The organism is Candidatus Melainabacteria bacterium (genome assembly GCA_003963305.1).
Classification (GTDB): domain Bacteria; phylum Cyanobacteriota; class Vampirovibrionia; order Obscuribacterales; family Obscuribacteraceae; genus PALSA-1081.
This window is the reverse complement of record RXJR01000004.1, coordinates 579,605-620,252: the sequence shown is the minus strand read 5'-3', so window position 1 is coordinate 620,252 and position 40,648 is coordinate 579,605. Positions and strand designations below refer to the sequence as shown.

General features: G+C 50.3%; 52 protein-coding genes (1 of these 52 only partly in view). 45 read left to right on the top strand and 7 right to left on the bottom strand.

Features of this window, described 5'->3' with window-relative positions; genetic code table 11:
• The first annotated feature begins 276 nt into the window (after positions 1-276).
• From EKK48_06985 to EKK48_06815, 35 genes are all read left to right on the top strand, one after another.
• Positions 277-2,586, top strand: a complete 2,310-nt coding sequence (locus EKK48_06985; protein ID RTL44987.1) for a hypothetical protein — start codon at positions 277-279, stop codon at positions 2,584-2,586.
• A gap of 509 nt (positions 2,587-3,095) precedes the next feature.
• Positions 3,096-3,446 carry a 30S ribosomal protein S10 gene (locus EKK48_06980; GenBank protein RTL45013.1) on the top strand — a complete coding sequence of 117 codons (351 nt, stop codon included), beginning with the start codon at positions 3,096-3,098 and terminating at the stop codon, positions 3,444-3,446.
• A 25-nt stretch (positions 3,447-3,471) separates the two neighbouring features.
• Positions 3,472-4,110 carry a 50S ribosomal protein L3 gene (locus tag EKK48_06975; protein RTL44986.1) on the top strand — a complete coding sequence of 213 codons (639 nt, stop codon included), beginning with the start codon at positions 3,472-3,474 and terminating at the stop codon, positions 4,108-4,110.
• Between the two features lie 32 nt (positions 4,111-4,142).
• Positions 4,143-4,928, top strand: coding sequence for a 50S ribosomal protein L4 (locus EKK48_06970; protein ID RTL44985.1), 786 nt, complete (start codon positions 4,143-4,145; stop codon positions 4,926-4,928).
• Between the two features lie 39 nt (positions 4,929-4,967).
• Positions 4,968-5,270 carry a 50S ribosomal protein L23 gene (locus tag EKK48_06965; protein ID RTL44984.1) on the top strand — a complete coding sequence of 101 codons (303 nt, stop codon included), beginning with the start codon at positions 4,968-4,970 and terminating at the stop codon, positions 5,268-5,270.
• A 36-nt stretch (positions 5,271-5,306) separates the two neighbouring features.
• Positions 5,307-6,137: a 50S ribosomal protein L2 gene (locus EKK48_06960; protein ID RTL44983.1), complete on the top strand. Its 831-nt coding sequence runs from the start codon at positions 5,307-5,309 to the stop codon at positions 6,135-6,137.
• A 26-nt stretch (positions 6,138-6,163) separates the two neighbouring features.
• Entirely contained in the window at positions 6,164-6,445 is a 282-nt protein-coding gene (locus tag EKK48_06955; GenBank protein ID RTL44982.1) for a 30S ribosomal protein S19, read from the top strand.
• A gap of 2 nt (positions 6,446-6,447) precedes the next feature.
• Entirely contained in the window at positions 6,448-6,795 is a 348-nt protein-coding gene (locus tag EKK48_06950) for a 50S ribosomal protein L22 (GenBank protein ID RTL44981.1), read from the top strand.
• A 20-nt stretch (positions 6,796-6,815) separates the two neighbouring features.
• Positions 6,816-7,589 carry a 30S ribosomal protein S3 gene (locus tag EKK48_06945; GenBank protein RTL44980.1) on the top strand — a complete coding sequence of 258 codons (774 nt, stop codon included), beginning with the start codon at positions 6,816-6,818 and terminating at the stop codon, positions 7,587-7,589.
• Between the two features lie 6 nt (positions 7,590-7,595).
• Positions 7,596-8,012, top strand: a complete 417-nt coding sequence (locus EKK48_06940; GenBank protein ID RTL44979.1) for a 50S ribosomal protein L16 — start codon at positions 7,596-7,598, stop codon at positions 8,010-8,012.
• A 2-nt stretch (positions 8,013-8,014) separates the two neighbouring features.
• The gene (gene rpmC, locus EKK48_06935) at positions 8,015-8,278 is read left to right on the top strand and encodes a 50S ribosomal protein L29 (GenBank protein ID RTL44978.1); all 264 of its coding nucleotides are present in this window, start codon (positions 8,015-8,017) and stop codon (positions 8,276-8,278) included.
• Positions 8,279-8,340: 62 nt separating this feature from the next.
• Positions 8,341-8,613, top strand: a complete 273-nt coding sequence (locus EKK48_06930) for a 30S ribosomal protein S17 (GenBank protein RTL44977.1) — start codon at positions 8,341-8,343, stop codon at positions 8,611-8,613.
• The gene (locus EKK48_06925) at positions 8,610-8,978 is read left to right on the top strand and encodes a 50S ribosomal protein L14 (protein RTL44976.1); all 369 of its coding nucleotides are present in this window, start codon (positions 8,610-8,612) and stop codon (positions 8,976-8,978) included. The genes EKK48_06930 and EKK48_06925 overlap by 4 nt, the downstream gene beginning before the upstream one ends.
• 65 nt (positions 8,979-9,043) lie before the next feature.
• Positions 9,044-9,391 (top strand): 50S ribosomal protein L24, encoded by a 348-nt coding sequence (gene rplX, locus EKK48_06920; GenBank protein ID RTL45012.1) that lies wholly within the window; start codon positions 9,044-9,046, stop codon positions 9,389-9,391.
• A 77-nt stretch (positions 9,392-9,468) separates the two neighbouring features.
• A complete protein-coding gene (locus EKK48_06915) occupies positions 9,469-10,008 on the top strand; it encodes a 50S ribosomal protein L5 (GenBank protein RTL44975.1) in 540 nt (179 codons plus the stop codon).
• Between the two features lie 58 nt (positions 10,009-10,066).
• Positions 10,067-10,258 (top strand): type Z 30S ribosomal protein S14, encoded by a 192-nt coding sequence (locus EKK48_06910; protein RTL45011.1) that lies wholly within the window; start codon positions 10,067-10,069, stop codon positions 10,256-10,258.
• A 12-nt stretch (positions 10,259-10,270) separates the two neighbouring features.
• Complete coding sequence (locus EKK48_06905) at positions 10,271-10,672, top strand: 30S ribosomal protein S8 (protein ID RTL44974.1); 402 nt, start codon at positions 10,271-10,273, stop codon at positions 10,670-10,672.
• A 99-nt stretch (positions 10,673-10,771) separates the two neighbouring features.
• The gene (locus tag EKK48_06900) at positions 10,772-11,317 is read left to right on the top strand and encodes a 50S ribosomal protein L6 (protein RTL44973.1); all 546 of its coding nucleotides are present in this window, start codon (positions 10,772-10,774) and stop codon (positions 11,315-11,317) included.
• Positions 11,318-11,361: 44 nt separating this feature from the next.
• Complete coding sequence (locus tag EKK48_06895) at positions 11,362-11,724, top strand: 50S ribosomal protein L18 (protein ID RTL44972.1); 363 nt, start codon at positions 11,362-11,364, stop codon at positions 11,722-11,724.
• A 37-nt stretch (positions 11,725-11,761) separates the two neighbouring features.
• Complete coding sequence (locus EKK48_06890) at positions 11,762-12,379, top strand: 30S ribosomal protein S5 (GenBank protein RTL44971.1); 618 nt, start codon at positions 11,762-11,764, stop codon at positions 12,377-12,379.
• 48 nt (positions 12,380-12,427) lie between these two features.
• Positions 12,428-12,709, top strand: coding sequence for a 50S ribosomal protein L30 (locus EKK48_06885; protein ID RTL44970.1), 282 nt, complete (start codon positions 12,428-12,430; stop codon positions 12,707-12,709).
• 85 nt (positions 12,710-12,794) lie between these two features.
• Positions 12,795-13,496 (top strand): 50S ribosomal protein L15, encoded by a 702-nt coding sequence (locus tag EKK48_06880; GenBank protein RTL44969.1) that lies wholly within the window; start codon positions 12,795-12,797, stop codon positions 13,494-13,496.
• A gap of 80 nt (positions 13,497-13,576) precedes the next feature.
• Positions 13,577-15,031 (top strand): preprotein translocase subunit SecY, encoded by a 1,455-nt coding sequence (secY, locus tag EKK48_06875; GenBank protein ID RTL44968.1) that lies wholly within the window; start codon positions 13,577-13,579, stop codon positions 15,029-15,031.
• On the top strand, positions 15,032-15,700 hold the full coding sequence (locus tag EKK48_06870) for an adenylate kinase (GenBank protein ID RTL44967.1): 669 nt from the start codon (positions 15,032-15,034) through the stop codon (positions 15,698-15,700). It begins immediately after the preceding gene.
• 11 nt (positions 15,701-15,711) lie between these two features.
• Positions 15,712-16,494: a type I methionyl aminopeptidase gene (map, locus tag EKK48_06865; protein RTL44966.1), complete on the top strand. Its 783-nt coding sequence runs from the start codon at positions 15,712-15,714 to the stop codon at positions 16,492-16,494.
• Positions 16,494-16,715 carry a translation initiation factor IF-1 gene (locus tag EKK48_06860; GenBank protein ID RTL44965.1) on the top strand — a complete coding sequence of 74 codons (222 nt, stop codon included), beginning with the start codon at positions 16,494-16,496 and terminating at the stop codon, positions 16,713-16,715. The genes map and EKK48_06860 overlap by 1 nt, the downstream gene beginning before the upstream one ends.
• A 124-nt stretch (positions 16,716-16,839) precedes the next feature.
• On the top strand, positions 16,840-16,953 hold the full coding sequence (locus tag EKK48_06855) for a 50S ribosomal protein L36 (protein ID RTL44964.1): 114 nt from the start codon (positions 16,840-16,842) through the stop codon (positions 16,951-16,953).
• A gap of 47 nt (positions 16,954-17,000) precedes the next feature.
• Complete coding sequence (locus EKK48_06850) at positions 17,001-17,384, top strand: 30S ribosomal protein S13 (GenBank protein RTL44963.1); 384 nt, start codon at positions 17,001-17,003, stop codon at positions 17,382-17,384.
• Positions 17,385-17,487: 103 nt separating this feature from the next.
• The gene (locus EKK48_06845; protein ID RTL44962.1) at positions 17,488-17,880 is read left to right on the top strand and encodes a 30S ribosomal protein S11; all 393 of its coding nucleotides are present in this window, start codon (positions 17,488-17,490) and stop codon (positions 17,878-17,880) included.
• 53 nt (positions 17,881-17,933) lie between these two features.
• Positions 17,934-18,881 carry a DNA-directed RNA polymerase subunit alpha gene (locus tag EKK48_06840; GenBank protein ID RTL44961.1) on the top strand — a complete coding sequence of 316 codons (948 nt, stop codon included), beginning with the start codon at positions 17,934-17,936 and terminating at the stop codon, positions 18,879-18,881.
• A 27-nt stretch (positions 18,882-18,908) separates the two neighbouring features.
• Entirely contained in the window at positions 18,909-19,334 is a 426-nt protein-coding gene (locus EKK48_06835; protein ID RTL44960.1) for a 50S ribosomal protein L17, read from the top strand.
• A gap of 74 nt (positions 19,335-19,408) precedes the next feature.
• Positions 19,409-20,179 carry a tRNA pseudouridine(38-40) synthase TruA gene (gene truA, locus EKK48_06830; GenBank protein RTL44959.1) on the top strand — a complete coding sequence of 257 codons (771 nt, stop codon included), beginning with the start codon at positions 19,409-19,411 and terminating at the stop codon, positions 20,177-20,179.
• Between the two features lie 5 nt (positions 20,180-20,184).
• Complete coding sequence (locus EKK48_06825; GenBank protein ID RTL44958.1) at positions 20,185-20,634, top strand: 50S ribosomal protein L13; 450 nt, start codon at positions 20,185-20,187, stop codon at positions 20,632-20,634.
• 36 nt (positions 20,635-20,670) lie between these two features.
• Positions 20,671-21,069 carry a 30S ribosomal protein S9 gene (locus EKK48_06820; GenBank protein ID RTL44957.1) on the top strand — a complete coding sequence of 133 codons (399 nt, stop codon included), beginning with the start codon at positions 20,671-20,673 and terminating at the stop codon, positions 21,067-21,069.
• The gene (locus EKK48_06815) at positions 21,023-21,967 is read left to right on the top strand and encodes a tetratricopeptide repeat protein (GenBank protein RTL44956.1); all 945 of its coding nucleotides are present in this window, start codon (positions 21,023-21,025) and stop codon (positions 21,965-21,967) included. The genes EKK48_06820 and EKK48_06815 overlap by 47 nt, the downstream gene beginning before the upstream one ends.
• On the opposite strand, the gene EKK48_06810 is transcribed toward EKK48_06815, so the two are convergent.
• Positions 21,961-22,350, bottom strand: coding sequence for a hypothetical protein (locus tag EKK48_06810; protein ID RTL44955.1), 390 nt, complete (start codon positions 22,348-22,350; stop codon positions 21,961-21,963). The two genes, EKK48_06815 and EKK48_06810, sit on opposite strands and share 7 nt — an antisense overlap.
• Before the next feature lie 163 nt (positions 22,351-22,513).
• On the opposite strand from EKK48_06810, the gene EKK48_06805 reads away from it, so the two are divergent.
• Genes EKK48_06805 through EKK48_06795 form a run of 3 tightly spaced genes read left to right on the top strand, consistent with a single transcriptional unit; the run spans position 22,514 to position 27,291 of the window.
• Positions 22,514-23,623, top strand: a complete 1,110-nt coding sequence (locus tag EKK48_06805; GenBank protein RTL44954.1) for a hypothetical protein — start codon at positions 22,514-22,516, stop codon at positions 23,621-23,623.
• Position 23,624: 1 nt separating this feature from the next.
• Positions 23,625-25,031 carry a YkgJ family cysteine cluster protein gene (locus EKK48_06800; GenBank protein RTL44953.1) on the top strand — a complete coding sequence of 469 codons (1,407 nt, stop codon included), beginning with the start codon at positions 23,625-23,627 and terminating at the stop codon, positions 25,029-25,031.
• 22 nt (positions 25,032-25,053) lie between these two features.
• Complete coding sequence (locus EKK48_06795; GenBank protein RTL44952.1) at positions 25,054-27,291, top strand: hypothetical protein; 2,238 nt, start codon at positions 25,054-25,056, stop codon at positions 27,289-27,291.
• Here EKK48_06795 and EKK48_06790 read toward each other — a convergent pair whose 3' ends face one another.
• From EKK48_06790 to EKK48_06765, 6 genes are all read right to left on the bottom strand, one after another.
• The gene (locus EKK48_06790) at positions 27,292-29,400 is read right to left on the bottom strand and encodes a thioredoxin domain-containing protein (GenBank protein RTL44951.1); all 2,109 of its coding nucleotides are present in this window, start codon (positions 29,398-29,400) and stop codon (positions 27,292-27,294) included. It lies immediately after the preceding gene.
• 18 nt (positions 29,401-29,418) lie between these two features.
• Entirely contained in the window at positions 29,419-30,555 is a 1,137-nt protein-coding gene (locus EKK48_06785) for a glycosyltransferase family 1 protein (protein ID RTL44950.1), read from the bottom strand.
• Between the two features lie 102 nt (positions 30,556-30,657).
• Positions 30,658-31,365 (bottom strand): hypothetical protein, encoded by a 708-nt coding sequence (locus EKK48_06780; GenBank protein ID RTL44949.1) that lies wholly within the window; start codon positions 31,363-31,365, stop codon positions 30,658-30,660.
• On the bottom strand, positions 31,362-32,339 hold the full coding sequence (gene trxB / locus EKK48_06775) for a thioredoxin-disulfide reductase (protein RTL44948.1): 978 nt from the start codon (positions 32,337-32,339) through the stop codon (positions 31,362-31,364). Before trxB ends, EKK48_06780 begins: the two co-directional genes overlap by 4 nt.
• A gap of 105 nt (positions 32,340-32,444) precedes the next feature.
• Positions 32,445-33,359 carry a CHAD domain-containing protein gene (locus EKK48_06770; GenBank protein RTL44947.1) on the bottom strand — a complete coding sequence of 305 codons (915 nt, stop codon included), beginning with the start codon at positions 33,357-33,359 and terminating at the stop codon, positions 32,445-32,447.
• Positions 33,360-33,479: 120 nt separating this feature from the next.
• Positions 33,480-34,763, bottom strand: coding sequence for a glycosyltransferase (locus tag EKK48_06765; protein ID RTL44946.1), 1,284 nt, complete (start codon positions 34,761-34,763; stop codon positions 33,480-33,482).
• 136 nt (positions 34,764-34,899) lie between these two features.
• Here EKK48_06765 and EKK48_06760 point away from each other — a divergent pair, with 136 nt between their 5' ends.
• From EKK48_06760 to EKK48_06730, 7 genes are all read left to right on the top strand, one after another.
• Positions 34,900-36,036, top strand: coding sequence for a glycosyltransferase family 2 protein (locus tag EKK48_06760; GenBank protein RTL44945.1), 1,137 nt, complete (start codon positions 34,900-34,902; stop codon positions 36,034-36,036).
• A gap of 560 nt (positions 36,037-36,596) precedes the next feature.
• Positions 36,597-36,821 carry a hypothetical protein gene (locus EKK48_06755; protein RTL44944.1) on the top strand — a complete coding sequence of 75 codons (225 nt, stop codon included), beginning with the start codon at positions 36,597-36,599 and terminating at the stop codon, positions 36,819-36,821.
• A 59-nt stretch (positions 36,822-36,880) separates the two neighbouring features.
• Positions 36,881-37,144: a hypothetical protein gene (locus tag EKK48_06750; GenBank protein RTL44943.1), complete on the top strand. Its 264-nt coding sequence runs from the start codon at positions 36,881-36,883 to the stop codon at positions 37,142-37,144.
• A 40-nt stretch (positions 37,145-37,184) separates the two neighbouring features.
• On the top strand, positions 37,185-37,742 hold the full coding sequence (locus EKK48_06745; protein RTL44942.1) for a pilus assembly protein: 558 nt from the start codon (positions 37,185-37,187) through the stop codon (positions 37,740-37,742).
• Between the two features lie 15 nt (positions 37,743-37,757).
• The gene (gene cpaB, locus EKK48_06740; GenBank protein RTL44941.1) at positions 37,758-38,723 is read left to right on the top strand and encodes a Flp pilus assembly protein CpaB; all 966 of its coding nucleotides are present in this window, start codon (positions 37,758-37,760) and stop codon (positions 38,721-38,723) included.
• A 10-nt stretch (positions 38,724-38,733) separates the two neighbouring features.
• A complete protein-coding gene (locus tag EKK48_06735) occupies positions 38,734-40,080 on the top strand; it encodes a hypothetical protein (protein RTL44940.1) in 1,347 nt (448 codons plus the stop codon).
• A protein-coding gene (locus tag EKK48_06730; GenBank protein ID RTL44939.1) for a hypothetical protein crosses the window boundary here: on the top strand, positions 40,077-40,648 show its 5' portion. 229 nt of this gene lie beyond the right edge of the window; the window shows 572 of its 801 coding nt (coding positions 1-572); it begins with the start codon at positions 40,077-40,079; its stop codon lies off the right edge, out of view. The genes EKK48_06735 and EKK48_06730 overlap by 4 nt, the downstream gene beginning before the upstream one ends.

Here is a 40,648-nt window from a genome sequence, read left to right as displayed (position 1 = left end):
TGCCTAAACTACCGAACCGCCGTATGCGGACCCGCTTGTACGGTGGTGTGGCAGGGCGGAGCCCGCGAGGGCTCCCCCTATGCCGAATAGATTCGCGGCCCGGATGTCACCACAGGCAGTGCTCTCGACTGCTTTATAGGTACGGACCTGGAAGCTCAAATGACTGGGGAATGCAGTTTGTTTTCCGTCGGTTTTGAACCTCTTACTACGGGGCAAGACTTGAAGAGAAGTGCCAGGTTGCTTTTGGCGTGGGTCCTATAAATTTGGTTCGACAAGATGATCACTTTTACTTTTTTGACCTGGCTGCGATATGTCTTGATTGCAAGCGCGGTGGTTTTCACATGCGCGGCCACTGCCACGGCCTACCTGATCAAGATAGTGCCGGCCTGGCAGGCAGGATTGTACGCCATTGGTTTGCTACTTTGTATTGCGTCGTTCAGCAAACTGGCCAAGCCGATTACCAGCGAGAAAACTCTTAAATGGTTTGACCGCGAGTCTTTGCGACAGACGACGTTTTTGGAAAAGTTGCCTGTCAAATTGTTGCTCTTCTATATTTTCGCGAGCGCTGCCTTGAGTTTACTCCTGGAACTCTCTTTGATCCGCTGGCAAGCATCGTCTGTGGATTTCCTCGCATTTTTCAAAAATTTTGGTTTGATTGCTTGTTTCGCCGGTCTCGGACTTGGTTATTCGCTCTCGGCCGCGCGCACTATTCCTCTGTTCTCCACTATCATTCTCGTTGGTTACCAGATATTTTTCGTTTCTCTTCTGCAGTTTTCTACAATTACTAATTCCATTGCCAGTCCGCCTACCGTCGGAGACCAGCACACACTTAGAGTGGCGTTGGTTGACGAGGGGAGTATCGCTTATTGGTTGGCCGTCTACTCTATTCTCGCCTTACTGTTCTGCCTTACGTCTCTGGCATTTTTGCCGATTGGACAATTGTGCGGAAAGCTAATGAGCCGACTCAAAGCACTACCTGCATACGGTGCAAATTTATTGGGAAGTTTGTTCGGCGTCGTGATAATGACGGTTCTCAGCTACTTGTGGCTGCCGCCTATCGTCTGGCTTGGTCTCTGCTTACTAGGTTGCTTGCTGTTTGGTGCATACGGCGCCCGATCGTTGATGCTTGGCGGAGTGGTATCGATAGTGGCATTAGTTCTGCTTGGCTTGCCAACGCGGTTCGCATACAGCGTGGTGCATTCACCTTATCAAATCATTGAGCTCGAACCTGCAGACGTTCACGGTTGGCTTTCCATCAAGGCTGCTGGCTATTATTATCAACGTGTTTTGGATCTCAGCGAAGCCAGCATCAACGCATTTACGGAATTGAAATTGCCGGCGGCGTATTACAATATGCCGTACAAAATTCATCCTGGCGCAAAGAATGTTTTGATCATCGGCGCTGGATCTGGTAATGACGTTGCCGCCGCCCTCCGGGCTGGTGTTGAACACGTAGATGCCGTGGAAATCGACCCCGCGATTGCTCAATTCGGTCGTTTATATCATCCGGAAGAACCATATAAAGATCCGCGCGTCAATTTGGTTCTAAATGATGGACGCGCGTTCTTGCGCAAGACTCATTCAAAATACGACATCATTGTTTATGCGTTGATCGACTCTCACGCTCTGTCTAGCTCGTCGTCATCGTTGCGCGTCGATTCATATATTTACACTGTCGAATCGTTCAAAGAAGCGCGCGAGCATTTGGCACCACACGGATTGTTCTCAATGTCGTTCGTCGGCGTGCTTCCTGATATGCAAGCCAAAATCACGAAGATGCTGAAGATGGCGTATGACGGTCAGCCACCACTTACGCTGATGACGCTGTACGACACTTCTTCTAACTTCCTTGAAGGTGCCGACGGTAAGGTTGAAGTGCCACCAGAAGTTAACTTGAGTCACTATATGGTGAAGCGAACCGATCTGGATCCCAACACGACATCAGTAGATGAGTCGACCGACAACTGGCCGTTCTTCTATATGCCGCATAGACGCTTTCCTCTGTCGTATCTGCCTCTGATTTTGCTTGTTTTGTCGCTCTCCGTTTTGTTAGTCAGGACGATCAACAAGGCACCGCTCTCGTTACACTATATGCCGTTTTTCTGGCTCGGAGCGGGCTTCATGCTTGTCGAGACGAAAGCGATCACGGAGCTTGGACTTCAATTTGGAAATACCTGGTTGGTCACTTCAATCGTCGTAGCCGCCGTCATTTCGATGGCGTTCATCTCGAATTTGATCGTCGAGAAAGTTAAATTGAATAATTTGATTTTGCCCGCCGTCTTGCTGATCGGCAGCCTCGCTGCAAGCGCGTACGTCTGCCATTTGGGGCACGCCAATACTCTGAACGAATGGAGCATGACGGCGATTTTGACCTGTCCTATTGTCTTCTCTGGCGTCATATTTTCAATCTTGCTAAGCAAAGTCGAGGATATCGGAAGCGCCATGGCGATGAACATAATCGGAGCGTTGTCAGGCGGCTTGCTTGAGTACAACGCACTCTATTTGGGCTACGAATCGCTCTACTATTTCGCCATAGCGGTCTATTTGATGGCACTCATTTCCTTGAGGCGTAAGGAAACGTCGTAAACGTCGTTGCCGTAAATAATGTGGGACCAGGTAAGGGTCATTTATATGGATTCTGACTTGTGCCCCTTCCTCGTCAGCAAGAGCATCTGCTTCAAGAAATTTACAAACGCGGCGCCGAGTTCATAAGATAGGTACTCCAGGACTCTTCCACATTGATGTCAACTGAATACTCCATAATTTAGTGCCAGGAGGGCGCTGGTCGATGTTCCAGAGTCCTTGAACGAAGAGGTTCTTGAGATGCTGACTACAACCGCTCGCTTTAGTTGAACGAGAATTAAGAAACAAAATCTTATTCTCAAATAAATTTTGCCGTTTGCGCTATTTGATATATGTACAATGTGTTGTTCGTCCGCTGGAAACGGTCAGTCTGTGGCGGCTTCATTTATAAGAACCAGCTAATCTGGTTCATTAGATGCAGTCCAGTGCTGAAAAGCCGCAGTCTGAGCTAGTGATAGCGACGTGCTTCATGCGCTGCACGCATGGTTCAACAGAAATGGAGATACGCGCCGATGGCTCGCGCCCAAAAACACAAGAATGATAATGCCGCTGGTCCTAAGGTCCAGCGAATCAGAATTCGCTTGAAGTCTTACGACCACAGACTGCTCGATAAATCGTCAGATCAGATCGTTGAGACTGCTAAACGTACTGGTGCAACGGTCAGTGGACCAGTGCCACTGCCAACCAGAAAGCGCGTTTATTGCGTGCTTCGCTCACCTCACGTCGACAAAAAATCGCGTGAGCACTTCGAAATCCGCATCCACAAAAGATTGATTGACATCGTCGATCCGACTCCGACCACAGCCGATGCGCTCATGCGTCTCGACTTGCCGGCTGGTGTCGATATCGAAGTCAAGCTCTAAAGATTGCACACAAGGAAATTTCGTCATGACATTAGGCGTGATCGGCAAAAAAGTAGGAATGACTCAAGTCTTCGATAAAGAAGGACTTGCCATTCCTGTAACCGTTGTCAAACTCGGCGATAACATCGTCACTCAGAAACTTACAAAAGAGAAGAATGGCTACGTAGCCGTTCAAGTTGGTGGTTTTCTCGTTGAAGAGAAGAAGCTGAACAAGCCTGAATTGGGCGCTTTCAAAAAGAACAGCGTGTCACCTGTGAAACCATTGCAGGAGTATCGCCTGGAAGACAATGCCGCCTACAACGTCGGCGAAAACCTTCCTATCGATCAGATTTTGAAAGAAGGAATGCTTGTTGACGTTCACGGCAAAACCATCGGTAAAGGTTTCCAGGGAACGATCAAGCGCTATCACGCTGGTCGTGGACCGATGAGCCACGGCTCCAAGTTCCACCGCTCAATGGGTTCTATTGGCGCAGGAACCACTCCCGGTCGCGTTTTCCGCGGCTTGCACATGCCTGGTCAAATGGGCAACAAGAATCATTGCATTCGCCATTTGAAGGTCGTGAGTGTCGATCTTGAAAAGAAAGTATTGCTGATCAAAGGCGCAGTGCCTGGCAGCGACGGTGGCTTACTGACCATCAAGCCTTCAAAGACTAAATGGAACTGACCCGCACGGGATTCAACTAAGAGAAACGAACAATGACATCTGCTCAAGTATTAGATTTGAAAGGCAACAAGGTCCGTGAACTCGGGCTAGACGACGCAGTTTTCGGCGTTGAGCCGAACGTCGGTCTGTTGCACTCAGCACTCGTACGCCAACTAGCCAATGCACGTTCGGGCGCAGCCAACACCAAAACACGCAGCGAAGTGCGTGGTGGCGGCAGAAAGCCATGGCGTCAAAAAGGCACCGGTCGCGCCAGAGCTGGTTCGATCCGTTCGCCTTTGTGGGAAGGTGGCGGTGTCACTTTCGGTCCTAAGCCTAGAGATTTCTCGCAGTCGATGCCGAAGAAGGCTCGTGTTGCTGCGCTCAAATCAGCTCTGGCAGCCAAGAAAGACAACCTCGTCGTTGTTCAAAACTTCGCTTCCATCACTGAAGGCAAAACCAAACAAGTTGCCACCGCTCTCAAAGATTTGAAGTTGTACGGTCAAAAAATTCTTCTCGTCCTCGATCATGTAAATGACGAAGACAAGCGCGTACAGCTCGCTGCACGCAACATTGACGGACTGAAAGTCATTCACGTCAGCAACCTGAACGTGAAGGACCTGCTCGAATCAGAAGTTGTGCTGACCACAGAAAGCACAATCCAAACGATTCACAATCGTTTCAAGCAGACGGCTGACAAAGAAGCAGCTCCTGCTGAAAAGAAAGCAAAAAAGGCTCCAGTTGCTAAAGCTGCAGAAGCGAAAGCACCTAAAGCCAAATCTGACGAAGCACCTGCTAAAAAGCCGGCTGCTAAGCCAAAGAAAGATTCAAGCGAATCGTAATTGAGAGTCAAACGACCAGGATAAATCCAGGAAAAACCGATGAACAGCCGTCAATCACAAATCATCTTGAGACCCTTGATCAATGAGAAATCAGCTCTATTGGCAGAGCAAGGGCAATACACATTCGAAGTATTGAAGGATGCCAATAAAATCGAGATTGCAGAAGCACTCGAGCTGCTGTTGAGCGAAGTCTATAACCAAAAGACTGAAGTTCTAAGCGTAAACACTCTTCCTATCAGAGGACGCATCCGTCGTTCGAAGAGACATGGAAGAAAGCCGAAAGACAGCAAGAAAGCGATCGTTACCATCAAGGGCGATCCTCTCACCATATTTAGCGCCTAAGCTAAGACAACACTTTAGGAAAAGGACCTCAGACAAATGCCTCCCCGGAAAGTCAATCCAACATCAGCAGGGCGCCGTAACATGACGGTGCACGATTTCTCGGACATTACGACAAGTACGCCCGAAAAATCACTCCTGCAACCAATGAAGAGCAAAGGTGGCCGCAACAATCAGGGCAAACTGACTGTACGCCACAAAGGTGGCGGTCACAAACGCGCCTACCGCATCATCGATTTCAAGCGCAACAAACACGGCATTCCTGCTGTAGTCAAATCGGTTGAATACGATCCAAACCGCAACGCTCGCATCTGCTTGCTGCAATATGCAGACGGCGAAAAGCGCTACATTCTCGCTCCTCTGGGTGTGAAGGTTGGCGATGCGATCATGTCTGGTCCGACTGCTGAAGTGAAAAACGGAAACGCGTTGCCATTGCGCTCGATACCACTGGGTACGATGGTGCACAACGTCGAACTGACACCTGGAAAAGGTGGACAGCTCGGACGCGCTGCCGGCATTCAGATTCAAGTTCTAGCCAAAGAAGGCAAGATGTGCACATTGCGTTTGCCATCAAGCGAAATGCGCATGGTTAGCATCGATTGCATCGCCACCATCGGACAGTTGAGCAATCCTGATGCAAAAAATATTCGTATCGGTAAGGCAGGCAGAAGCCGTTGGATGGGTATCAAACCAGCCAACCGCGGTGTCACCATGAACGCTATCGACCATCCACATGGTGGTGGTGAAGGTAAGTCACCAATCGGTGGTAAGCCGCAGACACCATGGGGCAAGCCGGCGATGGGTTACAAGACTCGTCGTGGCAAGCACTACACGTCGGATAAGTTCATCGTCAAACGTCGCGTCAAGTAATTAACTGGATTAGGAGGACATAGTTCGTGTCTAGATCGCTAAAAAAAGGACCTTTCGTTCACTCATCTCTCGCTAAGAGAATTGAGGATATGAACCGTAAAGGTGACAAACGGGTGATCAAGTCCTGGTCTAGATCATCGATGATCATTCCTGAGATGATCGGTCACACAATTGCTATCTACAATGGTCGCAAGCATGTGCCTGTCTACGTTACGGAACAAATGATCGGTCACAGATTGGGCGAATTCGCACCGACCCGCTACTTCAAGGGTCATGCCGGTGGCGATAAGACGGCGAAGAGAGGGTAATCATGCAAAGCAAAGCACAAGCTAAGTGGATCAGAATGTCACCGCGTAAGGTGCGTCGCGTCGTTAACGAAATTCGCGGCAAATCTTGCAGTGAAGCTGTCACCATTCTTCGTTTCATGCCTTTCTCGGCAGCTCGCGAAGTAGAAAAAGTTTTGAGATCGGCGATGTTCAATTTGATCAACGCTGAAAAGGCACCAATCACCGAAGCTGAAGCCAACGAACTGAAAGTCGTTGAAGCATATGCAGACCAGGGACCAACCCTGAAGCGCATCCAGCCTAGAGCTCGTGGTCGTGCTTATCCAATTCTCAAAAAATCAAGTCACATTACTGTCGTTGTGTCAGACGTCTAAAGCAAAGGAGCTATTTCACAGTGGGTCAGAAAGTAAATCCTAACGGCTTCCGTCTCGGCATTCATAGAGGATGGCGCTCAAACTGGTTCGTCAACAAGAAAGACGTGCCGGCGCTTATGGAAGAAGACTATCGCATTCGTCGTTTCTTGAAGAAAGAACTGTCGAACGCCGGCGTCTCCAAAGTAGACATTTCGCGCAAAGCTGATCAAATTCAACTCGATATCTACACCGCTCGCCCAGGCGTCGTCGTCGGCAAAGGTGGACAGGGCATCGAAACCTTGAGCCAACGCTTGAAAGCATTGCTCAACCGCACCGGTGTCGATATCAGAATCAATATTCTTGAAATCAACCGCGTCGATCTCGAGTCGCAACTCGTGGCCGAGTCGATCGCACAACAGCTGGAAAAGCGTGTCGCATTCAGACGCGCTATGAAGCAAGCGATGCAGCGCTGCATGAGAGCTGGAGCCGTTGGCGTCAAAGTCATGGTCGCCGGTCGATTGGGTGGTGCTGAAATCGCCAGAACGGAATGGGCCAAAGAAGGTCGTATTCCACTACAAACATTGAGAGCTGACGTCGACTACGGCTTGGCCGAAGCCCACACCATGATGGGTCTGATCGGCATCAAAGTCTGGATCTTCAGAGGCGAGTTGGAACCGGGACAATGGTCACCGCCCAACATCAAAACTCAATCGGAACGTAATCAACAAGGTGGCGGAGAGCAGCAAGGTCGTGATAATCGCGGCGGCGGCCCCGGCAACAAAAATGCTGGTCGCAGATCCAGGAAGGCAGGTTAAGACGTCATGCTTTTGCCCAAACGTACAAAATTTCGTAAGCAGCATCGCGGTCGCATGACCGGTTGCGAAACACGCGGCGTTGAAGTGCAATTCGGCGAGTATGGTTTGCAAGTACTCGAGCCGGCTTGGATCACATCAAGACAGATCGAAGCAGCTCGTAAAGCCATGACCCGTTCGGTACGCCGTGGTGGACAGCTCTGGATACGAGTATTTCCAGACAAACCATGCACGAAGAAACCAGCCGAAACCCGTATGGGATCCGGAAAAGGTAACCCTGAATTCTGGGTAGCTGTGGTCAAGCCAGGTCGAGTCATGTTCGAAATGGCTGGAGTGGCTCAAAAAGATGCGCACCGTGCGCTCGAGTTGGCAGCTCAGAAGTTGCCTATCAAATGTCGCATCGTTGAGCGACACATCGGAGGCTAACGATGAAAGTCAAAGAAGTTAGAGAATTAAGTCACGACGAGCTCGTTGCTCGCATCGCTGACACGCGCAAGCAGATCGTCGAAATGCGTTTTGCTCTCGCCGTAAGGAAGCTGGAAAGCCCAGCTAAGTTGCGTAATGCTCGCAAGAGCCTGGCGCGATTGTTGACCATTCAAAGCGAAAAGGTGCGCGCCGAAGGAGCTCCTGAAAAAGCTGCTAAAGCCGAAGCTCCTGCCGCTAAGAGTAAAAAGGAAAAGGCGCAAGTCTAGTCAACGGCCGAAGTCTAAGTCAACAACAGTGACGTGCTTCATATAAGAAGAAGGATCGAGAAATGCCCAGGAAGGAATTAGTCGGAAAAGTAGTCTCCAATAAAATGGACAAGACTGTTGTTGTCGCAGTACACAACACATCTCCGCACTCCAAGTACGAAAAACAGATCGTCAGAACGGCTAAGTTCAAAGCTCACGATGCTGAGAACAAGTGCCAGATTGGCGATGACGTGCGTATTCAAGAATGCCGTCCACTTTCAAGAGAGAAGCGTTGGCTGGTTGTTGGAGTTGGCGAAGCTGCCAAACTCTCGACTAAAGAGGAGTCAAAGGCATGATCCAGGTACAAACACGTTTAACTTGCGCCGACAACACTGGCGCCCGCGAGCTTATGTGCATTCGCGTACTGGGCGGATCGAACCGTCGCTATGCCTCAGTCGGTGATGTCATCGTCGCGGCAGTGAAAGACGCGCTTCCAAATATGCCCGTCAAGAAATCAGAAGTTGTGCGTGCCGTGGTAGTGCGTGTACGCAATCACGTCAAACGCCCAGATGGCTCAACCATCCGCTTTGACGACAATGCTGCCGTTATCGTTCAGAAAGACGGCAACCCTAAAGGTACTCGTGTTTTCGGACCTATTGCTCGCGAATTGCGCGACAAGAACTTCACGAAAATCATTTCGCTCGCGCCGGAGGTCCTCTAAAAATGGCACAAGCAGAAAAGAATCAAGTGCGCACGACCAAGCGTGCCGTCAAGACGAAAGTCAAAATGGGCGGAACCACTCTTGTTTCTGAAGCGTTGGTCAAAGATGGTGTCACCAACCTGGTGCCCAAAATCCACGTCAAAAAAGGCGACCTGGTCATGGTCATCTCCGGCTCGAAAGAGATGGGCAAAGGCCGCACCGGCAAGGTTCTCAACGTATTTCCGAAAACCGGAAAAATCATCGTTGAAGGCGTCAATGTCGTCACTCGCGCCACCAAATCACGCAGCCCAATGGGTAAGAGCGGTTTGATCAAGAAGGAAGCTCCGATTTTTGCTTGCAAGGTAATGCTTTACAGCACTGAGAAGAAAAAACCGTTCAGAGCTGAATTCAGAAAGAAATTGGGACTCGACTAAGGTAATCAGAAAGTAGACGGGTAAAGGCACCAGAAACGATGCGCTCCAACCGTCCCTCATAAAAGAGTAAGAAGACAATGATCAAGATTAAGGAACACTACCAAGACACTGTTGTGCCGCAGCTGAAGAAGCAGTTCGGCTACACCAATGACCTGCAAGTGCCACGCCTGGAGAAGGTTGTGATCAACATGGGTCTTGGCGAAGCAGCAACAAACGGCAAAGCGATTGAAAGCGGCGTCAAAGATCTCGTCACTGTCACCGGTCAAAAACCGATCGTCAACAAGGCGCGTAAATCAATCGCTACCTTCAAGTTGCGTAAGGGAATGCCGGTAGGCGTAAGCGTCACCCTTCGCGGTCGTCGCATGTACGACTTCCTCGCTAAGCTTATCCACATTGCGTTGCCTCGTATCAGAGACTTCCGTGGATTGTCTTCAAAAGCGTTCGATGGACGCGGAAATTATTCACTCGGTGTCAAAGAGCAGTTGATTTTCCCTGAAATCAACTACGAACAAGTTGACGCCGTGCGCGGAATGGACATCGCCATTGTCACCACTGCTCGCACCGACCAGGAAGGTCATGCACTGTTGGCGGCGCTCGGTATGCCGTTCAAGAAGTAGAAATTAAGTACACAGAAACGCGATACATATTTGGAGAGAGATTGTGGCCAAAACATCGATGATTGACAAAGAGCATAAGCGCCGGGTGCTTGCCGCGAAAGGCAAATTTCCGACAGTGCGTTTACACAATCGTTGTCGTATTTGCGGGCGCCCTCGCGGCTACAATCGCGATTTCGGCCTGTGCCGATGCTGTCTGCGCAAGATGGCTCATGAAGGTTTGATTCCCGGCGTCACAAAGTCAAGTTGGTAGGAGAGACAATAAATGCCCGTTACAGATCCTATTTCTGACATGTTCACACGCATCCGCAACGCAGCGCGGACGCAGGCACCAGCCGTTGAAATGCCGGCTTCAAAACAGAAGGTCGCTCTGGCGGAACTTCTGCGCAACGAAGGGTTCATCTCCTCGTTCGAAACAAAAGCTCTTGGTTCGCCTAACCAGAAGATGCGCATCGTACTCAAGTACGGCAGCAAAGGCGAGCAAGTCATTCAAGGTTTGCGCCGAATCAGCAAGCCTGGTTTGAAGATTTACCGTCCAGCCAAAAAGGTTCCCAGAGTCTATGGCGGATTAGGTGTCGCTATCATCAGCACAAGCCGTGGTCTCATGACCGACCGCCAGGCTCGCAAGAGCAACATCGGCGGCGAAGTAGTGGGTCACATCTGGTAGAACCCAGGCAGCTTGCTGCACTGGCAACGCCGGAGAATCGATTCTAAGTACACGACCATTTGATCGAAACGAACGAAGAGCGCAGAGGAATTATCTAAAATGTCTCGTATAGGCAAAGCACCAATCCCAGTACCAGCTGGAGTCACCGTTGACCTGAAGGGTAGCGACATATCTGTCAAAGGACCGAAAGGTCAATTGCACAGAACGGTTCGTCCGGAAGTCGTACTCAAGCAAGAAGACGGCAAGCTGATTGTGGAACGCACTGCAGACACGCGTGAAGTGCGCAGCCTGCATGGTCTGACTCGCACTCTAGTGGCCAACATGGTCAAGGGCGTCACCGAAGGTTTCACTCAAAATCTGGAAATCATCGGGGTCGGTTATCGTGCCGTTATGGAAGGACGCAAGCTCGTTATGCAGCTTGGTTACTCACACTCTGTTGAAATCGAACCGCCACAAGGTTTAGAAATCGCAGTTGGTAAAGGTAACATCCTCACCGTATCCGGTATCGACAAACAAGCCGTTGGTGACCTCTCTGCCTTCATCAGATCGAAGCGTGCGCCTGAAGTCTATAAAGGCAAGGGTGTCAAATATCAAGGCGAATTTATTCGTCGTAAAGCTGGTAAAGCTGCAGGTAAGAAGAAGTAATTTAGGATAGCCGTTGCCCTTCCGGGTAACTCGAGGACGAAGCAATGATCACGAAACCAGACAGAAAGCTCAATCGCGAAAAGCGCCACATGCGGATTCGCCGTGGTCTCGCGGGCACGACTCAGCGCCCCCGACTCTGCGTCTATCGCTCCAACAAGCATATTTATGCTCAAATCGTTGACGATAGTTCAGCTACAACCATTGTCTGCGCCAGCACTCTCGATCCTGAATTGAAAGGCAAGAAGACATGGGATTGTGACTCGGCCAAGTCAGTTGGCGAGCTCGTCGCCAAACGGGCTAAAGACAAAGGCATCACTGCCGTAGTCTTCGACCGTGGCGGCTACATTTATCACGGACGCATCGCTGCTGTCGCCGAAGGCGCACGCGAATCAGGACTAGATTTTTAATCGGCTAAAAACAGAAGCTAAAGAGGATACGCCTTAAATGGACAAAGAGGAAAAAGCACCAAGCGCAGTCGCTGTCGACGAAATCGCAGCTGTTGATGGTGGACGTCGTGCCCGCCGCACCAACAGTCGGGAGACTAACCGACGTGCAGTTGAGGATCCAAATCGTCAGCGTGAGCAATCTGAATGGGAAGAAAAAATCATTCAAGTGCGCCGCGTCACCAAAGTAGTCAAAGGCGGTAAGAAACTGAGCTTCAGAGCAGTTGTCGCTGTCGGCAACGGTAAAGGTCAGGTCGGCATTGGTGTCGGCAAGGCAGCTGAAGTTATCAGCGCCATTCAAAAAGGTGTAGTCGATGCTCGTAAGAGCATGGTGAAAGTGCCCCTGGTCGGAACCACGATTCCGCATCAGATCTATGGTTCACAGGGCTCAAGCAGAATCATGCTCAAGCCTGCCGCCAAAGGTACTGGTGTCATCGCCGGTGGTGCAGCCCGCGCTATCTTGGAACTGGCCGGTGTAGGCGATGTTCTCTCGAAGTCACTGGGATCTCGTGCTCCGCTCAACGTAGCCCGTGCCACAGTAGATGGTCTCGAGCGTTTGCGCACTTTCGACGAAGCCGCCAAATTGCGTGGTATCACCGTCAAGCAGATGCTCGCTTAGTTCTCGGTTTCTGTGACCTCCCTGGGGAAGTAAGATTAGGTAAGGAAGATGTTGAAAATTACGTTAACTAGCGGATTGGTCGCTAAGAAAGACACTCAGATCAAAGTTATTCGCGCTCTCGGATTGGGTAAATTCGGAAGCTCGGTTGTGCATGCCGATACTCCAACGATTAGAGGCATGATCACAAAAGTAAGCCATCTCGTCACTGTTGAGAAAGAAGATGGCAAAGTACCTGCCAAACCGTTGACAGGTCATCGCGCTGTGATCGCTGCTAAAAAAGCAGAGAAGCCAGCCGCAAAGAAAACAAAAGCTAAAGCCGAGTCGAAATAAACATACTCCGATCCCATCCTACGGATCGTGATTGCGGGTGACTGCAAGTGTTTATAGAGGCGCCAGGCGCAAAAGGAGAATTGAAATGGAGTTGACAGATCTTAAGCCGAATCGTGGTGCACGTCGCAAATTGCGTCGTGTTGGTCGCGGTCGCGCATCGGGCCACGGTAAAACCAGTACACGTGGTCACAACGGACAGGGCCAGCGTTCAGGCGAATCCAAGCGTTTTGGATTTGAAGGTGGACAGACTCCTTTGTTCCGTCGCCTGCCTAAGATTCACAACTTCGACCAGGTTGTCACACGTGACTGGGTAGAACTGAACGTCGGTGCCTTGAACGCACTGCCTGCCAACTCTGAAGTGACACCAGATTTTCTCGTCGAACAAGGTTTATTGAACAAGCACAACGACAGCCTGCGAATTCTGGGCAACGGCGATTTGAAAGTCGCTTTGAAAGTATCTGCCCATCACATTTCAGCTGGTGCTAAAGCGAAGATCGAAGCAGCCGGCGGTAGCGCCACTGTATTTGAAGTCAACAAAGTGGAAGGCAAGCGCGCTAAGAGACTGCGTCAAGCTGAACAGAAATGGTCAGATGCAGAAGCCAAGCGTCTTGCGCCAAAGCCCGTTAAGACTGATGAAGACGAAGAAACCGAAAAGCCAAAGAAGAAAGAAAAGGCTCAAGGTGGTGGCGGCGGCGCTGCTAAATCAGCTGGCGGTGGCAAACCACAGGGCGGCGGTAAGCCTGCTGCTAAAGGTGGCAAGCCTGGCGATAAGACTAAGAAGAAGTAAAAATAAAGCTTCTTGCTACGCTTTCAGATAACATCAGAATTGGACATTCTAATTACGACGAATAGTCGGGAGCGTAGCTTATGACGGAAAGTGTAGCCAGGCGTGGCGGCAAAATCGGCGGGCCTGAGGCGCTAATAAAATTGCTCGGCGCTGCCGGGTTGAAAGAGCGCATCTTCTTCACGCTGGCGATGATCGCTCTTTATAGAATCGGCGTGCACATTCCGATTCCCGGCGTCGACCCGACTGCTTTTACGAAGCATCCTGAACTGGCTCAAAATCTGCTTGGCATGATCGACCTCTTCACAGGCGGTGCCTTGAATAAACTTTCCATCTTCTCGATGGGAATTGGTCCTTACATCACGTCTTCCATCATCATGCAGTTGATGTCGGTTGTCGTGCCTAAGCTGGAAGAGTTGCAGAAAAACTCAGGAGAGCAAGGGCGCAAGCAGCTTCAACAGTACACACGTTTTGCCACGGTTGGTCTGGCTGCATTCCAGTCGGCGATGTTGGCAAACCTACTTACTAAAATTCAGAACCCGGCTGTTGTCATTCATCCGGGTTTGCCGTTCATTATCAATACAACGATTATTCTCACGGCCTGTGCCGTCTTCATCATGTGGATGGGAGAAATCATCACTGAGCGTGGTGTCGGCAATGGTGCATCGCTGCTTATCTTCCTCGGTATTGCTTCCCGCTTGCCTGTCATGGTCAAGAATACATACGAAGCTGTTCAGACCGCGCAGTCTCCTGTCTGGGGCGTTGCTGGTCTGATTTTTGTCTTTCTCTGTCTGGTGGCATTGATTGTCTGCTTGCAGCAAGGAGTGCGTAAGGTCACTGTTCTTGGGGCGCGACGAAATCTGGGACGGCAGGTCTTCTCGGCACCTGACGACTACATGTATTTGCCTGTAAACCCATCGGGCGTCATGGCGATCATCTTTGCCTCATCGCTTTTGATGTTTCCAAGCACGATCATGTCTTTCGTTGCCCAGAAGAAAGATCCCAATCAGATGATCAACGAACTGATTCATGGCGTTCCCGGGCTGGGAGCGCAGTTCGACACGTTCGCCCAGCAGCCCTGGGTGCAAAACGCCTGGAGCTTCATTACAACTGAATTCACCAACATGTTTTCCTATTACCACTGGGAGCATTCGGTGCTTTACTTCATTTTGATTCTCTTCTTCGCTTTCTTCTATGCTTCCATCGTTTTGCCGGTGCGAGACATGGCAGAGAATCTAAGGCGCAGCGGCAAGGCTATTCAAGGCATCAGACCAGGTCGTCCTACTTCCGAGTTCTTAGAGAAAACGCTCAATCGCTTGATTGTCATCGGTGCCACTGCCGTTGCCATCATTGCAATTTTGCCTATTCATGCTGAACAAGCTTTCCAGGTCCAGACTTTGCAGGGACTTGGCAGTACTTCATTGATCATTCTTGTCGGTGTGGCCATCGACACGCAGCGCCAGATCTTGACGCATGCTTTATCCGCTCGTTACCAGGCGCGCGGATTGTTCCGTACTGGTGAAAAGAGGGAAATCTAAATGCGTATACTTTTTCTCGGTGCTCCGGGAGCCGGCAAAGGCACTCAATGCAAGCGGCTCGCGGCCAAACTGAATTTGCCTCATCTTTCTTCAGGCGATCTGTTGCGTGAAGCCGTCAAGCAAGGCACTCCAGCCGGTGTGGCTGCAAAGGGTTTCATGGACAAAGGTCAGCTTGTTACTGACGCCATTCTCATCGACATGTTCAGAGAAAAATTGAGCAGTCCGTCATGCGCAAACGGTTTCATCCTCGATGGTTTTCCGCGCAACCTGCCGCAGGCCAAGGCACTTGATGTTTTGTTGGATGAGTTGAATGCGCAGTTGAGCTGTGTCATCAATCTGGACGTCGACGACAGTCTTCTTTCGGATCGTATTACCGGTCGTCGCACTTGCGGCAACAAAGCTTGCGCTCAAGTTTTCCACACAAAATTCGCTCCTCCTAAGAAGGAAGGAATTTGCGACGATTGTGGTTCCGAGTTGACACAAAGATCAGACGACAAGGAAGAACTCGTCGCTGCTCGTTTGAAGACGTATAGAGAGCAGACAGAACCTCTCATCGAGTACTATGGCGGCAAAGGAAACCTTCAGACAGTAAGAGGTGAAGGCGAGCCTGATGAAATCTTCGAATCGATTTTGAAGACTTTGAACACTAACTGCCTGATCAAGAAGTAAAAACGAAAGCAATGATTCTCACGCAAGAAGCCGATATTGAACTGATCCGTCAAGCTGGAAAGCTGGCTGGTGAAGCTCTCGAACATATAGTCAAGATGGTGGCTCCGGGCATCTCCACCTGGGAGCTCGACGTTGCTGCTGAAAAGGTGATTCGTGATGGCGGGGGCATACCCACCTTCAAGGGTTATCGTGGATTCCCGTGCACTATCTGTGCTTCGGTGAACGAAGAAGTTGTACACGGCATTCCTAATAAGAAGAAGGTTCTGAAAGAGGGGGATGTCATTAGTCTTGATATCGGGGCCACCATCAGACGTCAAAACAATGGCAGCAAGTTCGATTTCATCGGCGACACTGCGATCACGGTTCCTGTAGGGTTGGTTTCAGCGAGATTGCAGAAGCTTCTTGACGATACTCAGAAATCTCTCTATGACGGTATAAAAGCCGCTCGAGCCAGCGCTACGCTTGATGAAGTCGGCGGCGCGATTGAAGACATTGCCAAGGCTAATTCATATGGCTTAGTACGCGATTATGGCGGACACGGCATTGGGCCTGATTATCACGAAGATCCATTTATTTTCAACTATCGCACGGGTAGCAGGGTTAAACTGAAACCTGGTATGGTTATAGCGATTGAACCAATGTTCAATCAGGGCGGTGATCGGGTCAAGACAAAACCCGATGGTTGGACAGTTGTAACGCAAGATTACAAGCCTTCTGCACATTTTGAACATTCATTGTTGATCACAGAAGGGGAGCCGGAGATTCTAACCAAGCGCCCTAGCGAGGTAATCTAATGACTAAACAGGGTGTGATCGAGTTTGAAGGTGTGATCCGCGAATCGCTGCCCAATGCGATGTTTCGCGTCGAACTCGATAACGGCCACAAGGTCCTCGCGCACATTTCCGGCAAGATCCGAAAAAACTTTATTAAGATTCTGCCTGGAGATCGCGTGCGAGTTGAGCTTACGCCTTACGATTTAACACGCGGACGAATAACTTACAGAATCAAAGATTGATGTACAATCTAGGTTGTTTGTCTGTCACTGCCATTTGAGTCTTCAAACGAAGACACAAAGCGGCAGTAAACAAGATTTGGGTTACCAACATTACAGCGCGATAATTCGCGTTAGCGAGTTGATTATGAAGGTCAGAGCGTCGGTCAAGAAAATTTGTGATAAGTGCAAGGTGATTCGCCGTAAAGGGCGTGTTGCCATCATTTGCGAAAACCCTAAGCACAAGCAACGTCAAGGGTAGTCGCAAGGTAATTTAGCAAGGTATTGCTGAAGGAGTTTGGAGGATAAATGGCTCGTATAGCTGGAGTGGATCTGCCTAGAAACAAGCGCGTCGAAATCGCGCTTACTTACATCTACGGTATTGGTCGAACGACTGCATCCAAGATTTGCGAAAAGTTGGGAGTGCCTGACGAGCGTCGCATTCAAGACCTCACTGAAGATGAGGTCACCAAACTCAGAGAAGAAGTCGAAAAAACTGGTTTGCAAATCGAGGGCGATCTGCGCCGCGTTGAAGGTCTCAACGTCAAGCGCTTGATCGAAATCAACTGCTTCCGTGGTCAGCGTCACCGTCGTGGTCTCCCCACTCGCGGTCAACGCACCAAAACCAATGCCCGCACTCGTCGTGGTCGCAAGCGTTTAACGGTTGCCGGCAAGAAGATTGCAGCAAAATAATTTTGATGGCGCTCTCGGCGCCGTTCGATAAAGACGCTGATTGCGTCAACGTGGATAGGAGCGCTGCATAAGCGCAATAGCAAAAAAGGACCAACGGAAAGCTATGGCTAAGTCTCCCAAGGCTAGAACCAAAAAGAAAGAAAGACGCTATGTATTGCAAGGCGTTGTGCACATTCAGAGCACTTTCAACAATACGATTATTGCTTCAACCGATCCTCAAGGTCAGGTAATTGCCTGGGCTTCAGCTGGTACGGTCGGCTTTAAGGGCGCCAAGAAGGGAACACCGTTCGCCGCGCAACAAGCAGCTGAGTCAGTTGCTCGTCGCTCGATGGACCAGGGCATGCGCCAGGTCGAAGTCCTTGTGAAAGGACCCGGAGCTGGACGCGAAACTGCGATCCGCGCTTTGCAATCATCAGGATTGGAAATCACGTTGATCAAAGACGTCACCCCGATTCCTCACAATGGCTGCCGTCCTCCTAAGCGCCGCCGCGTGTAGAACTGATTGTGACCCTGGCAAATACTTTTATCCGATCGACAGATGGAGTGAATATGGAACCTCTAAAGATCAAGTGTCTTGAGAATAAAACTGGTACTGACGGCTCAATTTACGGCAAATTCGTCATTGAGCCGCTAGAGCGCGGATATGGCACCACTCTTGGTAATGCCTTGAGAAGAGTGCTGCTTTCATCATTAGATGGTTCTGCAGTTTCCGCAGTACGAATTGACGGTATTACACACGAATTCACCACTATCCCTGGTGTTGTTGAAGATGTCATCGACATCATGCTCAATCTAAAGGGTCTGGTTGTGAAGACATTCAGCAACGATCCGCAATACATTCACCTGGATGTTGAACGTCCAGGCGTTGTCACCGGTCGTGACTTGATGTGCCCGACTGATGCCACCATCATCAATCCAGATTGGCCGATTTGCACTCTGGCTGAAGGTGGACGCATTAGAGCTGAAGTGACTGTCGAGCGCGGTCGTGGTTATGTGCCAGCCGACTCACACAGCCACTACAAACAAGCAATCGACGTATTGCCAATCGACGCAGTATTTATGCCGGTTCGCAAAGTCAGCTACAACGTTGAGCCGACTCGCGTTGGCGAATCAACTGACTTCGACAAGTTGACGATCGAAATCTGGTCAAACGGATCGATCGACGCTACCGAAGCCATCAGCCAGGCTGCTCGTCAAATCATCGAGCACCTGTTGCCAATCGCTGAACTTTCCGGCAAGCCGATGGTGCCCGCCGCTGCTGCTCCTGCGCAGACAGATGGCAAGCACTCATCAATCTCCATTGAAGAGCTCGAACTCTCAGTTCGCGCCTACAACTGCCTCAAGCGTGCCAATATCAACTCGCTTGGTGAGTTGCTCAAGTTGACCTACGACGATTTGATGAACATCAAGAACTTCGGTAAGAAGTCTGCTGATGAAGTAATCGAGCGTCTGCGTCAATTCGGACTGACTCTTGCAGACACACCGAAAGACAAGTAACGAATAAGGAAGTAAGGACCAACAATCATGCGTCATAGAGTACCTGGCAATAAATTAGGACGGCCTGCAGATCAGCGCAAAGCTGTTTTGCGCTCCCTGGCAACTGAATTGTTGCGCTACGACGAAATCACAACGACCCTCGCCAAGGCGAAGGCCGTGCAACCTGAAGTAGAGAAGTTGATCACCAAGGGCAAAAAAGGCTACTTGAAAGATCATCATGCTCTCTACGACAAGGCTAAAGGTGGAGACGTCGAAGCGGCTAAACAAGTGGCTCGTGCTGTGCACTTGCGCAGACAGGTCAGTGCTTATGTCTATGACCGTGATGTAGTTGCTCGAGTATTCGATGAAGTGGCACCTCGTTATGCAGATCGCAAAGGTGGCTACACTCGCATTCTCAAGGCTGGTCCTCGTCGCGGTGACAATACACCGATGGCGATCATCCAACTCGTCTAAGGTTTTTCGTTCTATTTGCTATGAGCAACTGCATCTATTTGCAGTTGCTTTTTTGCTAGAGCTACTAGAGCACAATGCGCATCGCAGCCAAAATCCAGTATCACGGTAAATCGTTCAGCGGCTCGCAGTATCAAGCGGGCGTGCGCACGGTGCAACATGAACTGGAAAAAGCATTGAGCACCTATTTGAGAGTGCCGACCAAAGCTGGTTTCAGTGGGCGCACCGACCGCGGTGTACATGCTGCCGGTCAAGTGGTGCACTTCGATGTCGCCGAAGCTGAGCTTGATTTGTGGCGTTTCTGTTGGGCCTTGAATGGAATTCTTCCGTCCGATATTAGTATCACTGCCGTTAAGGTGGTTGACGAAAAATTCCATGCTCGTTTCAGCGCTCGAAAGCGTGAGTATGTGTATCGAATTTTGAACAGTCCGCAGCGATCGGCGTTGTTAAAAGAAACTCATTTCTTCGTTTATCGGCCGCTCGACCTGGAATTGATGAAAGCCTCTGCCACTGTGCTTCTTGGCTCTCATGATTTCGTTGGGTTCCGTTCCACAAATGCTGATAAAACATCGAGCATCTGTGATGTCAGCCGGGCTGAATTGTTGAATTTAGGTGAAGGCCGGCTTGAGTTCTGGATTGCCGCAAATCACTTCGTGTACAATATGGTGCGCATAATTGTTGGGACCCTGGTAGAGATAGGGCTCGGCAAACGAGCGCCTGAGAGTTTGGCAGAGGCTCTCAACGCTGGCGATCGTAGTCTCGCCGGTCCGACGGCGCCCTCTTGGGGTTTGACGTTGAACTCTGTAGAATATCCAGAAGATTACGCATTATTTGAATTAGACTCTTAAGTGAGTTGTCCAGGAGAGCGCTCGTGAATACTTATTGTCCGAAGGCTGAAGAACTACCAAGACAGTGGCATTTGATCGATGCCGACGGTGTGACGCTTGGTCGCTTGGCTACTGAAGTTGCCAATATCATTCGTGGTAAGAACAAGCCTGAATTCACCCCTCACGTTGATTGTGGCGACTTTGTTGTCGTTATCAATGCTGAAAAAATCAAAGTGTCGGGCAAGAAAGAAGTGCAAAAGGTTTATCACCGTCACTCAGGATTTCCTGGTGGACACAAGGTTGAAAGTTTACAAGCGTTGCGTCAACGCCGTCCTGCTGCTGTAATCGAGAGAGCAGTCAAGGGCATGCTTCCTCACACCAGACTTGGCGACCATCAGTTCACCAAGTTGAATGTCTACGCAGGAGCAGAGCATCCGCATCAAGCTCAACAACCAAAGCCTTACAAGATCGGCTAAAAGACAATCACCAATTCCAAGAGGAAGAAGTTTTAGATGACCAGCGTTATTCAGTACTACGGCACCGGCAGAAGAAAGACCGCGACAGCTCGCGTTCGCCTCATTCCAGGTACCGGTCAAGTCTCGATCAATCGCCGCACCATGGAAGATTATGTCGGCGGCAGACATGGACTGAGCAAAGAAATCTTTGCACCGTTCCAGGCTGCTGATGCGATGGGACGTTTCGACGTTCTCGTCTCCGTCATGGGTGGTGGCATCGCCGGTCAAGTTGGTGCCATTCGTCACGGCATCGCCAGAGCTTTAGCGGAAGCAGCTCCGCAGAATCGTCCAGTTTTGCGCACAGATGGTCTGTTGACCAGAGACGCTCGAGTCAAAGAGCGCAAAAAATATGGACGTAAACGCGCTCGTAAACGTTTTCAATTCTCGAAACGCTAGAAAGATATTGTGGGTCCGGCATCTGCTGGACCTGCGCCTTATGAGGCCACTTCCACCTAAAAGTCCGAAAACACTTGAACGCGCTGCTCTTGGCGGCGCCGTTTCTGTTGCTTCCTCTCCTGAGCCGCAGGAGCAAACTGAGGACGTCTCTGTTCAGGGCCGGACCACTCAAGGCTATCCGGTAGTTGAGTCGGGCAGTCAGGGAGATCCGTCTGTTCAGCAGTGGATGCGCGAGAAAAAGATTTGCGAGGACAGCAATCCGATCTCCTGGAAACTGTGTTTGCTGGGTAGCGTGTCTCTGGCTCTGGCAATCTTCTCCGCATTTGGTGCGCGCTCAGTGGTGGCAGAATTTCTGCTGCGCACAGCTGATACGGTATTGCCTTTCCATGTGCACAGGGGCGCTCCAGCTGCTGTCAGTACGGCGCATGTGCAGGCTCGACGAACGGCGCTGGCTGGTGATATGGGGCGCGCTGTTGAGATGTACAAAAAGGCAGTATCGGAATGCGATCTGAAAAACCCGGCTCGACCGGAACTGCTAAATGATCTGGGTGTGGCTTTGACCGCCTCGGGAAACAATGCTGAAGCGGCTCGCTACTTGAAGGAAGCGATTCAACTTAATCCCAACTTGATTGCCGCTTATAACAATCTAGCCATCAGTCAGATGCTGAGCGGCGACAAAGCCAGTGCAATGGCGACGCTTGAAGACGCTGTGCGTGTTCAGCCCCAGAATGAAATTGCGGCGCTCAAATTGAAACGCATGTGGGCTAACTCCTCTGAAGAGCCAGGCCGCACGCCTGAAGAAGAAGCGCAGCAGGAATTGAGAGCGCTCAGACCACAGTTGTCTTCTGAGCCGCCGCTGTCATCACCGCCGAAAGCCGCTCAGCATCAAACTTATTGATTTTGTCGTTGTTTGTTTGGCTTGAATTCGACGACATTTGAGTTTTCCGCAACCGCCGATGGCTCAGCTGTGGTGGCTACAGGCGTCAATTCAGTAGAATTCTCTGCCACCGGCTCGGCTGGAATGACTTCAGCATCGGTGCCGTGTTTGAGAATGCCGCGAGCGCGATAGCTATTTTGAAAGCGAATAAATGCCACCATGCACGAGATGATCATCAGCGTGCTGACCAGGGAGAAGGCCCATCCGAGTGGTTCATGGTTGTATATGAGGAAAACGCCGGCTGCCATAATCACGCACGCCAGAAAGAGGCAGAGTGGGATTAGAAGGGACTTAACCGACTGGATGAATTCAGCTCTTTCTGCGGCTTCTAGTTCGCTGTTCATGACGTTTACGACCGTGGTTGCGAGATGTAAATCTTACCATTCGCACTGGTCCATTTCGCGAACCACGCCCTCGTCCAGTATTTTCTTTGCAAAGTGCTAAACTGAAGCTGTTGAAAGCGCGAAAACCCGCGCAGGCTGTGCATTCCAAGGGATATCTTTGGTATTGAATTCGCAAATATCAAGCATATTCAAAAAGACCCTTCCTGCCTGTCCGGCATGTCAGGCTGAAATCGCTGCAGACGACAGGTTCTGTCAGGAATGCGGTTCGGCGCTGGAACTCAGGGCAGATTCTGCTGTGCTGGAACGGACTTTAGGGAAGTCTAGGCTCGAACGACTTCACCCCAGTCTCAGCAAACCCGTGGTGGCGCTGCCCCTGGTCTCCATCGCTCTGATCGCGGTGGGAGCGATCTCATTTTTTCTAGTAGGATTCGAGAAATCGTACAGCGGTTTTTCTAATCAATACGTTGTCGATCAGGCGCGGCAAGCTTGCAAGGAAAATAAATTCGACGAGGCGGCAACCTGTTTGGAGCGTCTGGCTCTCAATCACAAGCTCGATGACGATCAGTTGGCTTTGTTGAACGATGTCTATCTAGCCAGGTCCGCGCAACGGGTTCAACGTCTCGACTATGTCGGCGCGATGGCTGATTTGAACAGGATTCCGCCGCAGTATTCCAAGTTTATAGTGGTAAATACTCGGAGAAATGAGTTAAACGAACTGATACGAGCAAGACAGGCTCAACAACAGTTACAGTCAACTCTTGCTGCGAAAAATGCTTTACGAGCCGAAAAATCCAAATTGCGCTTCACCGCAACATCCACTCAGGCTGGAGCGGCATCTACACAGGCTGGAACGGCATTGGCATCGTCATTAAAATCGACCGCCGTAAAGTCTCCAGCAGCAGTGTCGTCATCTCAGACACCAGATGTGATACCAGCAACAACTTCATCATCATCATCTTCTTCTTCAACAGCAGCATCATCATCAACTGTCTCTGCCGGTTCCCCCTCCTCAGCGGTTGTCTCGGACCGAGCCGCTTCCGGCTCAATACCCGAATCTACGCTTTCTAAGGCAGCTGGCGAGGCTTCACACGCCGGAGTAACGGCGCAGAAAGCCAATTCAAGGTCAAAGGTGGCTAAAATCACCGAAAATGACCAAGTTCGATACAATGAGCTGCTGGCGGGGTATTTCAGTCAAGAGCACAAGCAATCAGCAGGAGCCATGGAACCGCCATCTCTGAAAGAATGGATCGAAAGCGGGCGCCCCAAGTTTTGACATGACTGAGAGCATCGACAATTCAAACCATCAAAACCTGGAGCCGGGCAGTCAAAATGCCGGTCAATTGCCGCTGCGCATTCCAGAAGGAATCCGCTACAACTGCCAGGGCTGCGGCCGGTGTTGCACCGGTTACGCTGTCGGATTGACTGAAGCCGATTATCAGCGCATCAAAGATGTCGATTGGGGTTCGCACTATCCTCAATTGGCGGGCAAGGAGCTTTTTACTCATTCTGAGAAAGAATACGCAGCAGGACTTTCGCTCTATCCTCATCACACAAAAACCAACGAACATGGGGAGTGCAGCTTTCTCATCGATAATTTGTGTTCGATTCACTCCACCCTGGGTGAGCCGAAAAAGCCTGGTATGTGCAAGTTGTTTCCCTATACTTTCGTGCCAACACCGTCGGGTATTTATGTCGGTGTGGCGATGAACAGTATGGCTGCTGTGCGCAACATCGGGCAGTTACTGAGTGAGCAGCGAGAGCAACTCGAGCACACCTGGCACATTGCAGTGCAGCAAGAACGCGCCCAGGGCGCCTCACAGCAAGTGGCTTCCTATGCCGATTCCATCACTGCTGAGAATCTGGCTAGTGTTCAATACGATGTTAATTTGGTTTCGGGTGTGCCATTGTCCTGGGACCAATACTTGCTCATAGAAGCGCGGATAATGCGGGCGATTCAGTCTGATGAATTTCCCAATATCTTTCATCTGTTTTTAGCGGTCACCGATATTCTTGCCGAAGCGCTTCGATTGAAGGTGTCCAATGCCGATCTCACCGCGATCAATGACTTCAAGCCGAGTGTCGATCGCTGGCTGAATGAAGTGCCTGGTGTCTTCGAGAATCTGGTCTTCAACTTGATTGCTTTTCGAAATAACGAATGGACAACACTTCGCAAGCAGTACGCCACCGAGTGGGCCACGTCTACAAAAAGTCCTCTTACTCAACCAACAGTAATTAAGGCTGCACTAAGGACGGTGCTGCAAGGAAAGATGTTTATTCCAGACCTCGGCATCATCAGTCTGGACAAAGCGCGCAATTACAAAATAAATGCCTTCGAGCCGGAAGTAGATCAATTTATTCGACGCTACCTTTATCACAAACTTTTTTCCAAGACCTTTTGCGGACCAGCAATGAGCGGGCTTTCTATGATCGCCGGTTTCAACAATTTGGCTGCCAACTTCCTCTCCGGAATCACCTACGCAAAGGCGCATGCGCTCGGTCGAGGCGAGAAGCAAATCAAACTGGCGGATCTGTATGAGGCTTATTTTCTAATGGATAAAGAAATGGCTTCATTGACCCAGTTGCCACGCGAGAAGTCGCAGTTCTACGATAATGGCTTTTCTTCTGCGCGACTTTTCTGCAGACTTTTTGGTCAAATCTCGGCCAGTGTAGGCAACAATTAACTGCCTGAACGGAGCATAGATAGTGGCAAAAGCAAAAAAAGTCGGTCGGGTTCCAAAGAAAGTAGCAGTTGCGTCTGCTACCTCAGCGGCTTCCAAGCCCTCAGGTCCTAAACCCAAGTGGGTGATTATCTGGGGAAGCTGCTTTGCTCTTTTAACTTTGATTCTGCTCACTTATGCCTATTCGATGACATCAGACTACGTCTTCAACGACAAGTTGAATTATGCTGCTGTCAACTCACTGAAAGATAAATCCGCATTCTGGTTGAATCTGCTCGTCTCCGGTTTCAGTGCTCCGATGTCTCTGCCCTGGCTCAGAGCCACATATGCGTGGGACAGTAGCAGTTTCGGTTTTGCGCCTGGATGGTCGCATGCCGTAAATATCTGTTTGCACGTTTTTAGTTGTTTGTACTTCTACCTGTTCACTTTTAGATTGGCGTGGCGCCTCAATTTAGATGCAAAGCTGAAGGTTGATCCGTATTATTTCGCCGCGGCAACTGCTGGTCTATTCGCTTTGCACCCACTTTTGACGGGGTCGATTGCCTATGTTTCGGGTCGCGAAGGCGTTCTGGGCGCGGTCAATTATTTCCTGGCGCTTAACTTCTTTCTCTATGGTTTTTATGAAGAAAGAATCGCTAAGGCGCTCCTTGCTTACTTGTGTTTTTTCGTTTTCGCAGGCATAGGTATAATTTCCAATGCCCAATGTTTGACATTGCCGTTTTTCGCTGCCGGTCTGATCGTTCTTCTCAAGCCCGCAGATGTCGTTTCGAAAGAATGGCTCCTGGATAGAAGTTGGGAGATCATTGCGCTTTTATTCGTTGGTATTTGTGCCTGCTATACGATCACCGCGGGGGTACCACCCAAGATAGACAGCAGCTTCGGATTGGTGCCGCTTTTTTCGCAGGTATATTGGGCGACGCAGTTCAAGATGATCTTGCTTTACTACCTGCGCTGTAGCCTGATTCCTTTTGGTATGAGTGTCTATCCTCCGTTTGTTGCATCTGCAGGTTTCAGTGATCCAGGCACTATAGCTGGTGCGCTGGCTGTGGTTGCTATCGGTGTAGCAGGCTTTGTTCAGAAGCATCCATTGATTCGCATCGGTACATTGATGTTTCTGCTCACTCTTTGTCCGTGGATTTTCTTGCCCCAGGGGGAAATCAGTGCTGATTTGCGCTTTTACTTGCCGCTGGCGGGTCTTTGCATGATTGCGGGTGTCGGCATAACGCACCTGGCGATGAAGAATTTCAAGCAGACTGCGATCGGGTTTGGCGTAATTTTGCTCGCCTTTATCTCGCTGACAGTCTGGCGTGAAACAGAATGGTCGACCGACAAACGCCTCTGGCGTGCTGAAATCAAGCGTAATCCAGACAATGCAAGGGCGCACGCATATTATGCAGCTTACTTGCTTGAGCGCAATTTGGTGGAACCTTCCAAGACTGAAGTGGCTAAAGCTCTGGCATTGAAGAAAGATGATTTTTTAGCACATGTTATCAACGGTTATGTGTCTTTCCAGAATCGTGATTATCAGCAAGCTTGCAAGGAGTTAGAGACTGCTCTGACTATCGGCGCGCAGTGCAAGATGAGCGAAGAGGAGATGGCCATTTATCATGCACAACTGGCTAAGGCTTACGCTAAGTCTGGTAATTTACCGGCTGCTTACACGCAGTCTACGCTGGCCAGTAAGTACATTACTACTGACCCATTTTTGTATTTGCTGAACGGTAAATCTCTCCTTGCGGAGCATGAACCGATGCGTGCTTTGAAGTCTCTCGAAGACGGGGTAAAGCTGGAACCAGCCAACGGGGATTTCTTAGTGCCGATTGCACAGGCAGCGTTAGATTGCGGCTTGCCGCAAGTGCTGCAGCATGCTTACGCCGCATCTGCGAGAGCTATGCAAGTAAGACCTGGTCCACTAACCAGTAAGCTGTTTATTCGCGCCTGTCTTGAGCTTGGCAGACCGCAGGAGGCACGCACTCGGTTGGAATTGCTCAAGAAGACTGATCCCAATGATGCCGAAGTTCAATGGTTGGCTTACGGATACGCTAAGTTGCAAGGCAAAACAGAAGAAGCAGAGGCGTATCGCAAGAGGGCTCTTGCTCTTGAACCTGGCATTGATAAGCGCGTCAAACTCTATCTCCGACAAGACTCCTCTCAGTTGGTGGTGCCGGATGTGGTGAAGCATCCTGACGTAGTGCCGGATGCGACCAAACAGCCAGCTTCTGATGTAGTGCCGGCGGCGCCCGTCAAGCCAACTACGCCGTAATCATCTGCCCGCCAGTTCCTTTAGACGCTCACTGAGTTTGGCTGGGTCCGCAACCGGTGCATCGCAAGTGTAGTTGGAGCAAATATACGCGGTCGGCGCCCCTGAAAGCGTTTTTCGCCCTTCCACGAGAGGAAGAGTCGAACTCTTACTTTCGTTGTGGCATAAAACAACTTTGTTCGGAATATAGTGCGCGTACAGTTCAAACAGCAGCTTGCGCGCATCGTCGCTTTCCGATCCTGACTTGAACAGGCAGGCTATCTCTGTTTCCCCGGCAAGATAGAAATCGACCGCGCAGAGGAAATTCGAGAATTGATCTGGCACGCGTGTCATGAAAGGAGCATATAGCTTCAATAGCTCGACCGCTTTATGTTCATAATCTTTGTTGTTTGTTAGCTTCGAGAGGCGCAGCAGAGCAAAGACTGCCACTGACGAACCTGACGGAATCGAGCCGTCATAGTGACTTTTGGGTCGGGTAACGAGCTCTTCATGGTCTGCACTTGTGTAGAATAAGCCACCAGATTCAGTGTCGCCAAATTGATCGAGCATTACTCTGGTCAGGCGCTCCGCCTCTTGCAACCATTTTGGGTTGGTATCAACTTCTGCCAGATCGAGCAGGCTTTGAACAAAATAGGAGTAATCGTCAAGGTAGCCATTCAGCTTGGCTTTTCCCTGACCCCAGGTGCGCAATAGTCGCCCGTCTTTGACCAGGTTGGTGAAAATGAATTCGGTCGCGCGCTGAGCCGCATCCAGATATCTCGGTTCTTTCAGTACGCGATATCCTTCGATAAAAGCTGTGATCATCAGGCAGTTCCAGCTCGTCAACACCTTTTCGTCACGACCTGGACGCACGCGCCTGGCTCGCTCCGTCATCAACTTGACGGAGCAGTCGCGAACCTTTATCCAGAATTCCGATTCTGAAAGGTTGAATTTCTCCTGCAGCGCTTCAGGTGATTTTGTCAGATGCAATACGCTCTTTCCGTGCTCGAAATTGCCCTGTTTCGTAACGCCGAAAACCTCGCTGAACCATTCTGCATCAGTGTTAAGGACCGCTTCCACTTGTTGTGGATCCCAGACATAGAACTTTCCTTCTTCGCCCTCGCTGTCCGCATCCAGGCTGGAATAAAAACCACCATCTTCGGTAGTCAATTCGCGTAAAACAAATTCCAGAATGCCGCGCGCCACATCAGCCCAATAAGTGCGACCGGTCAGCAGGTATCCGTCGAGGTAGGTTTTGCACAGAAGAGCATTGTCGTAGAGCATCTTCTCGAAATGGGGAACAAGCCATTGCCTGTCTACCGCATAACGCGCGAACCCACCGCCAATCTGATCGTGTATGCCACCATAGGCCATTCGGTCCAGGCTTGTCTTGTAGATTTCAACGCATTCTTCTTTGCGAGCAGGGCGTCCTTTGCTGGATGGTGCCGCATAGCGCATTGCCAGATTGAGGCTGAATGAATGTGGGAACTTGGGCGCGTTGCCGAATCCGCCCCAGATATGATCGAAAATTCGACTCAGTTTGTCTGTACCCAGTTCAAGCAAGTTCTCGTTCAACAAAGGCTCAACATCAGGCTTGGCGATTTCGTCCATCAATCGCATGTGTCCTGTCAATTCATCAGAACTCTTCAAGATTTCCGGACGTTGCTCTTCCCATGCCTGGTGTAATCCTGTCAGCAGCTTTTTGAAACCAGGCAATCCATGCCTGTCTTGAGGCGGGAAGTAAGTGCCGCCAAAAAATGGCTTCAATTCCGGCGTCAAAAACACAGTCATTGGCCAGCCGCCATGTCCGGTCATCATCTGTACCGCTTTCATATAAATTTCGTCGAGGTCAGTACGCTCTTCTCGATCGACCTTGATATTGACGAAGTAGTCGTTCATCATCTTGGCAGTGGCTTCGTCTTCAAACGACTCGTGCTCCATGACGTGACACCAGTGGCAGGCTGCGTAACCAATCGAAAGCAAGATCGGTTTATCTTCCACTCTGGCCTTCTCCAGCGCCTCCGGTCCCCATGCGTACCAGTCGACCGGATTGTAGGCGTGTTGCAACAAGTATGTGCTCGTTTCGTTTACGAGTCTGTTCGGCCTGGTTTTGCTGCCTGTGCGTTCGGTCACTGTGACCTCCTTGTGCCCTTATCTGTTTGAAACGGACGTGCTTAAAACTGCGTTGTAGGCTGAGATGGTACTTTCAACCGTCTGGTTCCAATTCAATTTTTGAGCAGTTCCCAGCGCAGCCAGCGAGAGTCTATGGCAGAGGTCGGGATTGTCTATCAACTTCTCCATTAGAGCTGCCAGCTCTTGAACTTTCAGGTGATCTTCGAGGATGAGTGAATCTTTCTCGTCGCTCAACACTTCTGCTACTCCACAGGTACGGCTGACTATAGGTATGAGTCCGCGCAACATGCCCTCGATTGGTGCCATGCCGAATGGTTCTATACGTGAAGGCAAGATTATGCAGGATGACTTCTGATAGACCGCATTCATGTCTTTTTGAAAGCCTAGATAATCGACGTGCTTCGTTAGCCCGGCAAGCGCTAATCTCGCTCTGTCTTGCGGTTTTAGCTTCAGTCCGGCTATTTGCAATTTGAAGTTCTTTTTGTGGGAAGCGACAATTTTGCAAGCTTGCTGCAGCACGTCCAGACCCTTCTTGCGGTAGCCCTTGCCGACAAAGAGAAAGTTGAAGGTCTGGCCTGGCTCGATGGAATGGACTTTTACCAGTGGCACTTCTGTAGAGGCGCCCGGATGCGCGATGGCCAGATGCTTATTTTCCAGTTCATAGTGTCTTTTGAAGTCGTCCATACAAACTTTTGCTGGAAATATCAAGCACCGGGCCTGGTGGCATAGCTCTCTGTCGTGCTGGTCGCGTAACTTGTACGCTTGCGATGTATTCACCTTGATTAGATTGAGCAGTTGCTCCCAGCGTTGCCCAACTTCCGTCAGCCTGAATATTGTGTGGTTGTGAAACGTGACTACGTCAACCTGTCTGATGGGAAAGTGTTGCGAGTGTATGAGATCGTATGGTCCAGACTCAGCCACCGCAGCACTGGCAACTTGAAAGTAGTGCCTGATCTTGTCGGCTTTGTTTGCTCCACGGGGAGGGGCTGCGAAATTGATAACGTTTAGCTTTTCATGTTGGTAGTTGGTGTCATCTTTTTCGCAGATTACTGTGACGCGTAATCCGCGATCTAAAAGACCTTTGACTAATTCAAATGTGTACAGTTCAAGACCGCCAAAAGGCGAGAACTGACGCAATACCATGGCAACGTGCATTACACAGGCTTTCTCTTGTTCCTGGGGCTAGAATAAGGCTTACCAATTGAGAGAGCCTTAACTCAGTTTCACACCGAATTGGATCGCTCTAGAACTAGCGTGTCAGGTCGCATTTTGGGAGAGGGAGCTGAGCAGCCCATCGTACAGATAGACATTTGCTTCCAGAACTCCATTCAAGCCATGCTCAACAGCTCTGACTGCATTGTGCTGGTCAATGAAATATTCCGCCAGTTGAATCGATTCGTCAGTATGTTCTGCTTCTACTCGCACATGGTCGAACCAGATATGGTGCTCGAGCCCAAATTGTTCAAAGGCCGTTTGCAGCGCTTTGAATTCTTCCAGTGCAAGTATTTCGGTGGCGGTGATGGCACCAGCAGATACTGCCGCTCTCATGAACCCGGCTGCAGATGCCGGTTTGGGATCGTAATACCTGGGCACCGTCTGAATGAATTTCTTCGTTCCGGGTTCAATCTTTGCTGCCTTGAAGGCATCGTCTGTGACACCAGCTTGTAGTGCCAGATCCTTTAGTTGCCATTGATGTGCTTTGTTGTAGTCACCATTCCCGTATTCATTGCGTACGTTCTCTAGAATGAAACCGACGGCAGGCTCCGGCATAAGGGTCGCCGCTTTCAGCAGTAACCGACGCAGAACAGATGCGTGCGCATCATAGTTGCGCAACAGTGCTGCCACTTGCGGCAGATCGAATCTGTCTTTTCTTAAGCGCGCGAAGAGCGGATGCCTGGCGCACGAGTGGTTCAGTGCCAGGCTCTTGATTCGCTCTGAAGTACGCTCTCTGACTGACGCGTTCACGCGTGACCCACGGCTTCAGCTAATTGAGTTTTTTTTTCCGACTCTGCTTCTTCGGCTTCGATCAGCCATTGTGCTTCCAGTGCGGCCATACAGCCTGAACCAGCCGCAGTTACCGCCTGTCGGTAGACTTCGTCCTGAACATCTCCTGCTGCGAACACGCCCTTGATTTTTGTCTTGACGCCGTCGGTCTTGATGTAGCCGGCTTCCGACAATTCCAGTGGTCCACCGACGAAGAGATCTGTGTTGGGTTTGTGCCCGATGGCGATGAATACGCCGTCAGCAGGATGATCTTGCAATTCACCGGTCTTCAAATTTTTGACTGTGATACCAGTTACTTCGCCTTTTGAGACATCTTTGACGTCTACAAGCGCAGAATCGAGAATATATTTGATTTTGGGATTGCGTTTGACCCGGTCGATCATGATTGCCGATGCCCTGAAGCTATCGCGTCGGTGAATGATCGTGACGCTGGTGGCGAATCTCGTCAAGAAATGTGCTTCTTCGAGGGCAGTATCGCCGCCTCCGACTACAAATACTTCTTTGTCGCGGAAGAAAAATCCATCGCAGGTGGCGCAGGCAGAGACTCCATGACCCATCAGTTTGCTTTCAGACTCGAGCCCGAGTAGTTTGGCTGAGGCGCCTGTGCAGATGAGAAGCGTGTCTGTGACGATTTCTTCGCCGCTTGTGCGAATTGTAAAAGGACGCTTGCTCAGGTCAACCGACTCAGCGTTGTCGTAGATAAATTGTGTGCCGAATCTTTCAGCTTGCTTATGCATTTCTTCCATAAGCTCTGGACCCTGGATGCCATCAGGAAAACCGGGGAAATTTTCGACTTCGGTAGTGATAGTGAGCTGTCCACCGGCTTGCAGTCCCTGGACTACGAGAGGTTCCAGGTTGGCTCGAGCCGCATAGATAGCAGCAGTCAGACCCGCCGAACCCGAACCGAGGATGGTTAGCTTCTTTCTAATAGTCATCTGTTACTTCCCTGGCACTTTCGCATTTTGCCGACGTTGCGCTTATGACTACATATTATGGCGCCAACACCAATAAATCAGGCAGTTTCAGGATTAGTTATAATTTCAATTGGTTTTTATCTTCTCGACTACTGACGAAATTGTTGGTCTCAGCCCGTATGGAAGGTTTTCTCGAAACTCTGTGAAGTCATCTAACAGTTTTTCTCGCTGCTCGTTAGACTTGCTAAGAGATTCGTTGGCAAGCGGACTCTGGGTAGCAGTCAACAATGTTTCAACTCTGTGCAAATCATTCAATTTGCCCAGTATTTGTTGGGCTCGGACCAGTTGCAGATTGGTCAAACCATAAAATTCAGCCAGCAGGTAACGCCAGGCTTTGATGCTGAGCCTCAGGGCATGCAACTCTTCGGGGTTTCGAGCGCTGTTTGCAAGTTGGCGCGCGATTTCCTCTTGATTCCTGACGAATGGCTCGAGGTGGTTATAAGCAGAGTCAGTTTCGTTTTCCCCGTTTTTTTCCACTACATGTCTGAGTTTTTCGGGGCGTCGTAAGAGGAAGGTGCTCAGACGTTTCAACAACTTGTCGACTTCTAGATTTTTCAATTGTTTTTTCGTTTTTCGAGCGATGGATTTTCTCTCCGCCTGCCATTTTTCAATGATTTCGCGAGGGGCGCCGAGTGATTCGGCAATTTCTATATTGACGTCGCAGTCTCTCAGGTCGCCCAGCAAACGCCTAATTTTCTTCAGCTCTTTGCCGACTTTGGCTGAATATTTTTTTGTAGCCCAGCCGTCGGCTTCCAGCACATTCCAGATGCAATCCCATCTTCGTAAAGTGACGCGCGCTTCGTGTACTCGCTCTGCGCTTGGCTTCTTGGCCATGCGACGCATCGTGCGACTCAAATCATCGTAGATGTGCAGTGCCCGTTGCTGCTCGAACGTCAGCCATGGACTGCCGTCCAGATGCGGCGGTACGACGCGCTCGGTCAGGCGCTGATTGTCGTCTAGCGAGTAGGTTACAGTCGTCATGCTTTTAGTCTTCTGGCGAATCTGTTGGTTTTGGTGTGCAAAATCTTGTTCTCTGACCGCCTTCTCTAGGATAGTTCATGCAGACGTGCCGGGCCTATGCCTGCGCGTTCGATTCTTGCTTTATTTGAGAAGATCTTTGGAAAGTTCTTTGATGCGTTTGAGAACCAGTTCTTTTCCGCCTCTTGAGTAAACCGCATGTGCTCGCTCCAGCACCGACGGCATGGTCACTTTTTCAAATGCCGGTGTGTGGTAAGGCGCTGTGCAAAACTGACGCAGCGGTTGAGCCGATTTCGACCAGTGGAATTGCTGGGCGAGCTTGTGTGAATTTTTGGCGCACAGTTCTCGCAGATCGCGGTCGTCTGCTAATTTTTCAATCGCTGCCACCCATCCTTTCACGTCTTCGTAATCGATGGCTATACCGGCTTTGTTTGCGTCAATCATCTCGGCCAGTTGATCTCCGCCCGTCGTTAGAATCGGCAGTCCGGCCCAGAGATAATCGAGAATGCGTGTGCGGAAAGAGAATCTGGTTTCTATCAAGTCGTAGTGCGCTGATACGGCTGCATCCGCTTCCAGAAGGTAGTTGACTCGTTGTTCGTAGGGTATCCATTTGTCTGAGAAGAAGACGTTTTTATTCAAGACATCCAGCTCTTCAGCGAGCGCCTGGGCCTTGACTGCCATTTGCATAAGGGGAACTTTTGGATTGGGTGACTTTATGCCCATAAAGACCAGCTTGATGTCTTTGCGGTGGGCGCTTATTTCTTTCACTGCTCGAATCACAGTCAGCGGGTCGAACCAATCCCACACGCCGCCGCCCCAGAGCAACACGAAGTCTTTCGCTTCGATTTTTGGAAAATCGGCGCGCAATCCCTGGCCACTTTTTTCCGGCGACTTTTCAGATAGTCCGAAGGCTGCCACGTCAATGAGTTTTCGCAAAGAGGGATCGAACCGGTACATACCCGGATCAACTCGACCGAGTGCGCAAAATCTGCCAATCCAGTAGTCTCTTTGTCTCTCTGAAGCACAGAGAAAAAAGTCTGCAACGAGCATGTGCTTTTCCAGGACCTGATGCATGAGCCGGTAGCTGCTCGATGCGGTGACAGGGTCATCTTGATATTGAACGAGCAGTGAAAACAGATATGGGTCGTACAAGTCGACAATCAAATATTTGTTCAATCGAGCCAGGCGCGGATATTGCTTGAGCACGTTGGCTTGCACGAAGATAGTTTCGGCATTGTTTGCCAGTTCCATCAATTCGCTTCTGGAGGCGCCAACGATTACGTGAAACTTATCTGTTTCTGTTAGTTGAAATTTATGCTCGCCGCCGTATGGACTGAAGACAGTAATGTCGAACTCGTCATCCAGTTGTCGCGCCAGTTCGATCATTCGAATCGCAGGTCCGGCCATGCTCTTCGAAATCGGTTCCAGTGTGACGAATAATAGTTTGGCGGAAATAAAAGCCTCTCTGGCTCTCTCGTGCTGCAGAGTGTGAGCGTTTTGCTTTGGGGACTTTCTATTATATACGGCTCATTGAGCGTATCGAATTGGTCGTTACATTAGTAGGTTGTCGAGATTTACCGGTGCAGAATCTGTAAAATGTCTGCACGTCGTCATCAGTGAACATCCTGTGCCGCAATTTACACCAGAGTTAGTAAGTGTCGTCATTCCTAACTGGAATGGCAAAAAGTTTTTGGCAGGATGCCTTGACTCGCTGCTTGCACAGTCTTATCAGAACCTGGAAGTGATTATCGTCGATAACGGTTCCAAAGACGGTTCGGTGGACTTCTTGCGAGAAAACTACCCGCAAGTTCGACTGATTACTTTTGAAGTCAACACCGGTTTCAGCCCGGCCGTGAATCATGGCATCAGAGCTTCAAAGGGCGAGTTCGTGGCTCTTTTGAACAATGACACGATCGTCGATAAAAACTGGCTGTCTGAGCTTGTCAAAGCCATGCGCGAGCATCCAGAGATCGGCAGTGCCGGCTGTAAGATGTTGGCTTACGATGATCATAAACTGCTTGACGGTGCCGGTGATGGTTACAGACGAGGCGGCTTGCCTGGTCGAATCGGGCATCGGGAGAGAGATACAGGACGTTTTGACGAGCCGAGATACATACTGGGCGCCTGCGGTGGCGCTGCCATCTATCGCCAGGAATTGTTCGATGCGATTGGATACCTTGATGACGATTATTTTGCCTATCTTGAAGACGTCGATTTCGGTCTGAGAGCACAAAATGCAGGATTCAAGTGCTATTACGTGCCGTCTGCCATCGTCTATCACCTCGGCTGCGGTACTACAGGCAGTGGCTACAGCCCGCTCGTGGTTCGATTGTCTTCACAAAATAATTTGAATACTATTGTCAAAAACATTCCAGGGCCGTTGCTGTGGAAGTTCTTGCCCGAGATTTTGTACTGGCAGCTTTATTATCTTGCCGTTGTCACAGTGCGTGGCGCGCAGATTGTGCCCTGGCTGCATGGTGCGCTTAATGCTTGCAAGATGATGCCCAAGATGCTCAAGAAGCGTCAGGAAATCTTCAGCCAGCGCAAAGTATCGCTGCGCTATCTGGAAGAAATTATTGTCGAATCAGAGCGTGATCTGATGGCTTCTAAGCGCCGATTGAACCAACAGACGCTGGCGGCTCTGTCAGGTAAGGCTCTGGAGAGAGTGGGCGCCAAATAGCGCTGCGGAAATTTCTGCACATTGAACTTCTCAGGAGAACGATTTGCGAATCGAGACGCCTGAAGTGAGAATTGCCGGACGGCCGTCTGTGCGATGCTTTCGGCGCTCGAAAGAGCCCAAAAGATGATAATACTCGCAAGATCGGAAGTCCCTTATTGCGATTGTTATCATTGCTTTACAAAAGCCTCCGCCTGTGGATTCCAAGATGTATACCACTTGCATGTCCTCAGTAGGTCGCCAGGCTAACCTGCAGGGAGCGGCAAACAGGGATTTTTGGGGTGCTCTGATTTTATTAAGCAGACAATATTAGAAATGATTTTGGCGGGCTTGGAAAGCGCTCAATCCCTACCAGGGGCTTAGCTAGAAAGGCAGATTCCATATCGATACACTAATTTCGGTAAGCCATCGACAATTGACTTTGATTTTGCTGGTTATTATCCTTAGCGCATTCGGGAATTGAGAATAAATCGCAATAAGCGTTCGATTGTCTGATTCTCTTCTCAACTTCTGAATTCGTCCGGCAATTTATATCAAACTACTTATTAATGAGGGGAAAACTAATGACTCGCAAGCAAGGTCGCAAGCAATCAGGTCAGAGCATGGTCGAATACGCGCTCGGTCTGGGATGCATCACAGCACTGTGCATGGTGGCGCTCGGCTCACTGGGCGACATGTGCGGTGACATGATTAAGGGCATCGAACAGGCTATCAACTATGGGGGTCAGAAGTCTGGAAACTTCACACCTATGGTTAACAGATCTGCTACCCCCTGGAACATCAACTAATAATCTTGCTGGTGCGGCGCCGCATGACGGCGCCTGTTGCCGGCGGGATGGAGAAGAAAATGAATTCGAAGCGCCAAGCTAAGCATTCTAGAACGAAGAGAGTTGAAATCACGAAGAGAAGTCAGCGTGGACAGAGCATGGTTGAGTATGCTCTCGGTCTTGGCTGTGTTTCGGCGTTATGCATGGTAGCGCTTGGATCGCTCGGCTTCATCTGCGGAGACATGATCTACAACGTGCAGAACTCTATCAACTATGGCGGTACTACAACTCCTCAGCCCGGTCGCATGATCAATCCCAATGCCACACCGTGGGTGATCGAGTAGAGTCTGTCCCGAGATCACAAGTGAAACTGATAAGAAAGTGATGCATCCGAAAAGAGCAAGAAGATCTGAGTCCGGTCAAGCAATGGTTGAATTTGCTTTGTGCCTGCCGCTTCTGATGCTGTTCATCTTCGGAATCATTTACTTCGGACGTTCGTTTTATACAAAGCAAATAATTACTATGTCGGTGCAAGAAGGTGCACGCATGGCAAGCCGCATGCCCGACTTATCCAACTCCGCGAGTCGAGATTACTTGCGGGGTTTTACTGTTTCCGGTCAGGCGATCAATGTCAATTCTCCTGTCTACCAGGCGCTTGCAGCGGGACATCTGCTGTCGGGACCACAGGGTACATCAGGCGATCTGCCACCAGGCTCGACCGTGTCAATTTTGCCGTGGGATGACGGTTCGATCGCCATGCCTGCCGGTACTGTCGGCGTGAGAATTCAATATCCATTTGTTTTCATCGGTAGTCCATTCCCTGGTAATCCGGCCAAGCGCGGGCAGATGAATGTCTGGATGGGTCCAGATGGACCGCCCGTGCCGTTCCTCGACACCATCATTACCGAACAAGCTGTTGCCAATCAAGAAGTCGTTTATTAGTCAAGGAGAATCGACGTGCCACCAAGTTCAGCCCCAGACGTTCCAGCGCTTTTCAAGGACCGTGCGCAGTCCGGCAACTCGCGCAAGTCGATGAGTGCGGCTGCCATGCTGATGCTTGTGCTCATGGTTGTTCTCGTTGGAGTCGGCATCGCTAAGATGATGATGAACAGAACGCCGGCCAAAAAGCTGACCGTCACCGTTGTTGGTGCTGGTGTCGATTTACCGGCTGGTTCTCGCATCAACTTCGGCAGTCTGCATTATGTAGAAATTCCTGAGCGTTACGTAACTCCGGAGATGCTCACGAGCTCAGAACAGGCTGTCGGCAAAGTGACGAAATTCTTCATTCCTATGGGTGAACCAATTTCTTCCGACGAGTTGTTTGCGCAGAAAAACACGTTGTCATCGAATCTTGAAACTCATGAAGTGGCATTGAGTTTGAAACTCGATGATGAGGCCATGGTAGATCACAACATCGCCTGTGGTGACAATGTCGATGTGCTGGCGATCATGACCAAAGAAGGGAAACGTTTCACAAAGACTGTCTGTCAGGATGTGCGCGTTCTTCTGGCTAACTCCAAAGCTGCGCTCGAAAGTCGCAATTTGAAAAACAGCGATCAGAGTCGATTGACTTTAGCTGTCACTCCACAGCAAGCAGAGCTTATCACTGAAGCTGCAGAGGGCGGCAAGATACGTTTGAGTTTGCGCAGCAAACTGAGCCGTCGAGTCAGCCACCTCTCAGGTGTTGGAGAGAATGATTTGTTGCCGGCCAGCGCTCTGGCTCCCAAGCAAGAGGCATTGGCAGCCGTGAAGACACCAGGTTGGAATGCCGGCATGATTCCTGCTCCTCCACCTCTTCCTTCGGCGCCTGCGTTGGACGCTTCGGCTGCGCCAGTGTCCGCGCCTGCACCGCTCGATTGGGTGGTGGAAGTCTTTTCAGGCAACCACCGGGAGAACTACTCTGTGCCGCTCAGTACCAGGTAGCAGGACCTAAATGCGAAAGAGTTACAGGCAATCGCGACAACAACGAGGAGCAATTCTGCCCTTCGTTGTTTTCACTTTGCTTGTCTCTATTGCCTTTCTCGGATTGGCAGTGGACGTGATGCGTACTGCCCACGCGGCCTCAGCCATACAATATGCTTCGCAGGCATCAGCACTCTATTCATACCAGTATGCTTTCAATCCGAATGGCACGCTCAAATCAGGGCGATTTGAAGACAACGTATTGCAGGAACTTCTGGTTGCTGGTGGCGGTAATGGTGCGGCCTGGAACCTTGCTCCGGCTGGTCCAAGCGGTGTTTCTACGCAGACCCCTGTTGAATTCGACTCAAGTGACGTCACGGTTTTAAACAATCCCAATGATCCCGGTGATCGCTTCCTGCAGGTACGTGCCAGGCGAGACGGAAACAATGGCTTGACGATGTTTTTTCTGCCTGCAATTTTTGCCCTCAACGGTGCTCTGGGATTGCCAGTACCCCCAAATGTTCGTCAGGCAAACCCGTTTCGTACAACTGAAGTGATTTTGCAGCCGGCCAGTCGTATTGGTGCCGGTTTGTCAAAGGACATGTCTCCGATTCAGGCAGATTCTCGTTTGATCGGTACAGCGACTTTTCCTCTTGCAATCAGCAACAAGCAGTTTGCCATCGCCTCTCAACCGGGACAGACGATCACCTCCTACACTATCGATCTCGTCAGCTCGAAAGCACCGGGAATAGCTGCTGCCGATCATATTCAGGGCGCATTCGTCAACGTTTACAAAGCGGGCGGGCTGCAATACTACGGTGCTGGGCAGGGTAATGTCGCGCTTGGTCAACTTTACGGCACGCTCAGTTACTTTGCTAATGCCAGTGCTGCAAATGCGCTGCCGCCGGCCGTCCTGGAAAGAGGCAGTCAGCTGTTTGCTTTCGATCCAGCCGACCCAATTTATCAACAGCAGGCACTATCGCTTTTGATGCCACGAGTGAAGACTGTGCCGGTTGGTGTGAATGCATTCTATATTTTGCCTGTTTTAAGTGATAATCCAAACTTTGGTGGTGCCAACAAAGTAATTGGATTTGCACGTATGGCTCTGACTGCGGTCAATGTCGACGGCAACGGGGTTGTTCAGTCATTCAAAGCTGTAATTGGTGAGTCTGCCCCGATGGCCAATGCCACTGTCGGAACAGCACTAGCCACGGTGCCTTCGATCAGTGGAAGTGCTATTCCGGTTTTGCAGCCGACCGAGCAAGAGTTTGCACCAAGAAGTTTTGACGGAGCATCCAATTCAATTGCGGCGAGACCTCGCGGCGTTGTCATGGCTCCGGCTTTATCGCCAAGAGCCATTGTCGGGGGACCTTTATGAACATTCGCAGCCCGCTGCTTCGTGACAGCAAAAAAGTTCCCGGACTCAATTTGCAAAATGCCATCGTGGCTGTTCTTGGTAGCAAGGGCGGTGTCGGTGCGACCACTCTTGCCATCAATCTTGCCGCCGCACTATCGGAAAAAATCAGTGACGACGCCGTGACCCTGGTTGACGCCAATCTTCAGCAACCAGATGCGGCCTTGATGCTGGCTTGCGAGCCGGCTAACTCGATAGTAGAACTCTTTAAGCGCGCCGGTTCTCTGGAAGAGCAGACTATTGACGCCTGTCGTTGTCATTTGAGCAGCACCCCAAAGGTTAAGCTCGTCAGCCCGCCTCTGGACGGCAGCGCTGCATCGCAAAACAATCTTTCCGAACTGGTAAAAGTGTTGCCGCCTATTGCCAACGCTTCCAACGGTGTGGTGCTCGATGTGCCAAAAACTCTGGACCGATACCTCGTCACCCTGCTGGATAAGGCAACCGTCATCGTAGTTGTGTTGGAGCCGAACGTCGCTTCCATCGCTGCGACAAAGCGCTGGTTAGCGGCTTTTGAAGATCTCGGTTATCCGTC

Excerpts from the sequence above, each read along its gene's own strand:
- EKK48_06985 (RTL44987.1), top strand. The coding sequence starts at position 277 with ATGATCACTTTTACTTTTTTGACCTGGCTGCGATATGTCTTGATTGCA.
- EKK48_06980 (RTL45013.1), top strand. The coding sequence starts at position 3,096 with ATGGCTCGCGCCCAAAAACACAAGAATGATAATGCCGCTGGTCCTAAG.
- EKK48_06975 (RTL44986.1), top strand. The coding sequence starts at position 3,472 with ATGACATTAGGCGTGATCGGCAAAAAAGTAGGAATGACTCAAGTCTTC.
- EKK48_06970 (RTL44985.1), top strand. The coding sequence starts at position 4,143 with ATGACATCTGCTCAAGTATTAGATTTGAAAGGCAACAAGGTCCGTGAA.
- EKK48_06965 (RTL44984.1), top strand. The coding sequence starts at position 4,968 with ATGAACAGCCGTCAATCACAAATCATCTTGAGACCCTTGATCAATGAG.
- EKK48_06960 (RTL44983.1), top strand. The coding sequence starts at position 5,307 with ATGCCTCCCCGGAAAGTCAATCCAACATCAGCAGGGCGCCGTAACATG.
- EKK48_06950 (RTL44981.1), top strand. The coding sequence starts at position 6,448 with ATGCAAAGCAAAGCACAAGCTAAGTGGATCAGAATGTCACCGCGTAAG.
- EKK48_06940 (RTL44979.1), top strand. The coding sequence starts at position 7,596 with ATGCTTTTGCCCAAACGTACAAAATTTCGTAAGCAGCATCGCGGTCGC.
- rpmC (RTL44978.1), top strand. The coding sequence starts at position 8,015 with ATGAAAGTCAAAGAAGTTAGAGAATTAAGTCACGACGAGCTCGTTGCT.
- EKK48_06930 (RTL44977.1), top strand. The coding sequence starts at position 8,341 with ATGCCCAGGAAGGAATTAGTCGGAAAAGTAGTCTCCAATAAAATGGAC.
- EKK48_06925 (RTL44976.1), top strand. The coding sequence starts at position 8,610 with ATGATCCAGGTACAAACACGTTTAACTTGCGCCGACAACACTGGCGCC.
- rplX (RTL45012.1), top strand. The coding sequence starts at position 9,044 with ATGGGCGGAACCACTCTTGTTTCTGAAGCGTTGGTCAAAGATGGTGTC.
- EKK48_06915 (RTL44975.1), top strand. The coding sequence starts at position 9,469 with ATGATCAAGATTAAGGAACACTACCAAGACACTGTTGTGCCGCAGCTG.
- EKK48_06910 (RTL45011.1), top strand. The coding sequence starts at position 10,067 with ATGATTGACAAAGAGCATAAGCGCCGGGTGCTTGCCGCGAAAGGCAAA.
- EKK48_06905 (RTL44974.1), top strand. The coding sequence starts at position 10,271 with ATGCCCGTTACAGATCCTATTTCTGACATGTTCACACGCATCCGCAAC.
- EKK48_06900 (RTL44973.1), top strand. The coding sequence starts at position 10,772 with ATGTCTCGTATAGGCAAAGCACCAATCCCAGTACCAGCTGGAGTCACC.
- EKK48_06895 (RTL44972.1), top strand. The coding sequence starts at position 11,362 with ATGATCACGAAACCAGACAGAAAGCTCAATCGCGAAAAGCGCCACATG.
- EKK48_06890 (RTL44971.1), top strand. The coding sequence starts at position 11,762 with ATGGACAAAGAGGAAAAAGCACCAAGCGCAGTCGCTGTCGACGAAATC.
- EKK48_06885 (RTL44970.1), top strand. The coding sequence starts at position 12,428 with ATGTTGAAAATTACGTTAACTAGCGGATTGGTCGCTAAGAAAGACACT.
- EKK48_06880 (RTL44969.1), top strand. The coding sequence starts at position 12,795 with ATGGAGTTGACAGATCTTAAGCCGAATCGTGGTGCACGTCGCAAATTG.
- secY (RTL44968.1), top strand. The coding sequence starts at position 13,577 with ATGACGGAAAGTGTAGCCAGGCGTGGCGGCAAAATCGGCGGGCCTGAG.
- EKK48_06870 (RTL44967.1), top strand. The coding sequence starts at position 15,032 with ATGCGTATACTTTTTCTCGGTGCTCCGGGAGCCGGCAAAGGCACTCAA.
- map (RTL44966.1), top strand. The coding sequence starts at position 15,712 with ATGATTCTCACGCAAGAAGCCGATATTGAACTGATCCGTCAAGCTGGA.
- EKK48_06860 (RTL44965.1), top strand. The coding sequence starts at position 16,494 with ATGACTAAACAGGGTGTGATCGAGTTTGAAGGTGTGATCCGCGAATCG.
- EKK48_06855 (RTL44964.1), top strand. The coding sequence starts at position 16,840 with ATGAAGGTCAGAGCGTCGGTCAAGAAAATTTGTGATAAGTGCAAGGTG.
- EKK48_06850 (RTL44963.1), top strand. The coding sequence starts at position 17,001 with ATGGCTCGTATAGCTGGAGTGGATCTGCCTAGAAACAAGCGCGTCGAA.
- EKK48_06845 (RTL44962.1), top strand. The coding sequence starts at position 17,488 with ATGGCTAAGTCTCCCAAGGCTAGAACCAAAAAGAAAGAAAGACGCTAT.
- EKK48_06840 (RTL44961.1), top strand. The coding sequence starts at position 17,934 with ATGGAACCTCTAAAGATCAAGTGTCTTGAGAATAAAACTGGTACTGAC.
- EKK48_06835 (RTL44960.1), top strand. The coding sequence starts at position 18,909 with ATGCGTCATAGAGTACCTGGCAATAAATTAGGACGGCCTGCAGATCAG.
- truA (RTL44959.1), top strand. The coding sequence starts at position 19,409 with ATGCGCATCGCAGCCAAAATCCAGTATCACGGTAAATCGTTCAGCGGC.
- EKK48_06820 (RTL44957.1), top strand. The coding sequence starts at position 20,671 with ATGACCAGCGTTATTCAGTACTACGGCACCGGCAGAAGAAAGACCGCG.
- EKK48_06815 (RTL44956.1), top strand. The coding sequence starts at position 21,023 with ATGGACGTAAACGCGCTCGTAAACGTTTTCAATTCTCGAAACGCTAGA.
- EKK48_06810 (RTL44955.1), bottom strand. The coding sequence starts at position 22,350 with ATGAACAGCGAACTAGAAGCCGCAGAAAGAGCTGAATTCATCCAGTCG.
- EKK48_06800 (RTL44953.1), top strand. The coding sequence starts at position 23,625 with ATGACTGAGAGCATCGACAATTCAAACCATCAAAACCTGGAGCCGGGC.
- EKK48_06785 (RTL44950.1), bottom strand. The coding sequence starts at position 30,555 with ATGCACGTTGCCATGGTATTGCGTCAGTTCTCGCCTTTTGGCGGTCTT.
- trxB (RTL44948.1), bottom strand. The coding sequence starts at position 32,339 with ATGACTATTAGAAAGAAGCTAACCATCCTCGGTTCGGGTTCGGCGGGT.
- EKK48_06770 (RTL44947.1), bottom strand. The coding sequence starts at position 33,359 with ATGACGACTGTAACCTACTCGCTAGACGACAATCAGCGCCTGACCGAG.
- EKK48_06765 (RTL44946.1), bottom strand. The coding sequence starts at position 34,763 with ATGGCCGGACCTGCGATTCGAATGATCGAACTGGCGCGACAACTGGAT.
- EKK48_06755 (RTL44944.1), top strand. The coding sequence starts at position 36,597 with ATGACTCGCAAGCAAGGTCGCAAGCAATCAGGTCAGAGCATGGTCGAA.
- EKK48_06750 (RTL44943.1), top strand. The coding sequence starts at position 36,881 with ATGAATTCGAAGCGCCAAGCTAAGCATTCTAGAACGAAGAGAGTTGAA.
- EKK48_06745 (RTL44942.1), top strand. The coding sequence starts at position 37,185 with ATGCATCCGAAAAGAGCAAGAAGATCTGAGTCCGGTCAAGCAATGGTT.
- EKK48_06735 (RTL44940.1), top strand. The coding sequence starts at position 38,734 with ATGCGAAAGAGTTACAGGCAATCGCGACAACAACGAGGAGCAATTCTG.